At 68.9% G+C, this 56,239-nt stretch carries 50 protein-coding genes (2 of these 50 cut by a window edge); 30 read left to right on the forward strand and 20 right to left on the reverse strand.

The annotated features are described in order from the left end of the window. Both thiC and ABE505_RS01065 read left to right on the forward strand, forming a co-directional pair. Nucleotides 1-306 carry the 3' portion of a phosphomethylpyrimidine synthase ThiC gene (gene thiC, locus ABE505_RS01060; RefSeq protein WP_346442702.1) on the forward strand. The gene continues 1,572 nt to the left of window position 1, outside the view, so the window shows 306 of its 1,878 coding nt (coding positions 1,573-1,878); its start codon lies beyond the left edge, outside the window; it ends in the stop codon at nt 304-306. A 125-nt stretch (nt 307-431) separates the two neighbouring features. After that, nucleotides 432-1,028: a DUF4136 domain-containing protein gene (locus ABE505_RS01065; protein WP_346442704.1), complete on the forward strand. Its 597-nt coding sequence runs from the start codon at nt 432-434 to the stop codon at nt 1,026-1,028. Nucleotides 1,029-1,105: 77 nt separating this feature from the next. On the opposite strand, the gene ABE505_RS01070 is transcribed toward ABE505_RS01065, so the two are convergent. Then, complete coding sequence (locus tag ABE505_RS01070) at nt 1,106-2,116, reverse strand: alpha/beta hydrolase (RefSeq protein WP_346442705.1); 1,011 nt, start codon at nt 2,114-2,116, stop codon at nt 1,106-1,108. Between the two features lie 323 nt (nt 2,117-2,439). On the opposite strand from ABE505_RS01070, the gene ABE505_RS01075 reads away from it, so the two are divergent. From ABE505_RS01075 to ABE505_RS01085, 3 genes are all read left to right on the forward strand, one after another. Next, nucleotides 2,440-4,812, forward strand: a complete 2,373-nt coding sequence (locus tag ABE505_RS01075; RefSeq protein ID WP_346442706.1) for a winged helix-turn-helix domain-containing protein — start codon at nt 2,440-2,442, stop codon at nt 4,810-4,812. Nucleotides 4,813-4,922: 110 nt separating this feature from the next. After that, the gene (locus tag ABE505_RS01080) at nt 4,923-5,795 is read left to right on the forward strand and encodes an AraC family transcriptional regulator (protein WP_346442708.1); all 873 of its coding nucleotides are present in this window, start codon (nt 4,923-4,925) and stop codon (nt 5,793-5,795) included. 168 nt (nt 5,796-5,963) lie between these two features. Beyond that, nucleotides 5,964-8,822, forward strand: a complete 2,859-nt coding sequence (locus ABE505_RS01085; protein WP_346442710.1) for a TonB-dependent receptor — start codon at nt 5,964-5,966, stop codon at nt 8,820-8,822. 165 nt (nt 8,823-8,987) lie between these two features. On the opposite strand, the gene ABE505_RS01090 is transcribed toward ABE505_RS01085, so the two are convergent. Together ABE505_RS01090 and ppa are read right to left on the reverse strand one after the other, a co-directional pair. Further along, on the reverse strand, nt 8,988-10,103 hold the full coding sequence (locus ABE505_RS01090; protein WP_346442712.1) for an HDOD domain-containing protein: 1,116 nt from the start codon (nt 10,101-10,103) through the stop codon (nt 8,988-8,990). 107 nt (nt 10,104-10,210) lie between these two features. Next, nucleotides 10,211-10,744, reverse strand: coding sequence for an inorganic diphosphatase (gene ppa / locus ABE505_RS01095; RefSeq protein WP_241945145.1), 534 nt, complete (start codon nt 10,742-10,744; stop codon nt 10,211-10,213). Nucleotides 10,745-10,932: 188 nt separating this feature from the next. On the opposite strand from ppa, the gene ABE505_RS01100 reads away from it, so the two are divergent. Together ABE505_RS01100 and ABE505_RS01105 are read left to right on the forward strand one after the other, a co-directional pair. After that, a complete protein-coding gene (locus ABE505_RS01100) occupies nt 10,933-12,498 on the forward strand; it encodes a M91 family zinc metallopeptidase (RefSeq protein WP_346442714.1) in 1,566 nt (521 codons plus the stop codon). A 226-nt stretch (nt 12,499-12,724) separates the two neighbouring features. After that, nucleotides 12,725-13,267, forward strand: coding sequence for a hypothetical protein (locus ABE505_RS01105; RefSeq protein WP_346442716.1), 543 nt, complete (start codon nt 12,725-12,727; stop codon nt 13,265-13,267). Between the two features lie 136 nt (nt 13,268-13,403). Here the strand turns inward: ABE505_RS01105 and ABE505_RS01110 are convergent, their stop codons facing one another. Further along, entirely contained in the window at nt 13,404-15,455 is a 2,052-nt protein-coding gene (locus ABE505_RS01110) for a sodium-translocating pyrophosphatase (RefSeq protein WP_346442717.1), read from the reverse strand. Between the two features lie 102 nt (nt 15,456-15,557). Next, the gene (locus ABE505_RS01115; protein WP_346442719.1) at nt 15,558-16,385 is read right to left on the reverse strand and encodes an ATP-binding cassette domain-containing protein; all 828 of its coding nucleotides are present in this window, start codon (nt 16,383-16,385) and stop codon (nt 15,558-15,560) included. A gap of 118 nt (nt 16,386-16,503) precedes the next feature. Here ABE505_RS01115 and ABE505_RS01120 point away from each other — a divergent pair, with 118 nt between their 5' ends. After that, the gene (locus ABE505_RS01120) at nt 16,504-17,712 is read left to right on the forward strand and encodes a fatty acid desaturase (RefSeq protein ID WP_346442721.1); all 1,209 of its coding nucleotides are present in this window, start codon (nt 16,504-16,506) and stop codon (nt 17,710-17,712) included. 13 nt (nt 17,713-17,725) lie between these two features. Further along, the gene (locus ABE505_RS01125) at nt 17,726-18,085 is read left to right on the forward strand and encodes an EF-hand domain-containing protein (RefSeq protein ID WP_346442723.1); all 360 of its coding nucleotides are present in this window, start codon (nt 17,726-17,728) and stop codon (nt 18,083-18,085) included. 329 nt (nt 18,086-18,414) lie between these two features. On the opposite strand, the gene ABE505_RS01130 is transcribed toward ABE505_RS01125, so the two are convergent. Together ABE505_RS01130 and ABE505_RS01135 are read right to left on the reverse strand one after the other, a co-directional pair. Next, nucleotides 18,415-20,076: an MFS transporter gene (locus ABE505_RS01130; RefSeq protein ID WP_346442725.1), complete on the reverse strand. Its 1,662-nt coding sequence runs from the start codon at nt 20,074-20,076 to the stop codon at nt 18,415-18,417. A 129-nt stretch (nt 20,077-20,205) separates the two neighbouring features. Beyond that, nucleotides 20,206-21,579: a DcaP family trimeric outer membrane transporter gene (locus ABE505_RS01135; protein WP_346442726.1), complete on the reverse strand. Its 1,374-nt coding sequence runs from the start codon at nt 21,577-21,579 to the stop codon at nt 20,206-20,208. Nucleotides 21,580-21,830: 251 nt separating this feature from the next. On the opposite strand from ABE505_RS01135, the gene acs reads away from it, so the two are divergent. Together acs and ABE505_RS01145 are read left to right on the forward strand one after the other, a co-directional pair. Then, on the forward strand, nt 21,831-23,789 hold the full coding sequence (gene acs / locus ABE505_RS01140) for an acetate--CoA ligase (RefSeq protein WP_346442728.1): 1,959 nt from the start codon (nt 21,831-21,833) through the stop codon (nt 23,787-23,789). Between the two features lie 9 nt (nt 23,790-23,798). After that, a complete protein-coding gene (locus tag ABE505_RS01145) occupies nt 23,799-24,464 on the forward strand; it encodes a response regulator transcription factor (protein ID WP_346442729.1) in 666 nt (221 codons plus the stop codon). Between the two features lie 294 nt (nt 24,465-24,758). Here the strand turns inward: ABE505_RS01145 and ABE505_RS01150 are convergent, their stop codons facing one another. Both ABE505_RS01150 and ABE505_RS01155 read right to left on the reverse strand, forming a co-directional pair. Continuing rightward, nucleotides 24,759-26,075 carry an amidohydrolase family protein gene (locus ABE505_RS01150; RefSeq protein ID WP_346442731.1) on the reverse strand — a complete coding sequence of 439 codons (1,317 nt, stop codon included), beginning with the start codon at nt 26,073-26,075 and terminating at the stop codon, nt 24,759-24,761. Continuing rightward, nucleotides 26,072-27,445, reverse strand: a complete 1,374-nt coding sequence (locus ABE505_RS01155) for an amidohydrolase (protein WP_346442733.1) — start codon at nt 27,443-27,445, stop codon at nt 26,072-26,074. Before ABE505_RS01155 ends, ABE505_RS01150 begins: the two co-directional genes overlap by 4 nt. A gap of 178 nt (nt 27,446-27,623) precedes the next feature. Between ABE505_RS01155 and ABE505_RS01160 the strand changes: the two genes are divergently transcribed. After that, a complete protein-coding gene (locus tag ABE505_RS01160; protein ID WP_346442734.1) occupies nt 27,624-28,400 on the forward strand; it encodes an AMP nucleosidase in 777 nt (258 codons plus the stop codon). 321 nt (nt 28,401-28,721) lie between these two features. Here the strand turns inward: ABE505_RS01160 and rho are convergent, their stop codons facing one another. Continuing rightward, nucleotides 28,722-30,521, reverse strand: coding sequence for a transcription termination factor Rho (rho, locus tag ABE505_RS01165; protein ID WP_346442736.1), 1,800 nt, complete (start codon nt 30,519-30,521; stop codon nt 28,722-28,724). 226 nt (nt 30,522-30,747) lie between these two features. After that, nucleotides 30,748-31,074 carry a thioredoxin gene (trxA, locus tag ABE505_RS01170; RefSeq protein ID WP_047135552.1) on the reverse strand — a complete coding sequence of 109 codons (327 nt, stop codon included), beginning with the start codon at nt 31,072-31,074 and terminating at the stop codon, nt 30,748-30,750. Nucleotides 31,075-31,275: 201 nt separating this feature from the next. Here trxA and rhlB point away from each other — a divergent pair, with 201 nt between their 5' ends. The 4 genes from rhlB to ung all read left to right on the forward strand — a co-directional run bounded on the left by rhlB (nt 31,276) and on the right by ung (nt 35,714). Beyond that, nucleotides 31,276-33,018, forward strand: a complete 1,743-nt coding sequence (gene rhlB / locus ABE505_RS01175; protein WP_346442737.1) for an ATP-dependent RNA helicase RhlB — start codon at nt 31,276-31,278, stop codon at nt 33,016-33,018. A gap of 336 nt (nt 33,019-33,354) precedes the next feature. Then, nucleotides 33,355-34,044, forward strand: coding sequence for a cell division ATP-binding protein FtsE (ftsE, locus tag ABE505_RS01180; RefSeq protein WP_346442739.1), 690 nt, complete (start codon nt 33,355-33,357; stop codon nt 34,042-34,044). Beyond that, on the forward strand, nt 34,037-34,987 hold the full coding sequence (gene ftsX / locus ABE505_RS01185) for a permease-like cell division protein FtsX (RefSeq protein WP_346442740.1): 951 nt from the start codon (nt 34,037-34,039) through the stop codon (nt 34,985-34,987). The genes ftsE and ftsX overlap by 8 nt, the downstream gene beginning before the upstream one ends. Further along, nucleotides 34,980-35,714, forward strand: coding sequence for a uracil-DNA glycosylase (gene ung, locus ABE505_RS01190; protein WP_346442742.1), 735 nt, complete (start codon nt 34,980-34,982; stop codon nt 35,712-35,714). Before ftsX ends, ung begins: the two co-directional genes overlap by 8 nt. 92 nt (nt 35,715-35,806) lie before the next feature. Here ung and ABE505_RS01195 read toward each other — a convergent pair whose 3' ends face one another. After that, a complete protein-coding gene (locus tag ABE505_RS01195) occupies nt 35,807-36,214 on the reverse strand; it encodes a phasin family protein (protein WP_346442743.1) in 408 nt (135 codons plus the stop codon). Nucleotides 36,215-36,435: 221 nt separating this feature from the next. Next, entirely contained in the window at nt 36,436-36,792 is a 357-nt protein-coding gene (gene queD, locus ABE505_RS01200; RefSeq protein WP_346442745.1) for a 6-carboxytetrahydropterin synthase QueD, read from the reverse strand. Between the two features lie 122 nt (nt 36,793-36,914). Between queD and ABE505_RS01205 the strand changes: the two genes are divergently transcribed. Continuing rightward, the gene (locus tag ABE505_RS01205; protein WP_346442746.1) at nt 36,915-37,310 is read left to right on the forward strand and encodes a YbaN family protein; all 396 of its coding nucleotides are present in this window, start codon (nt 36,915-36,917) and stop codon (nt 37,308-37,310) included. Between the two features lie 28 nt (nt 37,311-37,338). Here the strand turns inward: ABE505_RS01205 and ABE505_RS01210 are convergent, their stop codons facing one another. Further along, nucleotides 37,339-37,773 (reverse strand): hypothetical protein, encoded by a 435-nt coding sequence (locus ABE505_RS01210; RefSeq protein ID WP_346442748.1) that lies wholly within the window; start codon nt 37,771-37,773, stop codon nt 37,339-37,341. A 24-nt stretch (nt 37,774-37,797) separates the two neighbouring features. Beyond that, on the reverse strand, nt 37,798-38,907 hold the full coding sequence (locus ABE505_RS01215; RefSeq protein ID WP_346442749.1) for a DNA/RNA non-specific endonuclease: 1,110 nt from the start codon (nt 38,905-38,907) through the stop codon (nt 37,798-37,800). 160 nt (nt 38,908-39,067) lie between these two features. Between ABE505_RS01215 and ABE505_RS01220 the strand changes: the two genes are divergently transcribed. Genes ABE505_RS01220 through xerC form a run of 4 tightly spaced genes read left to right on the forward strand, consistent with a single transcriptional unit; the run spans nt 39,068 to nt 41,793 of the window. Beyond that, nucleotides 39,068-39,331 (forward strand): hypothetical protein, encoded by a 264-nt coding sequence (locus tag ABE505_RS01220; protein WP_346442751.1) that lies wholly within the window; start codon nt 39,068-39,070, stop codon nt 39,329-39,331. Between the two features lie 37 nt (nt 39,332-39,368). After that, entirely contained in the window at nt 39,369-40,214 is an 846-nt protein-coding gene (gene dapF, locus ABE505_RS01225; RefSeq protein ID WP_346442753.1) for a diaminopimelate epimerase, read from the forward strand. Then, a complete protein-coding gene (locus tag ABE505_RS01230) occupies nt 40,211-40,882 on the forward strand; it encodes a DUF484 family protein (protein ID WP_346442755.1) in 672 nt (223 codons plus the stop codon). Before dapF ends, ABE505_RS01230 begins: the two co-directional genes overlap by 4 nt. An 8-nt stretch (nt 40,883-40,890) precedes the next feature. Further along, the gene (xerC, locus tag ABE505_RS01235; protein ID WP_346442757.1) at nt 40,891-41,793 is read left to right on the forward strand and encodes a tyrosine recombinase XerC; all 903 of its coding nucleotides are present in this window, start codon (nt 40,891-40,893) and stop codon (nt 41,791-41,793) included. A 76-nt stretch (nt 41,794-41,869) separates the two neighbouring features. On the opposite strand, the gene ABE505_RS01240 is transcribed toward xerC, so the two are convergent. After that, nucleotides 41,870-42,070, reverse strand: coding sequence for a DUF3079 domain-containing protein (locus ABE505_RS01240; RefSeq protein ID WP_346442758.1), 201 nt, complete (start codon nt 42,068-42,070; stop codon nt 41,870-41,872). Nucleotides 42,071-42,286: 216 nt separating this feature from the next. Here ABE505_RS01240 and hslV point away from each other — a divergent pair, with 216 nt between their 5' ends. The 4 genes from hslV to ABE505_RS01260 all read left to right on the forward strand — a co-directional run bounded on the left by hslV (nt 42,287) and on the right by ABE505_RS01260 (nt 45,686). Then, nucleotides 42,287-42,838: an ATP-dependent protease subunit HslV gene (gene hslV / locus ABE505_RS01245; protein WP_047135539.1), complete on the forward strand. Its 552-nt coding sequence runs from the start codon at nt 42,287-42,289 to the stop codon at nt 42,836-42,838. A 102-nt stretch (nt 42,839-42,940) separates the two neighbouring features. Further along, a complete protein-coding gene (gene hslU / locus ABE505_RS01250) occupies nt 42,941-44,326 on the forward strand; it encodes an ATP-dependent protease ATPase subunit HslU (RefSeq protein WP_346442760.1) in 1,386 nt (461 codons plus the stop codon). 209 nt (nt 44,327-44,535) lie between these two features. Then, entirely contained in the window at nt 44,536-44,892 is a 357-nt protein-coding gene (locus ABE505_RS01255) for a type II toxin-antitoxin system prevent-host-death family antitoxin (protein WP_346442761.1), read from the forward strand. A gap of 146 nt (nt 44,893-45,038) precedes the next feature. Next, nucleotides 45,039-45,686 (forward strand): AAA family ATPase, encoded by a 648-nt coding sequence (locus tag ABE505_RS01260; protein WP_346442763.1) that lies wholly within the window; start codon nt 45,039-45,041, stop codon nt 45,684-45,686. Between the two features lie 103 nt (nt 45,687-45,789). On the opposite strand, the gene ABE505_RS01265 is transcribed toward ABE505_RS01260, so the two are convergent. Both ABE505_RS01265 and ABE505_RS01270 read right to left on the reverse strand, forming a co-directional pair. Beyond that, nucleotides 45,790-46,911 carry an HlyD family secretion protein gene (locus ABE505_RS01265; RefSeq protein ID WP_346442765.1) on the reverse strand — a complete coding sequence of 374 codons (1,122 nt, stop codon included), beginning with the start codon at nt 46,909-46,911 and terminating at the stop codon, nt 45,790-45,792. Beyond that, nucleotides 46,908-48,599, reverse strand: coding sequence for an MFS transporter (locus tag ABE505_RS01270; RefSeq protein WP_346442767.1), 1,692 nt, complete (start codon nt 48,597-48,599; stop codon nt 46,908-46,910). The genes ABE505_RS01265 and ABE505_RS01270 overlap by 4 nt, the downstream gene beginning before the upstream one ends. 158 nt (nt 48,600-48,757) lie before the next feature. Here ABE505_RS01270 and ABE505_RS01275 point away from each other — a divergent pair, with 158 nt between their 5' ends. Beyond that, entirely contained in the window at nt 48,758-49,936 is a 1,179-nt protein-coding gene (locus ABE505_RS01275; RefSeq protein ID WP_346442769.1) for a DUF1176 domain-containing protein, read from the forward strand. Nucleotides 49,937-49,960: 24 nt separating this feature from the next. Here ABE505_RS01275 and ABE505_RS01280 read toward each other — a convergent pair whose 3' ends face one another. After that, nucleotides 49,961-50,416: a nucleoside deaminase gene (locus ABE505_RS01280; protein ID WP_346442770.1), complete on the reverse strand. Its 456-nt coding sequence runs from the start codon at nt 50,414-50,416 to the stop codon at nt 49,961-49,963. A 139-nt stretch (nt 50,417-50,555) separates the two neighbouring features. Between ABE505_RS01280 and ABE505_RS01285 the strand changes: the two genes are divergently transcribed. Beyond that, complete coding sequence (locus ABE505_RS01285; RefSeq protein WP_346442772.1) at nt 50,556-52,103, forward strand: TerC family protein; 1,548 nt, start codon at nt 50,556-50,558, stop codon at nt 52,101-52,103. Between the two features lie 7 nt (nt 52,104-52,110). After that, nucleotides 52,111-52,872, forward strand: a complete 762-nt coding sequence (gene ubiE, locus ABE505_RS01290) for a bifunctional demethylmenaquinone methyltransferase/2-methoxy-6-polyprenyl-1,4-benzoquinol methylase UbiE (protein ID WP_346442774.1) — start codon at nt 52,111-52,113, stop codon at nt 52,870-52,872. A gap of 115 nt (nt 52,873-52,987) precedes the next feature. On the opposite strand, the gene nfi is transcribed toward ubiE, so the two are convergent. Further along, nucleotides 52,988-53,683 carry a deoxyribonuclease V gene (nfi, locus tag ABE505_RS01295; RefSeq protein WP_346442776.1) on the reverse strand — a complete coding sequence of 232 codons (696 nt, stop codon included), beginning with the start codon at nt 53,681-53,683 and terminating at the stop codon, nt 52,988-52,990. A 113-nt stretch (nt 53,684-53,796) separates the two neighbouring features. Between nfi and ABE505_RS01300 the strand changes: the two genes are divergently transcribed. Both ABE505_RS01300 and ABE505_RS01305 read left to right on the forward strand, forming a co-directional pair. Next, nucleotides 53,797-55,791 (forward strand): M1 family metallopeptidase, encoded by a 1,995-nt coding sequence (locus ABE505_RS01300; protein ID WP_346442777.1) that lies wholly within the window; start codon nt 53,797-53,799, stop codon nt 55,789-55,791. Between the two features lie 137 nt (nt 55,792-55,928). After that, nucleotides 55,929-56,239, forward strand: partial view of a hypothetical protein gene (locus tag ABE505_RS01305; protein ID WP_346442778.1) — the start only. 424 nt of this gene lie beyond the right edge of the window; 311 of the gene's 735 nt are visible here — the first part of the coding sequence; the start codon lies at nt 55,929-55,931; the stop codon falls past the right edge of the window.

The following is a 56,239-nucleotide window of genomic DNA, read 5'->3' on the forward strand; positions in this document are numbered from 1 at the left end:
CAGGTGCGCGACAACGCGCTGAGCAAGGCCCGGTTCGAGTTCCGCTGGCAGGACCAGTTCCACCTGGGGCTCGACCCGGAGAAGGCGGAGGCCTTCCACGACGAGACCCTGCCCAAGGACGCCCACAAGGCCGCGCACTTCTGCTCGATGTGCGGGCCGCACTTCTGCTCGATGAAGATCACCCAGGACGTGCGCGAGTACGCGGCCGAGCATGGCGTGGAGGCCGAGCAGGCACTGGCTGCGGGCATGGCGGAGAAGTCTGCCCAGTTCCGGGCACAGGGCGCCGAGGTCTACCTGCCCGAGTGACCGCGGTGGCGGCCGGATGGACCATTCGTCCGGCCGTCGCGTCCGCTCGACGGCGCGCCGCGTATGTTCAGGGCCGGTATCGTGGCGGCGCGCCAAGATCCATCCGTCAATAGGGAGACCCCAAGATGAAGACTTCCACGTCCCGCGTGGCCGCCTGGCTGGTGGCCCTGTGCGGCCTCGCGCTGCTCGCCGGTTGCGCGACCGGGCCCCGCATCACCACCGAAGCCGATCCCAGGGCGGACTTTTCGGCCTATCGCACCTGGTCGTTCTACACGCCGCTGGCGATCGAGAAGGACGGCTACGAAACCCAGACCAGCGAGGTCACCAAGGCCGCCGTGCGCGCCGAGATGGAGCGCCGCGGCTACCGCTACAGCGAGGCCGACCCGGACCTGTGGGTGAACATCAACGCCTACATGGAACGTCGGACCGATGTCACCAGCTATCCGACGGTCGACTACGCCTACTACTACAGCTATCGCCACCGCGGCTACTTCGCGGTGCCGTACTGGAACGAGCGCACCAGCGTCTACCGCTACACCGAGGGCACGATGAACGTGGATCTGGTGGATGCGCGGCAGAAGCGGTTGGTGTGGGAGGGCATCGCGGTCGGACGCGTCGCCAATCTCAAGCCCGAACAGCGCGAGCAGCGGATCCGGTCGACGATCGCCGAGATCTTCGCCAGCTATCCGCACCAGGCCGGCGTGCGCAGCCAAGCGCTGTAATCGCTCAACGCGGGAAACGAAGAAGCGGGCCGATGGCCCGCTTTTTCGTTTGTGTTCCGGCCGCGGACGGTCCGGGGTCAGCGCTGCGTTTGCCAGCGAGCCTCGATGAAGACGCCGATCTCCTGCGCCAGGTCGTCATCCTCTGGCGTTGCGCCCATGAAGCCGCCATGGGGCATGCCTTCCCCGAGATAGAGCTCGACCGGGACCTTGGCTCGGACCAACCCGCGATGCAGGCGCGCCGCGTTGGAGAGGAAAAGGTCGCGGGTCCCCGTTTGCAGGAAAGTCGGCGGCAGGCCGTCGAGTTGGCCGAACAAGGGGGACAGATAGGGATGGCCGAGGTCTGCGCCTCCGGCATAGAGCCGATTGATCTGCATCAGCGGGAGGGGGAGCATCACTTCCATGTAGCGATTGGTGTGAAAGCTGTCGCCGGACTCGGTCAGGTCGACTTCGGGCGACAGCAGCACCAGGCCGGCGGGCATCGGCAGGCCTTCATCGCGTCCGCGCAAGAGCATCGCCAGGGCGAGGTTGCCGCCCGCCGAACGCCCGATGAGGACGATATCGGTGGGCGCGTGCTGGGTCAGGACATGCCGATAGGCCGCCAGACAATCGTCCAGCGCAGCAGGGTAGGGATGCTCGGGCGGCAAGCGATAATCCACGCCATAGCAGCGGGCACCGTAGCGGTCCGCCTGTTGCTGCGCGCTGACACGGCAGGCCTCGCCACCACCGAACAGCAGGGCGCCGCCGTGCAGGTCGATACAGGCGCGCTGGGGGTGCGCCGACGCGCCAGGCGTGGCGACGTGGATCTCAGCCTCGCCGAGGATCAAGGTGTCGACCCTCGCGCGAAGGTGCTCGGCCAGGCCTTTCATGGCAGCCGCGTACTGGCTGTCCACCTGGTCCTTGAGGGCTTGCCAGGCCGCTGTATCTTCCGCCGCGGGCAGGGGCATGAGCGCATTCACCGGCGCACCCTGCGCCGTGACCAAGCGCTGCAGTGCGGCCCTGGCCTGCGCGCTGATCGAAGTCGGAAAGGGGACAATGCGTTCAGGCAGCGACACGCCGTTGCACGGGGTGGTGGACTTGGCCTGTGTCATGAGCGGTTCCAGCGCGATGGTTGTAATGGGGGCAATGGCACTGGTCTACGAAGAAGGATCCCCCGCAATAGCGCTTCGTCGAGCGCCGGTCCCGGCGCGGACTACATCGGGGCTAGGCAACATCCGCGTCTATGCGGCCCCGGACGACATCCACCATCCAGGTCAGTTCGATCGTAAAGGAGGGGAGGCGACAGCGTAGTCACGCCAGGCACCCCGACGGCGCTGTCGTGTTTCGCCCGTCCGCTTTGCCGGATCTGGCGACGGATCGTGCTGTGTTCAGCTGCGGTTGACTAGGCTTGGCGCCCCGCAGTTTGGATCGCAGCATGACCGTGTCACGCCACGTGGAGGAGGTCGCTTCCCCGCAACGTCTTCGCGTTGGCGCGGGCGTGGTGGATTTTGCCACCCGCGAGATCGAGATGCCGGGCGCGCGGCGCAGCGTCCGTGTGACACCGAAAGCGCTGGCGGTGCTGCGTGTGCTGGCTCGCAGTTCTGGCGCAGTGTTCTCGCGCAACGATCTGCTGGCCGAAGCCTGGCCGGACACCATGCCGACCGATGACGTGCTGACGCAGGCGATCACGCAGTTGCGCAAGGCCTTCGGTCACGGTGACATCGGTGCGGACGAGGGACGACGCTACATCGAGACCATCGCCAAGAGCGGCTATCGGCTTACGGTGCCGGTTTCGGTTCTGGAGCTGCCCGCTCTGGAGCAAGCATCTGTGGCGCATGCATCGTTGGAGCATGCCTCTCCAGCGTCGCCGGTATCGATCGATGCACCGCCGGCGGTGCATCCGGCAGCCGCCTCTTCTTCGGCTCCGTTTCCTTCGAAGGCAGAGGTTGCGGCAGTGCCCGGTTCGGCCCCAGCGTGGCGGCATGCGGCCTGGTGGGCCGGTGCGGTGTTGGCACTGGTAGCGATTGGCCTGGTGAGCCTGATGTTAGTGGCACGGCAGATCTCCGGATCGAGACCTGCGCCCACCGATGCTGCCGCGGTCGTCCAAGGCAAACCGTATCGGCTCGTGACCTCGGCTGCCGGATTCGAGTTGTCCCCAAGCCTATCCCCCGACGCCAGTCGGGTTGCATACTCAGCCCGCACGCTGCACGACGGGACGCCGTTGCCTGGCCCGTCGATCCTCATCCAGTCGACGACGGACAGCGCGCCCCAGGCACTTTCGGTACCGGCAGCCGGCGAACGCGACGACCTGCCAGTCTGGTCGCCCGATGGTGGGCGTATCGCGTTCGCGCGGTGGGATGGCGCAGGCGGTTGCCGCATCATGCTGGCCGCCGTCGCGGTCGTCGGTCAGTCGCGCGAAATTGCGCGTTGCGATGGCAGCGAGTTGCTGAGCTTCGATTGGCTGCCCGACGGCAGCGGGCTGTTGTTCGGCACCATGACCGGCAGCCCGGATGGTGCAGGTATGCGCGTGTTCGACCTGGCGACGGGCGGTTGGCGTGCGATCCGCTATCCCGCCGCGGCTGGCGATATCGACTATCTGCCGAAGGTCTCGCCTGACGGGCGCTGGATCGCTTTCTTGCGGAACCCGCAACTTGGCGACCTGTGGCGGATTCCCTTCGATGGCGGGGAGGCCGAGCAACTGACCCAACTGGGTGCCGAGCTTCGCGGTCTGAGCTGGACGCCCGATAGCCAGTCGCTGGTGTACGGCCGCAGGATCGACAGTGAGACGCGCCTGCACCGGTTGGACCTGGGCACCCGCACGATCTCGGATTTGGGCATCGAGGACGCGCAGATGCCGGCGATCGCACGCAATGCGGACCTGATCGCGTTCGTGCATCGGCAACCGCAATTCGCGCTCAACCGGATCGATGCCGTCTCCGGGCATCGTGAACGCTTGTTCGCATCGTCCGGACGCGATACCCAGCCGGTCGTGGCGCCGGATGGCCGGCAGTTGGTCTTCACGTCCGATCGCTCCGGCAGTTCCGAGTTGTGGTGGGCCGATCTGGAGCGCCCCGATTCGCTGCGACCGATCCCGGGGGTACGTCCCGACACGCAGCAGCCGCCGGTGTGGTCCGCCGACAGCCGTCGCGTGCTGATCTCGGCGCTGGATGTGCATGCGCGTCCTGGAATCGTCGAGATCGAGCCGGCTTCGGGCGCCGTGACGACGCTTCCAGTACCCGCGGCCCATCCCTTGCAGGCGGTCTACGGTGAGGGTGACGGGCTGTTTGTGATCGAGGAGGAGCGCGAAGGGCGGACGGCCCTAGTGGCCTACGATCGCAGATGGCGCGTGCGCGGGCGGATCGATGGCGTCTCGCACGTCCAATTCGATGCGCAACGCAGTCGCGTGCTCTACACCCGCCTTGACGGCAAAGGAATCTGGAGCGCCAGGGTCGATCTGGCGCAGCCTCAGCGGCTCAGCGCGGACATCCCCTCGCGCTGGCGCTACCGCAGTTGGGCGCTGACGTCCGATGGGCATCTGTCCTATCTCGACAGCGACAGCGGTTGCCGTAGCAAAATGACCCGGTTCGTGATCGCCGATGGCGGCTTGGACCAGCAGGACGAGCATTGCCTTGACGCATCCAATCGCAGCACGGTCAACGGATTCAGTGGCCATCGTCAGGACTGGCTGGTCTCGATTGCAGTCGACGATGGCACCGATATCGGGGTCATGGCGATGCCGGACGCGTCGAATGACGATCGCAGTTTGATTGCCAAGTTATTGATTGCATTGAGAAGAAAGGCGTCGTAGTGCTCTCGGAAAAAATACGGGGCGAATTCGGCAAAGTTTAGTCGCGCCGTCAGGCAAGCCGAGAGGGGCCGTGGCAAAAAGACCGCCCTTTTCATGTCAGGCGTGTCCGCATGTCCTCTGTCCTGTGGTCGCAGCGCGGTCATCTGTTGCAGTTCGATCATCTTTCAGCGCCTGCCCAGTGCGTTGGTGCGTCCCGTCTCGGGGTGGTGCAGGTGACTGCACCCGCATTCAGTATCTGGGTGCAGGTCCGCGGAGATGGTTGGATCGAGTCGCGTGAAGGTCGCTTTCGCATGCGCCGCGGCGACTGGATGGCGTTCGAGAAGGAGTCCGCGCCGCTGATCCAGACCGGGCCGCAAGGCATCTGCATCGGATTGGCGCTCGATGCGCGCGCGCTGGCGGAATTGCAGGCGCTCGATGACGGTGGTTTGTACGCCGGACGCGGGCGCGTGGGGCGGCGTGACGTGCGCGTGCTGTTACGCCTGTGGCGTGAAGCCCAGCGCGGCGTGGGCGACCGGCTCAGCGTGCGGCCGCTGCTGCTGCAACTGGCCATCGTGCAGCGCGACCTGGCCGCTCGTGCGCGGCGTTGTCCAGGACGTTCGCGCAATCGCAAACGGCAGGTCTTCGGCCGCATGCAGCGCGCCCGGCTCTATCTGGAAGGACACAGCGACCGCGTGGTGCGCATCAGCGAACTGGCGGACCTGACCAGCTTCTCGAGCTGGTATTTCTCCAAAGCGTTCCATGCGCTGTACGACGAAAGTCCACAAGCGCTGTCGGTGCGCCTGCGACTTGAGCGCGCGGGCCATCTGCTGCGCACCACGTCGATGATGGTGGGAGAAGTCGCTGCCGCCACCGGCTTCGACAACTGCTGCAGCTTCGCTCGTGCGTTCAAGGCGCATCACGGTATGTCAGCGAGTCAGTATCGGGCCGCGGGCCAGCCTACAACTCGTGATGGGGTGACCGGCGAGATGTACGCGAGCGCATGACATGTCGCTGTGACGAGAGTCGCATCATCGTCTCCCATTCATCTAAAAGGACAGATTCGGCAAAGTCAGAAGGCGGAGAATGCAAGGCGTGAATCCAGTGTGCAGACGTAACGTGCCATGGGCGTCTTAACGCGTCAGTAACACAACCACTCTGGAGAGAGAATTTTGATGAACCTTCGCACCTCCGCGATACGCAAGGGCCTGCTGCCCGCCGCGATCGTGTTCGCGCTCGCGCCCGTCGCTGCCAGCGCGCAGACCCAGACGCAGGGCACCACCGAACTCGACCGCATCCAGGTCACCGGTTCGCGTATTCGCAAGGTTGATGTCGAGAATGCGCAGCCGATCCAGACGATCTCGCGCACGGACATCGAGAATCAGGGCTTCCAGTCGGTTGGCGACATCCTGCAGAACATTGCATCCACCGGTAGCCCGTCGCTGAGTCGGTCCGATCCGCTGAGCTCGGGCGAGAGCCCCGGTGGTACGTTTGTCGACCTGCGCAACCTGGGACCTCAGCGGACCCTGGTCCTGGTCAATGGCCGCCGCCTCGGTGTGAACAACGACGGGCTGCAGGATCTGGCCACGATTCCGTCTTCGATGGTCGAGCGGATCGAGGTGCTCAAGGACGGCGCATCGTCTCTGTACGGCTCCGACGCAGTCGCAGGCGTGATCAACGTCATCACCCGTCGCAATTTCGACGGTGCCGAAGCCAACGCCTACTACGGCCAGTACGGTCAGGGTGACGGTGCGATCCAGTCGTTCGACTTCACCATCGGCTCGCAGGGCGAGCGCAGCTCGATCGTGTTCGGCGCGCAGTACGACAAGGAAGAGCCGGTCTTTGCGAAGGACCGTGAGTTCTCGCGCTTCTCGTATCCGGGGCAGAGCGAAGACAACAACTACACGCCGGTCGGTGCGATCGGCAACATCCGCAACCCGAACCAGCCAAACGCTAGGGCGGCTGATGCGTGGCTTGTCCTGCGCGACGGCGGCGATCCGACCAACCTTGCCGATTATCGCCCGCAGGTCAATCCGAGCCCGGGCGTCATCGGTGACTCGAGCAATGCCGCCGAGCAGATGATGGTCAAGACCGGCATGGAGCGCACGTCGATCTTCACCAGTGCCGATTTCGATTTCACGGACAATCTGCGTCTGAAGACGGATGCGAGCTTCAATCGACGCGAGACCAGCGTCCAGGTCGCCGGTTACCCGCTGCAGAGCGGCGCCGTTGACGTGCAGACGCCGATGAGCCCGGATAGCTACTTCAATCCCACCGGCGAAACGTTGAACTTCCGCCGCCGTGGCTGGGAGGTGCCGCGCACCACCGATCGCCGTCTCGATACCTACCGTTTCAGCGCCGCGCTCGAGGGTTCGTTCGAGGTGGGCGAGAAGTTCTTCGACTGGGATGCCGGCTATCTGTTCACCCGCGGCGACGCGACCATCCGGGGGCGGGGCGACTTCAACAAGCTCGCCGTTCGCCAGGCTGTCGGCCCGTCGTTCCTGAACGGTAATGGCGTCGTCCAGTGCGGCACGCCCGACGCACCGATCGCGCTTGCCGACTGCACCCCCTGGAGCCCGGTGCTCAGTGAGGGGCCGAACTCGCTGGCCAACCCGGACATCCAGCGTCGCTTTTTCCTGATGGAAAATGCGACGTCGGAGACGACGACTCATAACTACTTCGCCAATGTCAGCGGTTCCATCGTGACGCTGCCGGCGGGTGAACTTGGCTTCGCCGCTGGGCTGGAGAACCGTCGCGTCAAGGGACGCTACTCGCCGGATGCCTTCGCGCAGACGGGCAACTCAACCAACCTTGCTGCTCAGGAAACCTCCGGCGGCTACAGCGTCAACGAGGCGTACCTTGAGCTCGACATCCCGCTGCTGGCAGACATGCCGGGTGCGCAGGAGCTCGCGCTGAACTTGGCCAGTCGTTACTCCGATTACGACGTGTTCGGTAACACGACCAACAGCAAGGCCAGCTTCCGTTGGCGTCCCATCGAGGATCTGCTGGTTCGCGGTACGTGGGCACAGGGTTTCCGTGCTCCGTCGGTCTCGGATCTCTACGGCGGCGTCGGCCAGACCTTCGACTACTATGTCGATCCTTGCGACACCGTTCGTGGCGTCGCGGCCAACAACCCGGATGTCTATGCGCGTTGCGCGGCCGACATCGCCAACTACGCGGGCTACCGTCAGCTCGGCCAAGGCGGTTCCATCGCTTATGGCGGCCAGACCGGAACGCCGTTCCTGAGTGGCTCCAACCCGAATCTGACACCGGAAGAGTCAGTGAGCCGCTCGCTTGGCTTGGTGTACAGCCCGCAGTACGTCAGTGGCCTTGGCATGTCGCTGGACTGGTGGAAGACCCGCATCGACAACGTCGTGACCTCGTTCACTGCGTCAGGCATCCTGTCGGACTGCTATGTCTACGATATCCAGTCGCAGTGTCAGTACTTCACGCGTGGCGAGAACGGCGTTGTCGACAATCTGACCCGTATCGGCCGCAACGCCGGCTACTGGGAAATCGAGGGTTACGACTTCGACGTCAATTATCGGATGCCGGAGACCAGCGTCGGTACCTTCGGCGTCAACTGGTCGACGACGTACTACAGCAACTTCGAGATCAAGGCAGACAGCACCGATAACACCACGCCCCAGCCGCGGGTCGGGTTCGGAGGCAACTTCCGCATCCGATCTGTTGCTTCGCTGAACTGGGATATGGGTGATTTCGGTGCCAGTTGGACGGCGCGCTACTTCTCGAGCATTAAGGAGCAGTGCTACTTCGAGGACACGTGTAACCTGCCCGACTACATCGATCAGGACGACAACGCGATTCCGCAGAACAAGTCCGGCTCGGTGACGTTCAACGACGTCCAGGTTCGCTGGAATGCGCCGTGGAACGCCACCGTCTCGATTGGCGTGAACAACGTGTTCGACAAGGTCGGTCCGCTGGTCTACACGCAGCCGACCACTGGCTTCTCCTACCAGGCCGCTTTCGACATCGGTCGTTTCACCTACATGAAGTACCAGCAGCGCTTCTGATCGATCGAAGCAACGCACGTGACAAGACTACGGCCCCGAAAGGGGCCGTAGTTCTTTGCAGCGGAGGCGTTGGTCGTGTGGCTCGCCATCCACGAGGTAGGCGGGGCAGGGGTGGCATGAAAGCGAGGCGCCCTGACGCACCGCGGGTCGCCCCAAGGCGATGCATCAGTGCGCGGCGGATGCCTGGGCGGCGCTGAGCGCCCATGCGCGCCAATCCTCGAGCCGCTCCAGCACGCCGACGCGTGCCAGATAGTCCTCCCGCAGCGGCAGGTCGCCCGCGAGTGATGTGGCGACGTGCACAGCCCCGGCGATCCAGAAGCCGCGTGTGCCGGCGCGGGCGGGATCGCGCTGGAACGCGACGGCCTCGATGATCGGCATCGGCAGGCCCCACAGGCCCAGCAGGTAGGCGCCGGCCTCGATGTGGCCGGGGGCATCGGATCGGGCGTCGTCGCCTGTCGCCACCACCTCCAAGTGGGGATCGCGGACGCCGGGCAGCAGCAGGCCGATGTCGGCCAGCAGGGCGGCGGTCGCGCCGAGTTCGGCGCTGGAATCGGGCAGTAGCCGGCGCGCGAGCTGCGAGGCGTGCAGGGCGCGCTGCTGCAGCGCGTGGCGGTCGACGTCGATCCGGCCGGGCTGGGCGAAGACCTCGCTGGCGAGCACCAGGTCGCGCATTGTCGACAGCCCCAGGCGGGTCACCGCGGTCCGCAGGTCGGCGATCGTCCGGCCGGCCGCGTAGTAGGCCGAGTTGCACAACTGCAACACCTTGGCGGCAATCGCCGGATCGCGGCCGATCAGCCGGGCGATGTCGGCCGCGCCGGTGGCGTCTTCCGCCTCCAGCGCATGGGTCAGTGCCAGATAGGTCTGCGGCGGCGGCGGCAGCCGTTCGATGCGGCCGATGCACGTGCGCAAGGCCGGGTCGTCGAGCAGGTCGCGCAGTTCCTGGAGGCTGCCGACGGCCTCGAGCAACTGCGCGTCATCGACCGGAAGCGGCAGGAAGCGGTGGGCGAGCGAGAGCACGCGTGCCGGCGGCTGGGCGCCGATCAGCGCGATGCGCGAGGTCTCGGGTCGCAGCGTCCGGATCTGGCCGAGCAGCATGGCCGCGGACATGTCCGCCAGCGTGGGCGCCACGACGACGACATCCTGCGGCGATTCGGCGGCCAAGGCCATTGCAGCGCCGCCGTCTTCGACATGCGTGATGTCCCAGCGCGCGTCCATGCCGCCGACCAGTTCGAGCAAACCGGCGGGCAGGCCGTCGCTGCCTCCCACGAACAGAATGCGCACCTGTGCCTCTCCCCCTGCGGGACGCCACGCGGGCGCAGCGTCGATGCGCCCAGCGCCTTGCGAGCGCGCCGGGCGGGCTCCGGCGCGCTCACCACGCCGGATTCGGATCAACCAGCCTGCTTGTAGGCCTCGATCGCGTCGACCAGGATCTGCTTGGCCTCGGCGGCGTCGCCCCAGCCTTCGACCTTGACCCACTTGCCCTTCTCGAGATCCTTGTAGTGCTCGAAGAAGTGGCCGATACGCTCGAGCCAGTGCGTGGACACCTTGTCGAGATCGTCAACGTGGGCATAGCCGGCGAAGATCTTCTCGACCGGCACGGCGAGGATCTTCTCGTCGCTGCCGGCTTCGTCGCTCATCTTCAGCACGCCGACCGGACGGCAACGGATCACCGAACCGGGCACCAGTGGTAGCGGGAGCACGACGAGCACATCGGCCGGGTCGCCATCGCCGCAGACCGTCGAGGGCACGTAGCCGTAGTTGCACGGATAGCGCATCGGCGTGGACAGGATGCGGTCGACGAAGATCGCGCCGCTCTCCTTGTCGACCTCGTACTTGACCGGCTCGGCGTCTTTGGGGATCTCGATGATGACGTTGATTTCGTGCGGCGGGTTCTTGCCGGTGGAGACGGAATCCAGGCCCATGCTGCTGCGGTTCCAGTGCGGAAAGTGGGCCGTCATTCTACGCGCAAGGCATGTTGCGGCGCAGCGAGGGCTATTGGTCCGTTTCGCCTGAAACCGTTTCAAGCGGGTTTGGCCTGGGGTACGCCCCAGTACGGGCGCCCCATACGCTGGCGTACATATGGACGCCACCTTTCTCGCGCAGGCCTGCCATGACCACGCTCGATTCGCTGTCGCCCACGTCTGTTTCGTCCGCAAGCACCCAGGGGTACTGGGACAACCCGCTCGATCCCAACCCGCATCGCCACGATGGCCCGGCCGACGGCATCGATCTCAACCAGCCGATCAAGGGCCTGGAGGACGACGGCCCGCAGGTGACCGTGCGCCAGGGGCTGCAGCGTGCGGCCGAGGGCACGGTCGAGATCGACGGCACGGCCAGCAATCCGAGCCAGCGCACCACCGGCAGTACCCCGGACGGCAAGCCGATCCAGATCGATCCGCTGCACAAGGACGGGCAGGTGGAGATCGCGCGCGAACGCACCGTGGCCCAGGGCTATGTGAGCCGCGACCAAGTCGTGTTCACCACCGGCAGCGGCGACGACGATGTCGGCGTCAGCCAGCGCGACGACGGCACGCTCGATGTCACCGTCAATGACGAAAGCTACGAGGTACGGTTGGGCGAGGGCCAAGAGCTGACGCTGCGCACCGGCGAGGGCAACGACACGATCAAGGTCGCCCCGAATGTCGACGTCAACATCGTTGTCGATGCCGGTCAGGGCGACAACGACGTGCTCGTGGAGGGCAACGGCGACAATCGCATCAGCAGCGGCGACGGCGACGACCTGATCCGCGTGACTGGCAGCGGCCGCAACGACATCCACACCACCGGCGGCAGCAACGAGATCCACGGCGGTAGCGGCGTGAACGTGATCTACGGCGGCGACGGCAGCGACACCATCCACGCCGGTACGGGCACCAACTACATCGAAGGTGGCCGCGGCGACGATGTCATCCATGGCGGCGGCGAGTTCGACATCATCTCGGCCGGACGCGGCGACGACACCATCCACGTCGGTGAGGGCCGCACCACGGTGTATGCCGGCGACGGCCAGGACACCATCGAGGGCGCCCACGCGCAGACGACGGTGTACGCGGAGGTCTCGGACCTGGTCAACGCGGCGACCGGCGCCAAGCCGACCGTGGTCAATGTCGAGATCGACAACAGCGCCGGCGACCGCGGCATCGCAGTGAAGGGCTCGGATGCCTTCGTGCAGCGCATGCAGTCGGAACTGGATTTCCTGCGCGCCTCGCCCAACGGTCAGCAGATGCTCGCCGAGTTCGACAAGGCGGCCGAGACCAAGGGCAACAGCGTGACCATCCAGGAACTGTCCAATGAGGACAACGGCTACGCCCAGACCTTCAGCAACGATGCCGACATCGTCAATGGGCGCCCGGGCGCGGGCGGCGATGTGACGATCAGCTACAACCCGTCCTTCCACATGGATGCCTTCCCGGCGCCGTCGGTGGTCCTCTACCACGAAATGTCGCATGCCTATAACGGCGTCAACGGCACCTTCCTGCCGGGCACCTACCGCGGCGAAGGCCCCGACAGCGGTCAGGTGCCCAATGCCGAACGGCAGGCCGTGGGCCTGGAGACCAGCGCCCAGCCTTACGACTTCGATGGCACCGGCCCGATCACCCACAACCCGATCCACTTGACCGAGAACGGTATCCGCCGCGAACTGGGCCTGCCGGATCGGCCGAGCTACGCGCTTTGATCGACTGCGCTGCGGCGCGGTGAGTGCGACACGGAAGGCGGCGCTTGCGCCGCCTTCCGCGTGATGTCGACTGCGCCGCGGATGCGGGGCGTGCGCGCGGCGCTCACGGCGCTCGCCGCATTCTGGCCGTCGCCGGCGCGTCGTCCGCAGCGCCGTCACCGCGATTCTGCTGGTGCAACTGTTCGCGCTGTGTCCCGCCGTTGCTTCCCGAGAAACGAGGTTCTCCATGACGCCGACCGATACTGCCCGCGCCCATGTCGACGCCGACGGCGTCGCGCTCGAAGCGGTGTTCGCCGTGACGACGCGCGGTGCGCTCGAGGTCCGCTATCGGCTGCGCAATCTCGGCAGCGTCGCGCTCGCCGTGTTCGACCGGGGCGACCGCCATGCGGTGCTGACCGGGCGCCAGACGCAGGGCGCAACCGGCATGCCTTATCTGCGCGAAGAAGGCGAGGGTCGGGTTACGCTCTCGCACGTCGCGCAGGCGCTGCCCACGCCGGCACCGACGGTGCCGCCCACGCCGCTGGCACGTCGTGTCGAGCCGGGCGGTGAACGGGTCGGCGAGTTCGCGTTCTCGCAGTGGCTGGGCGATGCGCCGGCCGCGGTGCGCTGGTGTCTCGGCGTCGCCCCGGCCGACGCCGCGCGGTTGCTCGCGCCCGAGCCGGGCGAGGACGGTGAGGTCTGGCGGGCCGATTTCGCGTTCGCCGATGTCCAGCGCCTACTGTGCACCCCATGGTTCGATCTCGCGCAGGGCGTGTTCTTGCGCGACTGACTGCGACCGAGGTCGGTTGCACGCGCGAAACGCCGCGATAGGCGCTGCGCCCGATTCCCTGCAGCGACAGCGCCGTCCCGTCGGCGCCGTGCCCGAGATCCGGCGCCCGTGACGACGCGTCGATGCCCCCGCCGGCCTAAAGCAGCGGAACGAGCAGCAGCGCGACGATGTTGATGATCTTGATGAGCGGATTGATCGCCGGGCCGGCCGTGTCCTTGTACGGATCGCCGACGGTGTCGCCGGTGACCGCTGCCTTGTGCGCCTCGCTGCCCTTGCCGCCGAAGTGGCCATCTTCGATGTACTTCTTGGCGTTGTCCCAAGCGCCGCCTCCGGTGGTCATCGAGATCGCGACGAACAACCCCGTGACGATCGTGCCGATCAGCAGGCCACCGAGCGCGCGGATCCCCGCACCGGGGCCCATCAGCACATTCATCCCCAGTGCCACGACGACGGGCACCAGCACCGGCAGCAGGGACGGGACGATCATCTCCTTGATCGCCGAACGGGTGAGCATGTCGACCGCGCGGTCGTACTGCGGCTTGCCGGTGCCGGCCATGATGCCGGGGATCTCGCGGAACTGGCGGCGCACTTCCTCGACGACCGCGCCCGCCGCGCGGCCGACCGCCTCCATCGCCATCGCGCCGAACAGATAGGGGATCAGACCACCGATGAACAGGCCGATGATCACCGCCGGATCGGCGAGGTCGAAGCGGAACTCGACCCCCGGATACCTCGCTTCCAGGTTGTGGGTGAAATCGGCGAACAGCACCAGCGCCGCCAGCGCCGCCGAACCGATCGCGTAGCCCTTGGTCACGGCCTTGGTGGTGTTGCCGACCGCATCGAGCGGATCGGTGACTTCGCGCACCTCCGGCGGCAGTTCGGCCATCTCGGCGATGCCGCCGGCGTTGTCGGTGATCGGGCCGTAGGCGTCGAGCGCGACGATCATGCCGGCCATCGACAGCATCGCGGTCGCCGCGATCGCGATGCCGTAGAGCCCGGCGAACGAGAAGCAGGCCCAGATCGCGAAGCACACCGCGACCACCGGCAGCGCGGTCGACTTCATCGATACCCCGAGCCCGGCGATGATGTTGGTGCCGTGCCCGGTCGTCGACGCCTGCGCGATGTGCTGGACCGGTCCATACTGGGTGCCGGTGTAGTACTCGGTGATCCAGACGATCGCGCCGGTGAGCAGCAGCCCGATCAACGCGCACCAGTAGAGATTGCCTGCGCCGTGGGCGTTGCCGGCCATCAACTGCGTGGTGATCGGCCAGAACAGCACCGCGGCGATCACACCCGAAACGATCACGCCCTTGTACAGCGCGCCCATGATCGAGCCGCCCGGCTGCACGCGCACGAAGAACGTGCCGACGATCGAGGCCAGGATCGAGGCGCCGCCCAGCACCAGCGGATAGAGCACGCCGTTGGCGCCGACCTGGCCGGCCATCAGATGGCCCAGCAGCATTGTCGCGATCACCGTGACCGCGTAGGTTTCGAACAGGTCGGCGGCCATGCCGGCGCAGTCGCCGACGTTGTCGCCGACGTTGTCGGCGATCACCGCCGGGTTGCGCGGGTCGTCCTCCGGGATGCCGGCCTCGACCTTGCCGACCAGGTCGGCACCGACGTCGGCGCCCTTGGTGAAGATGCCGCCGCCCAGGCGCGCGAAGATCGAGATCAACGAACTGCCGAAGGCCAGGCCGACCAGTGCGTGCAGTGCGGGCTCGCCGGCAATGCCGAAGTGCGGCAGCAGCATCCAGTAGCCGGCCACGCCCAACAGGCCCAGGCCGACCACCAGCATGCCGGTGATCGCGCCACCGCGGAACGCGACGTCCATGGCCGGGCCGATGCCGCGCCGGGCGGCTTCGGCGGTGCGCACGTTGGCACGGACGGAGACGTTCATGCCGATATAGCCCGCCGCCCCCGAAAGCACCGCGCCCAGGAGGAAGCCCAGGCCGGTCGACCAGCCCAGGAACAGGCCGATCAGCACGAACAGCACCGCGCCGGCGATCGAGATGGTCAGGTACTGGCGGTTGAGGTAGGCGCGCGCGCCTTCCTGGATCGCGCCGGCGATCTGTTGCATGCGTTCGTTGCCGGCCGGTTGCCGGTTGATCCAGCCGGCCGAGACCACGCCGTAGAGAATCGCGATGGCCGCGCAGACCAGCGCCAGCCACAGACCGTATTGCTCGAGCATGGACCCCCTCCCGAAAGTGGTGATGCCAAACAGAACAGCGGTGATGCGGGCCGACTATCGCACAGCGCGAGCGCCACGGCATGCGGCGGCGCCGCGAGGGGCTCAACGGTTCGGGGCGACCTGCAACGTCGGCGCGCCGGTGGCATCGCAGCCCAGCCGAAGCGATGCGCCGAATGTCTGCGACAGCCAGGCCTCGGTCAGCATCGCCTCACGCGGTCCCTCGGCCAGGATCCGCCCGTCGCGCAGCAGCACCACATGCCCGATCTCGGGCAGCAGTTCCTCGGCGTGGTGGGTCACCAGGACCAGCGTGGTGCCGCTGCGCGCCAGCGTGCGCAGGCGGTCGAGCAACTGCACGCGGGCGACGACATCGAGTCCGGTCGAGGGCTCGTCGAGCAGCAACGCCTCGGGCCGATGGACCAGCGCACGGGCGATGAGGACCCGGCGCGCCTCGCCGGCCGACAGGGTGGCGTAGCGGCGTCCGGCCAGGTGCGTGGCGGCCATCGCGGCCAGCGCGTCGCGCGCTGCGCTCCGCAAGGCGGCATCGACGCGCGCGGGCGCAACAGACGCGATGCTGCCGTGCGCCGCCGCGACGACGGCGTCCTCCACCCGCAGCGCCGGGAGGGACAGCAGGTCCTGGTGGATGCGCCCGGTCACGATGCCCAGGCGCGCGCGCAGTTGTGTCACATCGCCCAGCCGGGCGCCGAACACGCGCACCGGCGGCGTGCCGTCGGCATGGGCCAGCGGGTGCAGTTCACGCGTGAGCAATTGCACCAACGTGGACTTGCCACAGCCGTTGGCACCGAGGATCGCGGTGTGCCGCCCGGCCGGGATCTGCAGCCGCAATCCGTGCAGCACCGTGCGGCCGTCGCGGACCACGGTCGCGTCGTGCAGCTCGAGCAGCGGCGGAGTCGGGTCGTCTGGCGTGTTCATGTCGCGCGCAGTGTGACAGGCCTGAACGCCAAGGCTCACCATACGGCCGGGCAGGGATGGCAATCGTCGCAGGCCCGTCCCATCATGGGACGTACACCCGAACCCGTTGCCCGTCGCCATGTCCGTCTCGTTGTTCGACTTGTTGTCCGGTGGCCTGCTGCAGTGGGGGTGGGGCGCGATGCTGCTGTACCTGCTGGCCGCCACCCAGCTCACGATCTTCGCCGTGACGCTGTACCTGCACCGCAGCCAGGCGCATCGCGGCGTGGATTTCCATCCTGCGATCGCGCACGTGTTCCGGTTCTGGACCTGGTTGACGACGTCGATGATCACGCGCGAATGGGTCGCGATCCATCGCAAGCACCACGCCAAGTGCGAGACCGAGGACGATCCCCACAGCCCGATGCACAAAGGCATCGGCAACGTGTTCTGGCGCGGCGTGGAACTGTATCGCGAGGCCCGCGCGCAACGCGCCGACATCGAGCAGTACGGCAAGGGCACGCCCGCCGACTGGATCGAGCGCCGCCTCTACACCCCGCACGCGAATCTCGGCCCGACGGTCCTGTTGCTGGCGAGCTTCGTGCTGTTCGGCTTCAAGGGCGTCGCGGTCTGGGCGATCCAGATGGCGTGGATTCCGTTCTGGGCCGCCGGTGTCGTCAACGGCCTGGGCCACTGGTGGGGCTACCGCAACTTCGAAACCACCGACACCGCGACCAACCTGACGCCCTGGGGCGTATGGATCGGCGGCGAAGAACTGCACAACAACCACCATGCATTCCCGAGCTCGGCGAAGTTCGCGCTGCGCCGCTGGGAGTTCGACATCGGCTGGGCGGTGATCAAGACACTGGAGACGCTGCGGTTGGCGCGTGTGCTGCGCGTCGCGCCATCGCTCGACGTGCGCCCGAACATCCACGCGCCTGACACCGACACGCTCAAGGCGCTGCTCGCTCACCGCTTCCAGGCGATGACCGACTACCAGCGCAACGTGCTGGGTCCGGCGCTGCGCGAAGAGGCGCAGGCGGCCGGCGCCAAGTTGCGCGCGTTGCTGCCGCGCAAGCTGCGCCGGGGCCTGGTCGACGATGGCCGCTGGCTCGCGCCCGATGCGCGCGCGCAGTTGCAGGCCTGGGTCGCGCAACGGCCGCGCATCCGGACCCTGGTCGAGCACCGTGCGCGCCTGGCGGCATTGCTGGAGGCGCGTACGCACAACGCCGGCGAGGCGCTGCAGCACCTGCAGGCCTGGTGTCGCGAAGCGGAGGCCAGCGGCATCCGCGCGCTGCAGGACTACGCAGCCCGGCTCAAGGGCTACTCGCTGCAGAGCGCGCGCGCCTGAGCCGGCCGCTCGCATGATGCGTCCAGCTGGATCGCGTACCGCGCAGCGGGCGATCGCGCTGGTCTGCGCCGTCTTCGCGACGGGCGCAGGCGCCCAGGTGGCGCGCACCACCGACTACCTGGAGCGGATGGACACCGACGGCGATGGCCGCGTGTCGCTCGCTGAGTATCAGGCGTGGATGGGCTACGCCTTCGATCGCCTGGATCGCAACGGCGATGGCGTGCTGTCGGTCGACGAGTTGCCAGGCGGGCAAGGCCGTCCGATCACCCGGGCCGAGCACCTGGCGCGCCTGGCCGCGACGTTCAACCGCCAGGATCGCAATCGCGACGGTTATCTCGACGCCCGGGAGCTGGCGGCGCCGCCGCAGCGCTGACGGCGAGCGTCATCCGGGCACGCGCCTGGCGGAACCCGGCGGCGCAGTCGCAGGGCCGCGCCGGGCGTTCACCGCGCGCCGCCGCTGCGACTTCGAGAAGCCGGCAGCGGATTCTCGCCTGTGGTGTCGGTCTGCGCGCGCGCCCCAAACGCGCTCCGTACAGCGACGGATGTCGAGCACGGGCGGTGGGCCTGCCGACCGGGAGGAATGCGTGGCAGGCGACGCATTCGCCCTCCGGACCTCGGGCGGCTGACATCCTGAACGACGAACGCCGGCCCTAGGGCCGGCGTCCGGGTCTTGCGTGCGGGTCTTGGTGCCCGCCGAGGGCGCTACTTGGTGATGTCGACGTTGCGCGTCTCGCGCAGGAAGAACGTCCCGATCACCAGGGTCATGATCGCGATGCCGATCGGGTACCACAGGCCGTAGTAGATGTTGCCCGTGCCGGCCACCAGTGCGAACGAGATCGCCGGCAGGAAGCCCCCGAACCAGCCGTTGCCGATGTGGTAGGGCAGCGACATCGAGGTGTAACGGATCCGGGTGGGGAACAGCTCGACCAGGTAGGCGGCGATCGGGCCGTAGACCATCGTCACGTACAGCACTAGGATCCACAGCAGCAGGATCGTCATCGGTACGTTGATGCGGTCGGTGGCCGCCTTGTCCGGATAGCCGGCCTGGGTGAGCGCGGCCTTCAACGCGCCGCCGAATTCGCCCTGCTGCGCCTTGAGCGCGTCGCCTGCCAGGCCCTCGGCCTCGTAGGAGGGGACGACGGTCTGGCCGACATGCACCTGCGCCAGCGTGCCCACTGGGGCCGGATCGACGCTGTAGGGCACGCCGGCGCGGGTGAGCGCGGCGGTCGCGACATCGCACGAACTGGTGAACTTGCGGATGCCCACCGGATCGAACTGGAAGCTGCAGGTCTTGGGGTTGGCGACCACGACGGCCGGCGAGGTGGTGCTGGCTTCCTCGATCGCCGGGTTGGCGTAGTGGGTGATGCCCTTGAAGATCGGGATGTAGGTGACCGCGGCGATCAGGCAGCCGGCCATGATGATCTTCTTGCGGCCGATCCGGTCCGACAGCCAGCCGAAGAACAGGAAGAATGGCGTGCCCAGCAGCAATGCCGCCGCGATCAGCAGGTAGGACACCGTGAGGTCCACCTTGAGCATGCTCTGCAGGTAGAACAGCGCATAGAACTGGCCGGCATACCAGACCACGGCCTGGCCGGCGGTCGCACCGAAGAGCACCAGCAGCATCAGCTTCAGGTTGCCGCCCTTGAGCGAATCGCGGAACGGCATCTTCGAGCCCTTGCCCTGCGCCTTCATCTCCTGGAACAGCGGCGATTCCGACAGCTGCAGCCGGATCCACACCGAGATGCCCAGCAGTACGATCGAGCCCAGGAACGGGATGCGCCAGCCCCAGTCCTCGAATGCTTCGACGCCGAGAATCCAGCGACAACCCAGGATCACCGCCAGTGACAGGAACAGGCCCAGCGTCGCGGTGGTCTGGATGAAGCTGGTGTACAGCCCCCGCTTGCCGGCGGGCGCGTGCTCGGCGACGTAGGTCGCCGCGCCGCCGTACTCACCGCCCATCGCCAGACCCTGAGCCAGGCGCAGCACGATCAGGATCACCGGCGCGGCGACGCCGATCGAGGCGTAACTGGGCAGCACGCCGACCAGGAACGTGGAGATGCCCATGATCAGAATCGTGACCAGGAACGTGTACTTGCGCCCGATGCGATCGCCGAGGCTGCCGAAGAACGCCGCGCCGAACGGCCGGACGAAGAAGCCCGCGGCAAACGCCAGCAGCGTGAAGATCATGCCGGTGGTTTCGTTGACGCCGCTGAAGAACTGCCGCGAGATGATGATCGCGAGCGAACCATACAGATAGAAGTCGTACCACTCGAAGACGGTGCCGAGACTGGATGCGAAGATGACCTTCTTGTGGCCCTTCGTCAGCGGGCCCGTAGGCGCTGCGTTGGCGGTCGTGCTGGACATGGGAAGCTTCCCCTTTCGAAGCGTGCGTGGGATGGACGGCCCGGCGGGATGCCGATGGTCCGGTCGTGCGTGCGGCAGGCGCGCGAGCGCGTTTCGGCGCGGTCGATGCGGCGACCGCGCCGGGATGGATCAGAACGAGTAGCGGGCCATCGTGTGCAGGCGCATCAGTTCGCCATCCGCGCCCGATTCGAGTGTGCGTTCGCCCCAGATCGCCTCGACGCCGAAGTCGAGCTTGGGCACCGGCGACCAGATCACGTTGGCATGCACCGAATGCACCTTGCGGGTCACGCCCAGGCCGGTCCTGGCGGTGTTGTTGTCCCACTGCGAGCGTGCGTAGAACAGGTTGCCGCGCACCGCCGGGCTGAACACCTGGCGCACGCCGAAGTAACCGGCCCAGCCGCCGAGCGCATCGAGGTTGCCGGCCGCATCGACCATCGCGTCCTGCTGGATCGTCGCCAGGCCGATGTAGCGGCCGATGCCTTCACCGCCGCTGACCTGATAGCGGATGTCGGTGTTCTCGCCCAGCTTGACCAGGCCGCTGACGGTCGCACCGAACCCGGTGTCGGTGCTGTCCAGGCCGGGTGCGGGCTCGTACTTGAGCTGACGCGCCATGCCGGCAAAGCTCACATGGCCCCAATCGGCCTTGTGGGTGTAGCGGGCGATCACATCGGGGATCGCGCTGTTGTCGCCTGCGATGATCCGTGCCGCGCCGCCATAAGGCTGCACCGTCGTCTCCGGGCTCTCGACCGACACCGTCCACGGGCCGCTGGTGTAGCGGACCTGCGGCTGGCGCACGAACACCACCGCATCGGTCGGGCCGACGAAGTCCACCGCGTCGATCAACGCGTTGGTGTCCATGAAGTTCGACCATGTCTGGCCGACCAGCCAGTTGTTGTAGGTCAGGTAAGCGTGGCGCAGCGTGGCGCCGTAGGTGTTGGTCGCCGCCGAGTTACCGAGCGTGCCGCCGAAGAAGTCCATTTCCACGCGTGCGCCGAGCTTGTCGCCCGAGTCGAGCACGGTGCTGGCGTCGAACCACAGCCGCGAGAACTTCGCGTGCGCGTCCATGTAGGTGTCCGGACCTTCGCCGCCGACCGGGATCGCGCCGGGCACGTAGAAGTCGCGCCCGGCGGTGCCCTTGGCGATATCGCCGTCGGTGGTCTTGGTGGCCATGCCATCGATGCGGATCATGCCGCCGACGGTGAACTTGGTGCCCGGATTGGCCTGCGGGGTGATCGTGGTGGCCTGGATCGGCTGGCTGCCGGCCGGGGCCGCGGCGATGGCCGGCGCGGCCGCCTGCGCGGTGCGCACCTCCTGCACCTGCGCGGCGGTCTGTTGCTGTTGCCCGAGCAGTGCCTGCACCTGCGATTCGAGCTGCGCGATCCGCGCCTCGAGCTCGCGCTCCTTGGCGGTCTGCGCGAAGGCGGCGCCCGGCAGTGCGAGCGCGACGAGCACGGCGGCCGTGAGCAGGCGCGGCCTGGCCTGCGCGGCGATGGTCTGTGTCATGTCCCCTCCCGAGGGATGCGTGAGCCTGAACCTGGTCGAACCGGCGCCCGGTCCTTCGCGCAGACTGCACGGCGACGCGCCCCGCGCCCATTGGCCATTGGTCGAAGTGGAGCCGCCCGCCGATGCCCGGCACGCACCCCGGGCAGGTGAGCGGACGCACTGGGCCGGCGGGGCTAGACCAAGGTCCTAGCGTCGCGGGCCGGCAGATGCGGCACACTGGGAAGACGCGCAACAAGGGGAAGAGGTCCCGCATGTCCAGTTCCGCAGAACGTCATCCGGTCCCGGCCGGTTTCGCCGGTCCCGATACCATCACCCAGGACGACTACGCGCGCGACTACGCGCGCTCGGTCCAGGAGCCCGAGGCCTTCTGGGGCGAGATCGCCCAGCGACTGGACTGGTACCGGCCGCCGACCCGGATCCGCGACGTCAGCTATGACCTGGCCGACTTCCGCATCCGCTGGTTCGACGACGGCGAGCTCAACGTCAGCGTCAATTGCCTGGACCGTCATCTGGCGCGCAGCGGCGACAAGACCGCCTTGATCTGGGAGCCCGATGGTCCCGACACCGAGGCGCGCCACATCAGCTATCGCGAACTGCACGCCCGCGTGTGCCGGCTGGCCAACGCGCTGCGCAACCTGGGTGTCGCCAAGGGCGACCGGGTCACGATCTATCTGCCGATGATCGTCGAGGCGGCAGTGGCGATGCTCGCCTGCGCACGCATCGGCGCGGTGCACTCGGTGGTCTTTGGCGGCTTCTCGCCCAATTCGATCGCCGACCGCGTCGGCGACTGCGGCAGCAAACTGATCATCACCGCCGACGAGGGCATGCGCGGTGGCAAGCGCGTGCCGCTGAAGGCGAATGTCGACGCCGCGCTCAAGCTGCCCGGCGCGCAGAGCGTGGAAACGGTGCTCGTGGTGCGCCACACCGGCGGCGCGGTCGACATGCAGATGCCGCGCGACCGCTGGTACGACGCCGTCGTCGATGGGCAGCCCGACACCTGCGAGCCCGAGCGCATGAACGCGGAGGATCCGTTGTTCATCCTCTACACCTCCGGCTCGACCGGCAAGCCCAAGGGCGTGCTGCACACCACCGCCGGCTACCTGCTGTTCGCCAGCTACACGCACGCCTCGGTGTTCGACCTGCGCGACGACGACATCTACTGGTGCACCGCCGACGTGGGCTGGGTGACCGGCCACAGCTACATCGTCTATGGCCCGCTGGCGAACGCGGCGACCTCGCTGGTGTTCGAGGGCGTGCCGAACTACCCGAGCGTGTCGCGCTTCTGGGAAGTGATCGACAAGCACCAGGTCACGATCTTCTACACCGCGCCGACCGCGATCCGCGCGCTGATGCGCGAAGGCGAGGCGCCGGTCAAGAAGACTTCGCGCGCAAGCCTGCGCCTGCTCGGCAGTGTCGGCGAGCCGATCAATCCCGAGGCCTGGCGCTGGTACTCCGATGTGGTCGGCGACGGCCGTTGCCCGATCGTCGACACCTGGTGGCAGACCGAGACCGGCGGCATCCTGATCTCGCCGCTGCCCGGCGCGATCGAGGCCAAGCCCGGCTCTGCGACCAAGCCGTTCTTCGGCGTGCAGCCGGCGCTGGTCGATGCCAATGGCACGATCCTCGAAGGCGCAGCCGAGGGCAACCTCGTGATCACCGACTCGTGGCCGGGGCAGATGCGCAGCGTCTACGGCGACCACCAGCGCTTCATCGACACCTATTTCAAGGCCTACCCGGGCATGTACTTCACCGGCGACGGCTGCCGGCGCGACGAGGACGGCTACTACTGGATCACCGGCCGCGTCGACGACGTCATCAACGTTTCCGGGCATCGCATCGGCACCGCGGAGCTGGAAAGCGCGCTGGTGCTCCACCCCAAGGTCGCCGAGGCCGCGGTCGTCGGTTTCCCGCACGACATCAAGGGGCAGGGCATCTACGCCTACGTCACCCTCAAGGCCGGCGAAGAGTACACCGAGGCGCTGCGCAAGGAACTGGTTGCCCACGTGCGCCGAGAGATCGGGCCGACCGCGACCCCGGACCACATCCAGTGGGCGCCGGGATTGCCCAAGACCCGCTCGGGCAAGATCATGCGGCGCATCCTGCGCAAGATCGCCGAGAACGCCCCCGACCAGCTCGGCGACACCAGCACACTGGCCGACCCGTCGGTCGTCGATGCGCTGGTCAAGGAGCGGCACGTCCCCAACGCCTGACGCCGCCCGATGACGACCCTGCTGATCGCCGACGACCACCCGCTGTTCCGCGAGGCGCTGCGTGGGGCGATCGCGCGCGCCGTGCCCGATGCCCGCCTGCGCGAGGCGCACAACGTCGAGGCGCTGTATGCGATGGTCGAGGCCGAGCCCGACGCCGACCTGTTGATGCTCGACCTCAACATGCCCGGCGCCCAGGGGTTCAGCGCGCTGGTGCACCTGCGCGCGCAGTTCCCGCAACTGCCGGTGCTGATGGTGTCGGCGCGCGAGGAGCCGGCGGTGATGCGCCGGGCACTCGACCACGGCGCGGCCGGCTTCGTTCCGAAGTCGGCCGATGCCGAAACGCTGGCGCGCGCGGTCGCACAGGTGCTCGATGGCGACCGTTTCGTCCCCGAGGCTGCAGTCTCGGCGCCGGCGGTCTCGTCCGGCGAACACGACGTCGCCGCGCGGCTGCGCGACCTCACGCCGCAGCAGTTCCGCGTGCTGCAGATGCTCGGCGACGGCATGCTCAACAAGCAGATCGCCTACGAGCTGGGCGTCTCGGAGGCCACGGTCAAGGCGCATATGACGGCGGTGCTGCGCAAGCTCGGCGCCTCCAATCGCACCCAGGCGGTGCTGATCGCCGGCAAGCTCGCCGTCGACCCCGACATCGACGGCATCCCGCCCGACGCCCGATAAGCCACGCGCCTGCTACCCCGTTCTCCGCTTGCGGGGAAGGCCCGCATCCGTGCAACAAGCCGAGGGGCTTGCAACCTCCTTCCCCCCGCTTGCGGGGGAAGGCCGGCATCTGCGCAACAAGCCGCGGCGCTTGCAACCTCCTTCCCCCGCTTGCGGGGGAAGGCCGGGATGGGGGCAAACGATCCGATCGCGCGTTGATCGGTTTCCCAACAGACCGTGGTCCTTGGGCCGCAATCCGCTAAGGCGGAAGGTCTACCCCCACGCACCGCCCCGCCTGCTGGAGGCGCAAGTGCCTCAGCGGTGCCGGTACGCCCGCGGCAGGCCGCCTTCGCTGGCCGGCGTCGCCTGCGGCAGGTAGCGGTCGCGCAGTTCGGTCTGACGCGAGCGCATCTCGATCGCGCGGCCGCCCAGCCACACCTGGTCGGCGGTGTAGGCGACATCCAGCGGATCGCCCGACCACAGCACCAGGTCGGCGGTGCGCCCGACCGCGATCGTACCGATCGCCGCGTCGACGCCGAAGGTCTCGGCCGGCACGCGCGTCAGCCCGGCCAGGCCTGCCTCCCACGGCAACCCGTGGGCGACCGCGTTGCCAGCGAGCTGGCGCAGCTTGCGGGCGTTGTGCGAGGCATCGCTGGCCTGCGCGAAGCCGACACGTACGCCGGCTGCATGCAGCCGCGCGGCGTTCTCGAGCGTGGCCCCGATCTGGTCGAAGTCCGATGGCAGGTTGACCAGCGGATCGACGAACACCGGCACGCCGGCGGCGGCGAGCTCGGGCGCCAGCTTCCAGGCCTCGGCACCGCCGCGGATCGCGATACGCAGGCCGTGGCGCTTGCTCCAGCGCAGCAGTTGGCGGATGTCGGAGGCGCGGTTGACGCCGACGACGATCGTGCCCTGGCCATCGAGGTAACGCGTCAGTGCGCGTTTGCCGGCCGGGGTCAGCGACGCGACGTGCGAATCGGCCGGCAACCGGCCACGGGCCTCGTCGATCAACTGGTCGAGCAGCATCCACTGCGCCGCGCGCGATTGCCCGCTCTGCTCGGCGCCGGCGCTGCCCAGCGCCAGGTACAGCACCTTCGGACCGGCGGGATCGCTGCTGCCGTCCAGGCGCATCGCTGCGCCCTGTCCACCGACGATCGCATTGGCATTGCCGGCCGGCAGCAGCGTGAAGCCGATGCCTTCCACGCGCGCGACTGGGATCACGATCGAGTCGGGATTGAACGCCAGCGTGACGTCGAACTCCGGCCGCACGACCATGTCCTCGGCGCTGCCGAGCGACAGGCGGTCGTCGCGCGTGCCACGCTCGCCCGAGACCTCCTCGATGCCGATCCCGGTCACGCCGCCGAACAGGGTCGGCGTCAGCGGACGACCGCCGGCCTCGACGACCGGCACGCCGGCCGCAGACAGCCCGGGGCCGACCGCGGCGATGCGGCCGCCGCGCACCAGTACGTCGGCTTCGCGCAGCGTGCCTTGGGCACCGGCGGTGTGGACCGTCGCGCCGCGGATCAGCACGTCCTGCGCGGCGACCGGCAGCGTGGCGGCGACCAGCGCGCCCACGCACAGCAGGCGCGCGATTGCGCGCGAGGCGCGCCGGGTCGAGACCGCGCGGCTCATCGGGCACCTCCAGTGGCGGCTGCGCCCTGGCCGAGCATGAAGTCCGTCACCGGCTGGCGCGTCGGGTCGAACCGGTCGTACACGTGTGCGCCGTCGATCCATACCTGCTCGGCGAGCGCGTACACGCTGAAGGGGTTGCCGTTCCACAGCACCACGTCGCCCATCTTGCCCGGCGCCAGCGTGCCGGTACGCTCGAGCACGCCCAGCGAGCGCGCCGCGTTCTCGGTCAGCCAACGGATCGCATGTTCGGGCGCAATGTCGAGCCCGGCGCGCTGGGCGCTGGCCAGCACCTTCGCCGCCTCCTGGTTGAGGCGCTGGATGCCTTCGTCGGAATCCGAATGCACGATCGCGCAGCCTCCCGGCGCGCGGTCGACGATCGCGATGTTCTCCTGGATGCCGTCGAAGGCCTCCATCTTGAAGCCCCACCAATCGGCCCACAGCGCACCGCACACGCCCTCGGCGGCCAGCCGGTCGGCGATCTTGTAGGCCTCCACGCCGTGATGGAAGGCGGTGATATGGAAGTCGAACTCATGCGCCAGATCCAGCATCTGCGCCATCTCGTCAGCGCGGTAGCAGTGGATGTGCACCAGGATGTCGCCATCCATCGCACCGGCCAGTGTCTCGAGCTTGAGGTCGCGCTTGCCTGGCGAATTGCTGGCCTGCTTGTCGCGGTACTCGGCCGCATCGATCAGCGCGGCGCGGTAGCCGGCGACATTGCCCATGCGCGTGGCCGGGCCGCCCTTCTCGCCGTAGACGCGCTTTGGGTTCTCGCCGCAAGCCATCTTCAGTCCATAAGGCGCGCCAGGAAATTTCATGCCCTGCACCGTGGTCGCAGCGACGTTCTTGAGCGTGACGCCGCGCCCGCCGACGAGGTTCGCCGAGCCGGGCAGGATCTGCAGCGTGGTGATGCCGCCGGCCAGCGCGGCGCCGAAGCCCGGGTCCTGGGGCCACACCGAGTGTTCGGCCCAGACCTGCGCGGTGACCGGCGCGGTCATCTCGTTGCCGTCGCTGTGCGCACGCGCGCCGGGGCTGGGGTACACACCCAGATGCGAGTGCACGTCGATCAGGCCCGGCGTAACCCACTTGCCAGTGCCGTCGACGCGCTGCGCATCGACCGGGACTTCGAGCCCGCGGCCGATCGCGGCGATCCTGCCGTCGCGCAGCAGCACGTCGGCGCCGTCCAGGCGCTGGCCGTCGCCGATCAGCACCGTGGCGCCGCTGATCAGCACCGGCGCGGCGGCGATCGGTGCGTAGGTGCTGGGGTAGGGCGTTGACGCAGCGGCGGCGCGGGACGGCGCGCCGGATGAGGCAGTGGTGGCACAGCCGCCCAGCAGGACGGCCGCCAAGGCGGCGGACAACAGACGAGACATCGACAACTCCCCGAAGCGATGATGGAACAGCCGTCGCGCGCGCGCGACCCCGAAAAGCGTCGTCGAGTGTACCCGTGTCGCCGCCGCGTGCACTGGGACCGCGCGCTCAGTTGCGACGCGTGCTGCGACCGATGCCGGCGCGATGCGAGAATGCGCGCGAAAGAAAAAGGAGAAGACGATGAAAGAGAAAGACCAGATCGTCGGCAACTGGCTGCCGCGCTACACCGGCGTGCCGCTGGACCAGTTTGGCGAACACGTGCTGCTGACCAATTTCGGCGGGTACCTGCATCACTTCGCGCGTCTGACCGGTGCCGAAGTGGTGGGCCTGGACCGGCCCATGCCCAGCGCCACCGCCGATGGCATCACGATGATCAACTTCGGCATGGGCAGCCCGAATGCGGCGACGATGATGGACCTGCTCTCTGCGGTCATGCCCAAGTCGGTGCTGTTTCTGGGCAAGTGCGGTGGCCTCAAGCGCAAGAACCAGCTGGGCGACCTGGTGCTGCCGATCGCGGCGATCCGCGGTGAGGGCACCAGCAGCGACTACCTGCTGCCCGAAGTGCCGGCGCTGCCGGCGTTCGCATTGCAGCGCGCGGTCTCGACGATGATCCGCGACCTCGGCCACGACTACTGGACCGGCACTGTCTATACGACCAACCGCCGGGTCTGGGAGCACGACGACGCGTTCAAGGAACGGCTGCGGGCGATGCGCTGCATGGCGATCGACATGGAAACCGCGACCGTCTTCGCCGCCGGCTTCGCCAATCGCATCCCGTCGGGGGCGCTGCTGCTGGTCAGCGACCAGCCGATGATTCCCGAAGGCGTCAAGACCGAAGCCTCCGATGCCCGGGTCAGTGCCGACTTCGTCGAGCGTCATATCCAGATCGGCATCGAGGCGTTGAAGCTGATCCGCCGCCACGGCAAGTCCGTCCGGCACCTGCGCTTCGACGAGTGAGGGCATCGCAGTTGCCGCATTAGAGGATCCCGCACGCGGACGTCGAATAAAAGGCTTCTTCTGCCAAGTGTCGGGATGGCCGTTCCACTTCGGATCGGCAGCAGCCTGCCACCCGGAAGCCGCTCTCCCCTCGGCAAGGCATCCTGCCTTGACTCGGGCGCGCGCCATCCATGGCGCGCTCGACGCGGCCACCGGGCGTCAGTCCGCTGCCGTAGGCTTTCTGCACCTCGACTTCGGGTAGGCGCAGGGTCACATGTTGGCTCCGGCGAAGAACGAAAAGAACGCCCCGCGATGCGGGGCGTTCTTTCGTGGCCGGAGGCCTCAGCGCTTCATCGACGAGAAGAACTCGTCGTTGGACTTCGTGCTCTTCATCTTGTCGAGCAGGAACTCCATCGCGGCGATTTCGTCCATCGGATGCAGCAGCTTGCGCAGGATCCAGATCTTCTGCAGCAGCTCCGGCTCGATCAGCAGGTCCTCGCGGCGGGTGCCCGACTGGTTGACGTTGATCGCCGGGTAGACGCGCTTTTCGGTGATGCGGCGGTCCAGGTGGACTTCCGAGTTACCGGTGCCCTTGAACTCTTCGTAGATCACCTTGTCCATCGCGCTGCCGGTGTCGACCAGCGCGGTGGCGATGATCGTCAGCGAGCCGCCTTCCTCGACGTTGCGGGCCGCACCGAAGAAGCGCTTGGGCCGGTGCATCGCGTTGGCGTCGACACCGCCGGTGAGCACCTTGCCCGAGCTCGGCACGACGTTGTTGTAGGCACGGGCCAGGCGGGTGATCGAGTCGAGCAGGATGACCACGTCCTTCTTGTGCTCGACCAGACGCTTGGCGCGCTCGATCACCATCTCGGCGACCTGCACGTGGCGCGCGGCCGGCTCGTCGAACGTCGAGCTGATGACCTCGCCGCGCACGGTGCGCTGCATCTCGGTCACTTCCTCGGGCCGCTCGTCGATCAGCAGCACGATCAGGTGCACGTCGGGGTGGTTGTAGGTGATGGCGCTGGCGACCTGCTGCATCATCATCGTCTTGCCGGCCTTGGGCGGCGAGACGATCAGGGCGCGCTGGCCCTTGCCCTGCGGGGCCATCAGGTCGAGGACGCGGCCGGCGATGTCCTCGCTGGAGCCGTCGCCGCGCTCGAGCTTGAAGCGCTTGCGCGGGAACAGCGGGGTCAGGTTCTCGAACAGCACCTTGCCCTTGCTGGCTTCCGGCGGCTCGCCGTTGATGGTGTCCACGACCGACAGCGCGAAGTAGCGCTCGCCGTCCTTCGGCCAGCGGATCCGGCCGAGCAGGTGGTCGCCGGTGCGCAGGTTGAAGCGGCGGATCTGGCTGGGCGAGATGTAGACATCGTCCGGACCGGCCAGGTAGCTGGCCTCGGCCGCGCGCAGGAAGCCGTAGCCGTCGGGCAGGATCTCGAGCACGCCATCGGCGACGACGCCCTCGCCGTGGCGGGTCAGCACCTTGAGCAGGGCGAAGATCACATCCTGCTTGCGGGCGCGGGCCACGCCTTCGATCGCGAGCTGGTCGGCGATGTCGAGCAGCTTGTGCGCCGGCATCCGCTTCAGGTCGCTCAGCGAGTACTGCGGAAAGCCCTCGGGCACGTTCGGCGGCGGCAGGCGCTGTGCGTGGTCGTTGCCGCCGTCCTGCGGCAGGCCGTCGTCGCGGCCGCCGCGCTGGCGGTCACGACGGTTCTTGAAGCGGTCACGGCGGTTGCCCTGGTCCTGGCGATCCTGCCGGTTGTTCTGGTCCTGGCGGTTGTTCTGGTAAGGCTGCTGCGGGCGCGGGTCGCCGCCCTGGCGTTCACCGCCGTTGCGGGGTTCGCCCCCTTGGCGCGGCTCGTTGCGCTGTCCGCCGTCCTGCGGCGTGCCATCGCCGCTTGCGGCGGGTGGGGCCTTCGGCGGCTGCGGGCGCGGTGCCTCTGGAGCGGGGGCAGCCGGGGCCTCGGCCGCCGGACGCGACGGCGCGGGGGCGGCAGGGGCATCCTGGGGAGGAAGCTGGAGTTGCGGCTGGGGGGCGTCGGACGCAGCGTCGGCGGGCTTTTTGGCCGCGCGGGGCTTGCGGACGCGCTTGACGGCAGTGTCGGCGGCCGGCGTGCCGGCGTCGTCAGGGGTGTTGTCGGACAAGAGCAGAATCCTCGCTCGGTGCGAGCGCCCGGAGGGCGGAAGGTGGAAACGGGCAGGGCCGGGAGATGCGCCCGGCAGGTGCAGTTCAGATGGGTGCGGCAGGCGAATACCTACCGGAGTCGCGCAAACCTAGCATCGCCACGGGGGCGTCGGCAAGCGGTCGCGGCGACGGCGATTCAGGCCGAGGCCGCCTGCGGCGGCGCTGAGGCCGCCGCGGGCGGCGCGCTCAGAGCGCCTTGTCGATCAACTGGGCCAACTGCGCCTTGCCGACCGCGCCGATCTGGGTGCCGTGGACCTGGCCGTCCTTGAACACCAGCAGCATCGGGATCGAGCGCACGTGGTACTTCAGCGCGGTGGCCTGGTTCTGGTCGACGTCGACCTTGACCACCTTGGCGCGCCCGGCGTAGTCGCCGGCCAGCTCGTCCAGCGCCGGGGCGATCATCCGGCAGGGGCCGCACCACGGCGCCCAGAAGTCCACCAGCACCGGCACGTCGGCCTGCAGGACGGTGGCGTCGAAGTCGGAATCGGTGGCATGGATGACGCGTTCGCTCACGGGCTTCTCCGGATCAAGGAGGCGCCGGCTGCGGCAGCGGCGCCGGGATGGATGGTAAAGTGGGGGATCGTCGGCCCGAATCAAGGCGGCGCATCCGCGGGACGACCCACGCGTCCTGCATCCAGGCAGTCTGCGTTGCGGATGCCGCCCACGCAAGCACGCGGCGCCCTCTGCCGGCGACGCCCGGATACAGACCTACGCATGAGCGACAAACCCCTTACCGACCTCACCTTCGCGTCCTTCGAGCTGCATCCGGCCCTGCAGGCCGGTCTGGAAGGCGCGGGCTTCACCCGCTGTACCCCGATCCAGGCGCTGACGCTGCCGCTGGCGCTCAATGGCCGCGACGTTGCCGGCCAGGCCCAGACCGGCACGGGCAAGACCCTGGCGTTCCTGGTCGCGGTGATCAATCGCCTGCTGACCCGCCCGGCGCTGGCCGACCGCAAGCCCGAGGACCCGCGCGCGCTGATCCTGGCGCCGACCCGCGAACTGGCGATCCAGATCCACAAGGACGCGGTCAAGTTCGGCAGCGAGCTGGGCCTGAAGTTCGCGCTGGTCTACGGCGGCGTCGACTACGACAAGCAGCGCCAGATCCTGCAGGAGGGCGCCGACGTCATCATCGCGACCCCCGGCCGGCTGATCGACTACGTCAAGCAGCACAAGGTCGTCAGCCTGCACGCCTGCGAGATGTGCGTGCTCGACGAGGCCGACCGGATGTTCGACCTGGGCTTCATCAAGGACATCCGCTTCCTGCTGCGCCGCATGCCGGTGCGCACCGAGCGCCAGACCCTGCTGTTCTCGGCGACGCTGAGCCACCGCGTGCTCGAGCTCGCCTACGAGCACATGAATGAGCCCGAGAAGCTCGTCGTGGAAACCGAGTCGATCACCGCCGCGCGCGTGCGCCAGCGCATGTACTACCCGGCCGACGACGAAAAGCTGCCGCTGCTGATCGGCCTGCTGTCGCGCAGCGAAGGCGCGCGCACGATGGTGTTCGTCAACACCAAGGCGTTCGTCGAGCGTGTCGCGCGCGCGCTGGAGAAGGCCGGCTACCGCGTCGGCGTGCTGTCGGGCGACGTGCCGCAGAAGAAGCGCGAGTCGCTGCTCAAGAAGTTCCAGGCCGGCCAGCTCGAGCTGCTGGTGGCGACCGACGTCGCCGCCCGCGGCCTGCACATCGACGGCGTCAGCCACGTCTTCAACTACGACCTGCCGTTCGACGCCGAGGACTACGTGCATCGCATCGGGCGCACCGCGCGCCTGGGCGCCGAGGGCGATGCGATCAGCTTCGCCTGCGAGCGCTATGCGACCTCGCTGCCGGACATCGAGGCGTACATCGAGCAGAAGATCCCGTCCGAGCCGGTCACCCAGGAACTGCTGACCCCGCTGCCGCGCAAGCCGCGCGAAGGCATCGAAGTCGATGCCGCCGAGGGCGAGAGCGTCGGCGAGATCTTCCGCGAGGTGCGTGAGGCGCGCGCCGCCGAGGACGCCAAGCGCGGCGGTGGACGTGGTGGTCCGGGGGGCGGGCGCGGTGCGCCGGGTCCGCGGGGGCCGCGTGCGGGCGGTGGCGAAGGCCGTGGCGAGCGCGGTCCGCGCAAGCCGCGCGCCCCGCGGCCGGACGCGACGACGGTCGATGCGGCCGCCGCGCCGTCCAAGCCGGTCGTCGATGCCGCCGGCGCCGTCGCGCAGGCGATGCCGGACGAGTCGCGGCCGCCGCGCAAGCGCCGTCGCCGTCGTGGCGGCAAGAAAATCGAGGGGGCCGAAGCCACGGCGCCGCAGACCGGCGAGACGAAGTCGACCGAGTCCAAGCCGCGCGGCAACGGCGGCAAGGGACCGCGCGAAGTGCGTCCGACCCTGCGCCCGGCAGCGACCGCGGCCGAGAAGGCGCCGTCGCTGCTCAGCCGCATCGGGCGTGGGCTGCGTCGTCTGGTCTCCGGTGGCGATTCGCGCTGATCCAGTGCGAGGTCGCAGGTATCAAGAAGCCCCGCTCCAGCGGGGCTTTTTCGTTCTGTGGATTCCGGACGAGGCGCAGTGTCTTGTGCTTGAGCCCTCCCCCGCGCGGGAGGGGGGGCAAGGGGACCGTCCGGTCCGAACAGCGCGACAAGCCCTCCCTCGCGCGCGGGGGAGGGTTGGTGGGGGCGAACATTCCGATGGCGACAGCGCGGCCCGAGCGGCTCGACCGTGCAATCGCCCCCATCCCATCCTTCCCCCGGAGACGGGGGAAGGTGCCATGCATCGCGCCAATCCAGTGACAGCGCCCTGCACGCGTTCCCTGCAATAATCCCGCACATGAGCGTTCTGCGATTCGATAACGTGAGCAAGCAGTACGCCGGCGGCCATGTGGCGCTGTCGGACGTCAATTTCGCCGTGTCTGCGGGCGAACTGCTGTTCGTCACCGGCCACTCGGGCGCGGGCAAGAGCACGCTGCTCAAGCTGATCCATCTGGCCGAGCGGCCCAGCCGCGGCGCGGTGGTGTTCGCCGAGCGCAACCTGCTGAAGGTGCGCGGGCGCGGCGTGGCACTGCATCGCCGCGATGTGGGCGTGGTGTTCCAGGACCATCGGCTGCTGTCGGACCGCAGTGTGTTCGACAACATCGCATTGCCGCTGATCCTGCGCGGCCAGCGCCGCGCCGAGATCGGCAAGCGGGTGCGCAGCGCGCTCGAGCGGCTGGGTCTGGGCAATCGCGAGCGCGCGCTGCCCACGCAGCTGTCGGCCGGTGAGCAGCAGCGGGTCGGCATCGCGCGTGCGATCGTCGGCGAGCCGCGGCTTCTGGTCGCCGACGAGCCCACCGGCAACCTCGACCCGACGTTGTCGGCCGAGATCATGGCGCTGTTCGCCGAACTGCCCGAGCGCGGCACCAGCGTACTGATCGCCAGCCACGACCTGGGCCTGGTCAAGCGCATGAAGAAGCGCACGCTCGTGCTCGATCACGGCACCCTGGTCGACGACATCTCGCCCGAGGATCTCGCCGATGCCTGAGGCGCCCCGCAACCAACCGGCCCGCACCGGCGCATCCCCGGTCGGCACCTGGGTCGACCACCATGTCTACAGCGTCGTCGCCAGCCTGGGCCGCATCTTCCGCAAGCCCTGGTCGACCGCGCTGACCATCGGCGTGATGGCGATCGCGCTGGCCCTGCCGCTCGGCCTGTGGCTGGTGCTCGACAACGTCGGCCGGCTCGGCGGCAGCATCGACGCCTCGCGCGAGATCAGTGTGTTCCTGCAGCGCGATGTCGATGCCGAGCGCGCCGCCGCGCTCGCCGGCGAGCTGCGCGCCCGCGGCGACGTCCGCAGCGTGGTGCACCGTACGCCCGATGAGGGCCTGGCCGAATTGCGCGAGCGCGGCGAATTCGGACCGGCGATCGATGTCCTCGATGAGAACCCGTTGCCGCACGTGCTGATCCTGACGCCGTCGGGCGACGAGATGCTGCTGGCCGATGCGCTGCGGAAACTGCCCGAGGCCGAACTGGTGCAGCACGACGCGCAGTGGCGCCAGCGTCTGGACGGCTGGCTGCGCTTCGGCGGGCGCGTGGTCTGGGTCCTGGCCGCGCTGCTCGGGCTGGGCGCGTTGCTGGTCGTGGGCAACACCGTGCGGTTGGACATCCAATCGCGGCGCGAGGAACTGGGCGTGCTGCAGCTGCTGGGCGCGACCGACGGCTTCATCCAGCGGCCATTCCTCTATCTGGGCGCCTGGTACGGGCTGGCCTCGGGCGCGGTTGCACTGGCGCTGCTGGGCGCGGCGGCGGCCGCGTTGCGCGCGCCGCTGGCCGAGGTCGCGGCCAGCTACGGCGCCACGTTCGCGCTGCGCGGCTTCGGGCCGCTCGGCGTGCTGGCGGTGCTGGGCGGCTCGACCGCACTGGGCTGGCTCGGCGGGGGCATCGTCACCGGCCACTTCCTGCGCCAGACGCGTCCGGACCATGCTTGATTCGCAAACGACGACGCCTGCGGCCGAGACCGCCTCCCGGATCAAGCTCGAGCCCTCGTGGAAGGCACGCGTCGGCGACTGGCTGCTCCGCGACGATATGCAGGCGCTGTCGGCCTTCCTGCGCGCCCGCCGCGCCGAGGGCGCGCGGATCCATCCACCGGGCCCGGACATCTTCGCCGCGTTCGACGCGACCCCGTTCGACGCGGTCAAGGTGGTCATCCTCGGGCAGGATCCCTATCACGGACCCGGCCAGGCCCATGGCCTGTCGTTTTCGGTGCGTCCGGACGTGCGCATCCCGCCGTCGCTGGACAACATGTTCAAGGAGATCACCCGCGACCTCGGCCTGCCCAGGCCCGACCACGGCTGGTTGATGCCTTGGGCGCGCCAGGGCGTGCTGCTGCTCAATGCGGTGCTGACGGTCGAGGAAGGCCGGGCCGGCTCGCACCAGGGCAAGGGCTGGGAGGGGTTCACCGACCACGTCGTCGACACCCTCAACCGCGAGCGCGAGGGCCTGGTGTTCCTGCTGTGGGGCAGCTACGCGCAGGCCAAGGGCAAGCTGGTCGACACGCGCCGCCACCGGGTGCTGCGCAGCACCCATCCCTCGCCACTGTCGGCGCATCGAGGGTTCCTCGGCTGCGGTCATTTCTCGGCCACCAACGACTACCTGCAGCGTCGCGGCGAGCGGCCGGTCGACTGGTCGCTGCCACCGCGGGCCTCGCTTGCATAAAAAACCCGGCAGCGCGAGCTGCCGGGTCGGCCCGGGCGAGGGAGGGATCGCCCGAGTGTTCGGTGGCGTGCGGGCCGTGGGCCCGCATGCGGTCAACGCTTGGCGGTGGGCTTGCCCGCGGCGGCCTTGGCGGCGGTCTCGGCCTGCGCGCGGACGTCGGCGGTGGCCGATTCGAGCTGCGCCTTGGCGAGTTCCGCGATCGCTTCGTGGGTCTTCACAGTGCGGCCGATGACGTCCTGGCCTGCGCTGACCAGGCGCTCGACGTTCTCACGAGCGATCTGCGCGCCCTTGGGCCACAGCGCCTTCATGCCGTCGAGATCGCGGACCTCGATCGCTTCGTTGACGAACGCGAACGTAGCGTTGGCGTTCTCGCCAAGGGTGGTGAAGTGGACGCCGAAGGCCTTCTCGACATTCTCGAGGGTCAGGCGGTTGATCTGGGCCGCGGCATCGGCGAACTGGCGCGACGCGGCGGTGAACTGCTCGTTGAACTGGTAGGACATGGCGGTTACCTGCGTGGGCCGGCGGCTGCCGGGTTTGTGCAATGCAGCATAGCGCTGCCTATGCTGCATTGCAACATCGAGCCGACGAACGGTCGCCGTGTGTTCAGTTTTGTAGATGAATCAATGGTTTGCGCGCGCTGCTCAAGCAGGCTGCTCAGGCGGATTGCGGGGTCGGCTCGCGCGCGTCCGCCGTGATCGCCGGGTGCCAGCGGGTGCCCGCCTCAGGGACCGGTGTAGCGACAGCCCGAGGTGCAGGTCTCGCGGATCACGATCGCGCTCAACGCCGGCAGGGTCGGTTTGAGCCGTTCCCAGATCCAGATCGCCAGCCGCTCGCTGGTCGGGTTCTCGAGCCCCGGGATCTCGTTGAGGTAGTGATGGTCGAGCTGGGCGTAGAGCGGTGCGAACGCGGCCTTGAGGTCGCCGAAGTCCATGATCCACCCCGAGTGCTCGCCCGGCTCGCCCGAGACGTGGATCTCGATCTGGAACGAGTGGCCGTGCAGCCGCGCGCATTTGTGCCCAGGCGGCACGTTGGGCAGGCGATGCGCCGCCTCGACGGAGAAGACCTTGAAGATATCCATGGCGGCATTGTCGAGCGTGGCCGGCAGCGCGGCAATCGCGGCGTAGCAGAGTGACGCTGGACGCCGGCCGCACGGCGCCCGAGGACACGCGATGCGGCGCTGGCCGTGCATAGAATGCGCGCATGCATCGTCGCACGCGCTTTCGCTGGGCCTGGTGGCTGCTGGCCTACGCCAGCCTGGGCCTCGGCATCCTGGGCATCTTCGTGCCGGGCCTGCCGACCACGGTGTTCATCCTGATCGCCGCCTGGGCCGCCTCGCGTGGGTCCGAGCGCCTGCATCGCTGGCTGCTTGCGCACCCGCGCTTCGGGCCGTCGATCCGCGACTGGCAGGCGCATGGCGCGGTCAGCCGCCGCGCGAAGTGGTTGGCGACGGTGGCCATGCTGGCTTGCTCGGCGATTCTGGTGGCGCTCGTACTGGCGATCCCGGCCCACCGCTGGTGGATGAGCGCGCTGCCGATCGGCTGCATGGCCGTCGTCGGCACCTGGCTGTGGTTGCGGCCCGAACCGCCGGCGGCATGATGCGCAGGTGCGCGCTGCGACAGTGCACTCAGCGCGCGCCGGTCTCGGCCTTGTAGCGGTCCAGGAACCCGTCGAGCGGCGAGTAGAGCAGGTCGCCGGCCAGTCGCCGCGGCGGCTCGTAGGAAAAATCGAACGAGAACCGGCCGGTCGGCTCGATCGTCAGCAGCACGCTCGACCACGCGCCGCGCTCCTCGCGCATGGTCTCGCGCAACGCCACCAGCGCCTCCTTGGCTGCGCGCGAGAGACGGAAGTCCACGTCTTCGAGTGGCTGCGCGGGGATGGCCGCGATCGCGGAGGTCTGCGAGCTGATCCTGCGGCCGCCTTCGGTGTCGATTTCGGCATGCAGGCCGATGCGCTTCCACTCGCGTGCGCCCCATTCCCCTTCCATCACATCGGTGACGCAGGCGGCGACTTCGCGCACGACCCGTTCCTGGGCTTGCTGGATGGCGATGGCGTCGAGCATGGGAGTCCGGGCGGCATTCGGGGATCAGTGGATGTTATCGAAATCGAACTCCACCCACTTCCCGCCTTCCTGCCGGTAGGCGGCAACGAAGCCATCGGGCCGCGATGTCGTGTTGCCGGCGTCGTAGTAGGGCTCGACCCGGATTTGCACGTCAAGCTCTGGATTCTCCTGCTTGAGTGCGCGGATCTGGCCCTCGAACTGGTGGCCGTAGGCGCCGGTGTTGAGGTTCTTGGTGCCGTCGGGCAACGGCTTGCCGTTGCCGGGCACGACGTTGAGCCGGTTGGTCGGGCCGGCGAATGAGTCGGCGATCAGGTGGAAGCCGACGTCGGTGGGATAGCCCTCGTGTCCGATCTGCCGCTGCAGGCCGGGATCGTTGCGGCCGGCGGGTTCGAGCGACACGCTGCCTTCGGCCTTGACCACGCGGCCGGCCTCGTCGGTGCTCCAGCGGTAGTCGCCGAACGCGTAGACCGTATCGGGACGTGCGGCGTTCGCGGCGACATTGAAGTCGTCCATCGTGTCGAACTGCAGCAGCGGCCGCCCGCCGACGGTGCGGCCGGTGTCGGCGCGGGCCAGGATCTCGGCCAGATCGGCGGCGTCGTCGCCGCGCGCGGCGACGCGTCCGCCATCCCCCAGGTCCTGCGCGTGCTCGGCCGCGCGCGCGGCATCGGCGATATCGCCGGCGGCGTCGGCCGCCTTGGCGCCCTTGGCGGCCTTGTCGACGCCCTTGGTGCCGGCGACCGTGAGCACCAGCTCGGCGGCGCCGCGGCCGATCGCCTCGCCGTAGCGCCCGGCCTGCCAGTCGTCGACGATCGGGTCGACGACCGCATCGACCAACAGGCCCGGATTGCGCGCGATCGTGGAGACCAGGTCGGCCGCGGCCTCCATGCGCTCGCCGCCGCGTTCGGCCGAGGGCAGGCAGTCGGGGACATCGAGCGTGTCGCCGGTCGCCTGCGTGTAGAGCGCCGACGCGCCGTCGGCCAGCCAGCCCGCCGGGCCGAGGTCATAGCCGGTCTTCAACGCGTTCGCGCCCAGTGTCGCCACGCCCTCGCCGGTCTCCCAGAGCACCTCGCCGGCCCCCTTGAACGCACCGCCCACCTGCGAGGCGGCGCTGCCCAGCCCTTCGAGAATGCCCATCGTGCGGTCCTGTGGCGCGTGACCCTCGCAGTGTGGGCGGCGGGTGCTGGGCCGGACAATCTGGGGCCGACCCTACTGCGTCCATGAACACGCGCATCCGTGGCGTCCGCCGCCGCGTATTCGGGCGGACCGGCGGCCGCGGCGCCTGTACACTTCGCCGATGAGCAACCGTCTTCCGATCGTGCTGACCGCCCTGTTGCTGGCCGCCTGCGGCAACAAGGCCGACCTGCTGATGCCCTCCCAGGTGCCGCCGGAGGACGCCGGCCGCTTCCTGATCAAGTCCTCGGTGCCGACGCGCGCGCAGCGCGACGCCGACACCGACGCAGTGCAGGAGGACGCGGACGACGCTAACCCGGCGCAGGACCGCCCCGCGCCCGCGGTGCCGGTGATCCTGGACGTGCCGCCCGCGACCGGGACGCCGTGACCGGGCGCAGGCCCGTCGCTTCGAGGGCCCGGTGTTGATGGCCGCGTCTTCCACGCCGCTGCGCTTTTCGAAGATGCACGGCGCCGGCAACGATTTTGTCGTGCTCGACCTGCGCGACGGCACGCCGCCGCCCGATGCCGAGCAGTGCCGCGCGCTCGCCGACCGGCACCTCGGCGTCGGTTGCGACCAGATTCTGACCATCGAGGCGCCGCATGCGGCCGGGGCGGTGGCGCGCTATCGCATCTGGAATGCCGATGGTTCGTCGTCGCAGCAGTGCGGCAACGGCGCGCGCTGCGTCGCTGCCTGGCTGGTGCGCGACGGTGTGGCGGGCACGAACGGTTTCGTGCTCGAAAGCCCCGCTGGCCTGCATGCGGTCGATCGCGAGGGCACGCACTTCCGTATTGCGATGGGCGTACCGGCCTTCGCGCCCGACGACGTACCGTTGGCCGGCTTCAACGCCGCGCCGTTGTACACGGGCGTGCTCGACGACGGCACGTCGGTGGCCTTCGGGGCGGTGTCGATGGGCAATCCGCATGCGGTGATCGAGGTCGACGACCTCCAGGCCGCGCCGGTGGCGCGCATCGGTGCGGCCTTGCAGGCCTCGCCCTGGTTTCCCGAATCGGTCAACGTCGGGTTTGCGCAGGTGTTGGCCGCGGACAAGATCGCGTTGCGCGTGTTCGAGCGTGGCGTTGGGGAAACCCGCGCCTGCGGCAGCGGCGCCTGCGCGGCGGTCGCGGTGCTGGCGCGGCGCGGTCGCATCGCGCGCTGCGCCGACGTATCGTTGCCCGGCGGCACGCTGCGCATTGCCTGGCCCGAGGATGCAGCCACGCTGACGATGGCCGGCCCGGCCGCATTTGTATTTGAAGGGGAGTGGAGCGCATGAGCGAGACCACCGAGACACTTGGCGCGCACGAAGTGGCCGCCTGGCTGCGTCGGCAGCCCAAGTTCCTGCAGCAGTTTCCGGATCTGGCGCTGACGCTGGTCGTGCCGCGCGACGACGGCCCGGCGGCGTCGCTGGCCAGCTACCAGCTCGAAGTGTTGCGCGACAAGAACCGCGAGCTGTCCAAGCGCCTGCGCGAGCTGTATGCGATCTCGCAGGAGAACGAACGCCTGGCGGTGCGCACCCACCAGCTGACGCTGGCGCTGATGCGCCAGCCCGACGCGGCCTCGACGGTGCGCGCGCTGGCCGCCACGCTGGCCGAGGATTTCAACGGCGACCTGGTCCGCCTGGTGCTGTTCGCGCCGGTCGCCGGGCTCGACGAGGACTGGCTGCAGATCGTCGCGCGCGACGACCGCCGCCTGCAGCCCTTCGTCGACTGCCTCAAGGACGAGGCGCCGCTGTGCGGCCGCCTGCATCCCGACAAGCAGTCGCTGCTGTACGGGCCGCGGGTGGACGAAGTGCATTCGAGCGCCCTGCTGCCGATCGAAGGCGTCGGCCTGGTCGCCGTGGGCAGCCGCGACCCCAACCGGTTCTATCCGGGCATGGGCACGCTGTTCCTGCACATGATGGGCGAGGCGTTCGCGGCGGCGATGAAGCGCTACGCCGGCTGAGCGTGGCGATGTCGGCCGACGTCGAGGCGTTCCTGGCGCATCTGCAGGTCGAGCGGCGCATGTCGGCGCACACGCTCGACGCCTACCGCCGCGACCTCACCGCGCTGGCCGCGTGGGCCGAGGACAGCGGAAACGCTGACCTTCGCGCCTTGCAGGCCGACGACATCCGCGCCTTCGTCGCTGCCGGCCATCGTGGCGGCCTGTCGGCCAAGAGCCTGCAGCGACGGCTATCGGCGTGCCGCAGTTTCTATCGTTGGCTGCTGCGGCACGGCCACGTCGTCGCCAATCCCGCGGCCGGCGTGCGCGGCCCCAAGGCGCCGCGCAAGCTGCCGCAGGTGCTCGATGTCGACGAGGCGACGCAACTGGTCGAAGTGCCGACCGACGCGCCCCTGGGCCTGCGCGACCGCGCGCTGCTCGAGCTGTTCTATTCGTCGGGCCTGCGCCTGGCCGAATTGGTCGCGCTGCGCTGGCATGACCTCGATCTCGACGGCGGGCTGGTCACGGTGTTGGGCAAGGGTAGCCGTCAGCGCAGCGTGCCGGTCGGCTCGCATGCGATCGTGGCGCTGCGCGCGTGGCGCGCCGAGAGCGGCGCCGGCGCCGACGCGCCGGTCTTTCCCGGCCGCGGTGGCGGCCCGATCACCGCGCGCGCGGTGCAGATGCGGCTGCGACTGCTCGCCCAGCGCCAGGGCCTGTTCAAGCGCGTGCACCCCCACCTGTTGCGGCACTCGTTCGCCAGCCACGTGCTCGAATCCTCGGGCGACCTGCGCGGCGTGCAGGAACTGCTCGGCCACGCCGACATCGCCACCACCCAGATCTACACCCACCTCGACTTCCAGCACCTGGCCAAGGTCTACGACGCCGCGCATCCGCGCGCGCGGCGCAAGCGCGGCGCCGCTGGCGAGGACGGCTGACGCGCAGGCGTTGCGCGCGGAAGACCGGCCCTGGGACCCGAGGCCGCGGAGGTCCATCGACGAGACGGTCGTCGCGTCAGCACTTCGCGTGCTTCGGGCGGTCGGTTTCGGGCTCGATGCCCCAGGCGAGGTACCAGTCCTCGCCGTCGTTCTCGATCGGGTGCTGGGTGCGCCCGGCGCCGTTGCCGCAGGCCAGGGCATCGGCCGCGCAGTACGTGTCGCAGCCCCAGCAGATGCGTTCGGGGTGTTTGGGGTGCAGCGGAAACGGTTTGGCCATGCCTGTGTCTTGTCGGGACCGGTTGCCAGCATTGCGTGTCGATCGGCCGCGCGCCTTGATCCAGGACAAAGGGCGCGGCATCGCGCGTCGCGCGCCAACGGGGCTGCGCGGCCCCGAAATGTGCTCGGGGATGTCTCGCGATGACCAGCCGCGGGTGCGTGGGTTGAATGGGGCGCGTGGACGCCCCACTGATGGGGTTCGATCCACGGAGGCCGCATGGACCCCAGCCAGAATCCCAATGTCTTCCACGCCACGACGATCGTCTCGATCCGCAAGGGCGGCAAGGTCGTCGTCGCCGGCGATGGTCAGGTCACGCTCGGCCACACCGTGATGAAGGGCAATGCCCGCAAGGTGCGCCGGCTCGGCGACGGCAGCGTGCTCGCCGGCTTCGCCGGTGCGGCGGCCGATGCGTTCACGTTGTTCGAACTGTTCGAGGCCAAGCTGCAGCAGCATGGCGGGCAATTGGTGCGTGCCGCAGTCGAGCTGGTCAAGGACTGGCGCACCGACCGGCGTTACGGAAAGCTTGAGGCGCTGCTGGCGGTGGCCGACAAGGACACCTCGCTGATCATCAGCGGCAACGGCGACATCATCGAGCCCGAGGACGGCATCGTCGCGATCGGCTCGGGCGGCTCCTATGCGCTGTCGGCCGCGCGTGCGCTGCTGGCCCATACCGACCTCGACGCCCGCACCATCGCCACCGAGGCGTTGCACATCGCCGGCGACATCTGCATCTACACGAATCGGAACGTCGTCGTCGAAGAACTCTGAAGGCGGGACTGGGGATCCGGGGCTCGGGATTCGGCCAGCCGATCCTGCCCGTCGATCCGCCAGTCGCGCGCCCCTCCGCTCTTACGAAGCCCGAATTTCCCCATGCCCAATTCCAGCTCGTCCACCATGACCCCGCGCGAGATCGTGCAGGAACTCGACCGCCACATCGTCGGCCAGAATGCGGCCAAGCGCGCGGTCGCGATCGCGCTGCGCAACCGCTGGCGCCGGGCGCAGTTGCCCGATGAACTGCGCAACGAGGTCATGCCCAAGAACATCCTGATGATCGGTCCGACCGGCGTCGGCAAGACCGAGATCGCGCGCCGGCTGGCGACGCTGGCCAATGCGCCGTTCGTCAAGGTTGAGGCCACGCGTTTCACCGAGGTCGGCTACGTCGGCAAGGACGTCGAGCAGATCATCCGCGACCTCGCCGACACCGCAGTCAAGCTCTACCGCGAGCAGGCCAAGGTGCGCGTGCGCACGCAGGCCGAGGACCGCGCCGAGGACCGGATCCTCGACGCGCTGCTGCCGCGTCGCGAGACGCCGTCGCAGCCGTTCGGCTTCGGCGCGCAGCAGACCACGGTCGACATCGGCGCCGAGCCGTCGTCGAAGGAATCCGAGACCCGGCAGAAGCTGCGTCGCCAGTTGCGCGCCGGCGAACTCGACGAGCGCGAGATCGAACTCGAACTCAGCGCCGGGCAGGGCATGGACATCATGACCCCACCGGGCATGGAAGAAATGGGCCAGCAACTGCGGCAGATGTTCGCCAACCTGGGCGGCGGCAAGACCCAGAAGCGCAAGCTGACGATCCGCGCCGCGCGCCCGCAGCTGATCGAGGAGGAAGCCGGCAAGCTCGTCAACGAGGATGACGTGCGCGAGGCCGCGATCGAGGCTTGCGAGCAGCACGGCATCGTGTTCATCGACGAGATCGACAAGGTCGCCAAGCGCAGCGAGGCCGGCACCACCGGCGGCGACGTCAGTCGCGAAGGCGTGCAGCGCGATCTGCTGCCGCTGGTCGAGGGCAGCACGGTCAGCACCAAGTACGGCTCGGTGAAGACCGACCACATCCTGTTCATCGCCTCGGGCGCGTTCCATCTCGCCAAGCCCAGCGACCTGATTCCCGAGATGCAGGGCCGCTTCCCGATCCGGGTGGAGCTCACCGCGCTGACCAAGGACGACTTCGTTCGCATCCTCACCGAGCCCAAGGCGGCGCTGACGCGCCAGTACGTGGCGCTGCTGCGGACCGAAGGCGTGGACCTGGCGTTTGCCGACGACGCGGTCGAGCGGCTGGCCGAGATCGCCGCGCACGTGAACGAGCGGCAGGAGAACATCGGCGCGCGGCGCCTGCACACCGTGCTCGAACGCCTGCTCGACACGCTGAGCTTCGAGGCCCCCGACAAGGGCGGCACGGTGACGATCGACCGCGCCTACGTCGATGCGCACCTGGGTGAGCTGGTGCAGGATCAGGACCTGAGCCGTTACATCCTCTGAGAACCTGTCCAAGGTCCTGCTGCGCTTGCCAAATGGCGCGCGTGCGGTGCTCGGAATGCGCACGTACGCTCCGCTTCCTGCGCTCCGCCACGCGCCATTTGGCGGCGCTCGCGACGGACCTTGAACAGGTTCTGCCGCCGCGCCGGGTTCACAGCCGCAAAAGGGAAAAATGGGTATATTGGCCTCACGTCCATCGTGAGGCCGTTCCCATGTCCGTTGCCCCCAAGTTCGATGCACTCGACGCGCTGCCGCGCACGCCGGCGTCCGATGTCAAGAAGCTGGGCTGGCGCGGGGTCATGAAGTCGGTCGCTCGCGACGGCCAAGTGGTGGTGACCCACCACAACACGCCCGAAGCGGTGATCCTGTCGGCCGAGACCTACGACGCGATCCTGCGCGCGCTGGAGGCGGCCGCGGCGCCGCAACGTTCGGCACTCGAGGACCTGCAGGCGAAGTTCGACGCCAGGCTGGCGTCGCTGGAGAGCGCCGATGCCGGTGACCGGCTGCGCGCGATCATGGCGCGGCCGGCTACGCTGCGCGGCAAGGTCAAGGCCGGCGCCTCGCATTGAGCCTGCGCGGGCGGCCGGGCGGGCGGCGCACGCGCCGGATGCGCGGTGATACGCCCAGGCGTGGGGCCGCCGCCGCGGGCGGGCCCGGCGCGCCTGAACGCACGCGCGGCGCGAAGCGCAGTGCAGCGGTCGACGAGGGCGCCGTCATGCGGCGGCCGGTGCTGTTCGTGCTCGCGGGCGTCAACGGCGCCGGCAAGAGTTCGATCGGCGGCCACCTGCTCATCGACGCCGGCCTGAGCTGGTTCAATCCCGATGAGTTCGCGCGCGCCCTCGCTGCCGCCACCCGCTGCAGCCAGCGCGAAGTCAATGCCGAGGCGTGGCAGGAAGGCATGCGCCGGCTCGACGCGGCCGTTGCCGCTGGCCGGGACCACGCCTTCGAAACCACGCTGGGCGGCAACACCGTGCCGGCGAAGATCGCCCAGGCCGCGCGCACGCACGACGTGCTGATGTGGTTCTGCGGCCTGTCGTCGGTCGACCAGCACATCGCCCGCGTACGTGCTCGCGTCGCTGCCGGCGGTCACGATATTCCCGAAGCCGACATCCGTGCGCGCTGGCACCGCTCGCGCGAGAACCTGATCGTGCTGATGCCACACCTGGCGCACCTGCAGGTCTACGACAACAGCGTCGAGGTCGCCCGCGGCCGTGCCGTGCCCGATCCGCGGCGCGTGCTGGAGATGGTGGCCGGGCGCTTGGTGCATCCGGCGCCCGACGATTTCGGCGTCTTGCGCGCGACGCCAGGCTGGGCGCAGCCGCTGGTCGAGGCCGCGCTGGCCGCACAAGATCGACGTGCCTAGCGGATCGTCGTCGAGCGCGGCAGCGAGGCTTGATCTGAAGCCCTCCCCCGCACGCGGGGGAGGGTTGGGTGGGGGCAAACAATCAGTTCGATAAAGAACACGCTCAGTGCGTCGGTGTGCGCGGCGCATCGTCAGATGCATCTCGCGCGCCCGCGGTGTCCACCGAGACCACCACCGACATGCCCGGGCGCAGGCGTTCGGCCAGCGGCTGACCGTGGTCGATCGCGATGCGCACGGGAATGCGCTGGGCGATCTTGACGAAGTTGCCGGTCGCGTTGTCCGCCGGCAGCACGCTGAATTCCGAGCCGGTCGCCGGCGAAATGCGCTCGACGCGCCCGCTGAGCCGCGCGCCGCCGAGGGCGTCGACGGTGAAGGTTGCCGGTTGTCCGACGCGCATGTCGGTCATCTGCGTCTCCTTCATGTTCGCCAGGATCCAGATGTCGGCCGGCACCAGCGCCATCAGTTGGGTGCCGGCATTGACCAGCGCCCCCTGACGCACGGTGACCTGTCCGAGAAGCCCGTCCTCGGGCGCGACGATGCGGGTGTTGTCGAGGTCGATCTTCGCCAGTCGCACCGCCGCCTCGGCGCTGGCGACGGCCGCCTCGAGGCTGTCGCGGTTGACCTCGACGCTGCGCGCGTCCTGCTCGGAGATCTGCAGCGCCGCCCGCGCCTGCGCGGCGGAGGCGCGGGCCTGCGCGCTGTTGGCGCGCGCAAGGTCGCGATCGTGCGCAGAGATCAGCTTCTGGTCGGCCAGTTGTTCGAGCCGGCGCAGGTCGATCGTGGCGACCTCGGCCTGCGCGCGCGTGGCCGCGATGTCGGCGGCGCTGCGCGCGATCCCGGCCTCGGCGCTGCGCCTGGACTGCGTGGCGTTGGCCAGTGCGGCCTGCTGCACCCGCAGATTGGCCTGCGCCTGTTCGTAGCGCTGGCGGTAGATGCGGTCGTCGATCGTGACCAGCAATTGACCACGGGTGACCGCCTCGAAGTCCTGGACGGCGACGTGGGTCACATAGCCTGTGACCTGCGGCGCGATCAGCGTCACCCGGCCGCGCACCATCGCGTTCTCGGTGCTCTGCACGCTGCTGCCGAACGGCGGCAGGCGCCAGGCGTAGAGCACGATCAGGATGCCGGCGAGCGCGACGGTGGCGAACGCCGCGATCTGCAACGTCCGTCGCCGGCGCGCGGGCGCGGCGGGCTGTTCGGGAGTCGATGGGGCAGGGGTGCTCATGCGGGGTCCGGTGTTGCGGGTACGGGCGGCGCGGGCGTGCGCAGGCGCGCCCACGCCTGGGAGGCGATGATCCACACCAATGTGCAGAACGCGATGAAGGCGATCATCAGGAACACGTCGTTGTATGCCAACACAGTGGCCTCGCGGCTGGCCGTCGCGCCGAGTGCGCGCAGCGCGAGTGCCTCGCGCAACGCAGGATCGGCAACGGTGGACGCGTAGCCCTGGGCAGTCGCATGCACGCGCGCGGCGACCTGGGGATCGAGCAGGGTCAGGTGCTCATTGAGCACGCTGGAATGGAACTTCTCGCGCAAGGTCTGGAATGTACCCAGCAACGCCGAGCCGAGCAGGCCGCCCAGGTTCTGGGTCATGCCGAACAGCACGACGAAGCTGATGAGGTTGCGCGGCTGGCTGATCACCGGGCCGATGCCGGCGATCATCATCGGCCCGAGGAAGAATGTGCTGCCGAAGGCCAGCAGGAACTGGCTGAGGTACATCTGCTCGGGCCGGGTGACGTTGCTGGCCTGCGCGTCCATCAACGCACCGGCCATCATCAGCAGCAGCGAAAACAGCACCGGCTGCCAGGTCTTGGCTGGATTGATCGTCGCCGCGCTGGCCGCCAGGCCGGCGACGCTGCCAGCCAGCACGATCATGAACAGCGTGTGCATCTGCGCATTGCCCAGGCCCAGTGCCTGGAGGAAACCGACGGCGCCGGTGGCCTGTTCCGACAGCACGATGCGGATCAGCACGATCGCCAGGGCCAGCCGCAACATCGAGGCGGTCGCCAGCCAGCGCGTATTGAGCAGCGGACGCGCGCGGAAATGCTCGATGGCGATGGCGGCGGTCACCAGTGCGACGGACGCCGCGAACGCCCAGCCGAGCCAGGCGGTTTCGGTCCACCAGCCGATGCGGCCCTGCGCCAGGAGCGCGGTCAGCAGGGCGACCCCGGGTGCGAACAGGCCGAAGGTCAGAAAATCCAGCGGCTCGAATGCCTTGTGGCGATCCCCCGGCGGCAGCTTCAGCAGCAGCACGCAACCCAGCGCCAGCAACGCCAGGCCCAGTTCGAACAGATACAGGCCGCGCCACTCGCCGAACTCGAGCAGGTCGGTCGAGAACACCCGCGCCAGCGGCAGCGCCAACTGCGCGATGCCCAAACCCAGCACCAGCCCCCGCAGGCGGTGCTTCTGCGGGCACGCCTGCAGCATGTAGTACAGGCCGAGAGTGTTGAGCGCCGCGCCGGCGATGCCGTGTCCGGCGCGGACCGCGATCGCCGACCCCAGGTCATTGACGAACAGATGCGCCAGCGTGATCAACGCGTACACCACCAGGAAGGCTTCGGTGAACAGCCGCAGGCCGAACTGCTGCCTGAACTTCACCAGCAGGATGTTCATCGACACGTTGGTCATCACGTACGCGGCGGGCAGCCAGGCGACCTCTGCCGCGTAAGCGCCGAGCGCGCCCTGCAGGTCGAGCAGGTTGGCGGTCACCAGGGCGTTGCCCAGGCCGCCGGTGATCGCGATCACGAACCCCACGACGCCGTAAGCCACGCGCATTGGCGTGGAATGCAGCGGGGTCGATGGCGATCCCGGCATCATTGGCCGCTCATGCGGCGCCCACGCACGCGGTGCGTAGCGGTCCGCGCGGGGCGATCGCGGCGCGGGGGGCGGAGCAGGCGGCGGAACGCGCGACATGGCGCGCAGTCTGGACGCGCAACCGGCATGCCGGCAAGGCGCCGCGCGCACCGGAGCGTTGCGCCCGACCTCGCCCGGATCCCATGTGATGGCCGCGTCGACGTCGCGTCGGTCGCGGCGACAGACAATGGCGTCTCCGTCCGCAAGAGCAGTTCGCGATGTCCATCGTCCGCCCCTTCGTGCTTGCCTGCGCCGCGCTGCTGGCCGCGTGCACGGAACCGGTGCCGCCAGCAATGCCGGATGCCGCCACCACGGCGTCGGCCCCTTCCCCCGCGCCGGCAACCGCCGCGCACGATGCGGACACGACGGCGGGCGCCACGTCCAGCGCGGTCGCGCCGCTGTATCGGCAACTGCGCGACTTCACCGTGGCCTGCGACAACGGCCGGGCCTGCGAGGCGATCGGCGTGAACGACGGGGCGTTCGGTCTGGTGCTGCGGCTGTCGCGCGCGCCGGGCGGCGACGGTGCGCAGCGGCTGCAACTGGGCACGTCGGACGGCGCGCCCAAGCCGGCCACGCTGCGGCTCGACGGCGTGGCCGTGCCCGAACTGGCCGCGCTGCCGTGGCGACGCGACGACGACCGCGATGCGCTGACGCTCGATGCGGCCGCCGACATCGCGACGTTCATCGCGCTGGTCGGCGATGGCACTCGGCTATCGGCTGGCAGCGGCGAGGACGCGCCGGTGGTGTCGCTGTCGGGCTTGCGCGCGGCGTTGCTGCTGATCGACGAGCACCAGCAGCGGCTGGACACGCCCAGCGCCTGGGCGCGGCGTGGCGAGCGCGATTCGACAGCCCTGCCCGGCGGGCCTGCGCTGCCGAGGCTGCATGCAGCGGTGCTGCCGCCGGCATTGTCGCCACAGGACGCCACACGGCTGACCGCCGCAGTCCGCGCACAGGCGGCCGACGCGCTGCGCGAGGCCGACTGCAACCCGCCGCGCGAGGGCTTCGACATCCGCGACCAGGACGCGGCGTATCCGCTCGATGCCGAGCGCGCCCTGGTGTTCGTCGCATGCCTGAGCGGGGCCTATCAGACCTCGAGCCTGGCGTTCCGCACGGCACGCGACGGCAGCGGCGCGACCCGCATCGTGCCGCCGGGTCCGCCCGGACTCGATGATGCCGGCTCGGACTTCGCGCTGCTCACCAATGCCGATTACGCGCCCGACACCGCCACGCTGTCGCATTTCGCCAAAGGGCGCGGGCTCGCCGATTGTGGCGCAGCGGCGCAGTGGCACTACGACGGACAGGCGTTCGTATTGGCGCAGTACGCCGAACTGCGCCGCTGCGGAGGCGCGGCGCCCGGCGATTTCCCGACGCTGTGGCGTACCGAGACGGCGCGCTGAGCGCGCCTTTGTCGCGGGACCGCGTCAGTCCTCGCCGATGTCCTCGTTCCAGACCTGGGGGTGCGCGGCGATGAAGCCGCCGAGCAGGTCGATGCAGTCCTGGCTGTGCAGGTCGATCACCTCGACGCCGTGCTCGCGCAGCCAGTCGATGCCGCCGCGGAAGGTCTGCGACTCGCCGACGACGACTGTGCCGATGCCGAACTGACGGACCAGGCCGCTGCAGTACCAGCACGGCGCCAGCGTCGTCACCATGATCGTGTCGCGGTAACTGCGCTGGCGACCGGCCTTGCGGAAGGCATCGGTCTCGCCGTGCACGGACGGATCGTCTTCCTGCACGCGGCGGTTGTGGCCGCAGCCCAGCAGCCGGCCATCGCGGTGATAGAGCGCTGCGCCGATCGGGATGCCGCCCTCGGCCAGGCCCTGGCGGGCTTCGGCGATGGCGGTGTCGAGCAGGGCGCGGTAGTCGGGCGTGGCGATCATGGGGCGGTCGTGGCAGCGCGGGGCCTGCAGTCTGACGTGCCTGTGCGATGCGGTCGAGCGGGCGCGCCGGCCGCGGCAAATTCTTAACATTCGCGTGGCAGAATCCGCGCTCCTCTCCGCACGCGATGCAAGAACACCTATGGAATGGCTGGCCGACCCGACGATCTGGATGGGTCTGGCGACCTTGGTGATCCTGGAGATCATCCTGGGCATCGACAACCTGGTGTTCATCGCCATCCTTGCCGACAAGCTGCCTCCCGAGCAGCGCGACAAGGCACGCATCATCGGACTGACCCTGGCGCTGCTGATGCGCCTGGTGCTGCTGGCGTTGTTGGCGTGGATCATGAAGCTGACCGCGCCGCTGTTCTCGGTCTGGGAACACGCGTTCTCCGGGCGCGACCTGATCCTGCTCGTGGGCGGCCTGTTCCTGCTGTTCAAGGCGACGATGGAACTGCACGAGCGGCTCGAGGGCCGGGAGCACGACAGCGGCGGCAAGAGGGCCTATGCCGCGTTCGGCGTCGTGGTCGCGCAGATCGTCGTGCTCGATGCGGTGTTCTCGCTCGACTCGGTGATCACCGCGGTCGGCATGGTCGAGCACCTGGGTGTGATGTACGCCGCGGTGATCATCGCGATGGCGGTCATGATGCTGGCCAGCAAACCGTTGACGCGCTTCGTCAGCCGCCATCCGACAGTCGTCGTGCTGTGCCTGGGCTTCTTGCTGATGATCGGCTTCAGCCTCGTCGCCGAGGGGCTGGGCTTCAAGATTCCGAAGGGCTACCTGTACGCGGCGATCGTGTTCTCGATCCTGATCGAGGCGTTCAATCAGTGGTCGCGCTACAACCGCGAGCGCCACGTGCGCCAGCTGCCGTTCCGCCAGCGCACGGCCGACGCGGTGCTGCGTCTGCTCGGCGCGCGTCCGGACACGGCGAGCGAGGGCGGCGCCATCGAGCCGGCCGAGCAGGCGCCCGATGGCGAGCGCCTGGAGGCGGCCGAGCACGACATGATCCGCAGTGTGCTGACCCTGGCCGAGCGACCGGTGTCGAGCGTGATGACGGTGCGCGGCGACATCGAATGGATCGACGCCACGCGCGGGCTGGGGCATGCGACCGAGCGGCTGGTGCAGTCGCCGCACACGCGCCTGCTGGTCTGCGACGGCGAGCTCGACCGCCTGCTGGGCGTCGTGCAGAGCAGCGACCTGTTGTCGAGCGTGCTGCAGGGCCGGGCATTGAACGTGACCGAGTTCGTCCGCGAGCCGCTGGTCGTGCCGGAGGGCACGTCGACTTTGCGCGTGCTCGAGCAGATCCGCGCCCATCCACTCCCGATCGCGGTCGTCGTCGACGAGTACGGCAGCATCGAAGGCATGGTCACCGCGAACGACCTGCTGGCCACGATCGCCGGCGACCTGGCCGATACCCAGGACGCCGACTATGGCGCGGTGCGGGGCGAGGACGGTGCATGGCTGGTCGACGGCTCGATGTCGATGCAGGACGTGGCGCTGGCGACCGGCCTGAGCCTGCCGACCAGCCCGACCTACGTGACCCTGTCCGGGCTGGTGGTCCACGCCCTGGACCGGATGCCGGCAGAAGGCGACGAGGTGACCATCGACGGCCACGTGCTGCGGGTCGAATCGCTGGAACGGCGCCGGGTCGGGCGCCTGCGGATCGCACCGGCCCCGAATGAGGGATAATCGGCCCATGAGCGACGAATCCTCCAGACCCGGCACCACCCATTTCGGCTTCCGCGACGTCCCCACCGGCGAAAAGCAGAAGCTGGTCGGCCAGGTGTTCTCCTCGGTCGCAGGCAACTACGACCTGATGAACGACCTGATGAGCCTGGGCATCCACCGGGTGTGGAAGCGCTATTTCGTCGCGACCGCGCAGGTGCGCCGCGGCGACCGCGTGCTCGACCTGGCCGGCGGCACCGGCGATATCGCGGCCCTGCTCAAGAGCCGGGTCGGCGAATCGGGCGAACTGGTGCTCGGCGACATCAATGCGGCGATGCTGCGCACCGGGCGCGACCGCATGACCGATCGCGGGCAGGTGCGCGGCTTCGAGTACGTGCAGTGCAACGCCGAGACGCTGCCGTTTCCCGACAACAGCTTCGATCTGGTGACCATTGCCTTCGGCCTGCGCAACGTCACCGACAAGGACGCGGCGCTGCGCGAGATGCAGCGTGTGCTGCGCGTCGGCGGCCAGGCGCGCGTGCTGGAGTTCTCCCAGGTCAAGCCCGAGTGGTTCCGCCCGCTTTACGACTTCCACTCGTTCCAGGTGCTGCCGCGGCTGGGGCGGCTGTTCGCCGGCGACGCCGACAGCTACCGCTACTTGGCCGAGTCGATCCGCAAGCATCCGCCGCAGGACGAGCTCAAGTCGATGATGGACGCGGCCGGCTTCGTGCGCTGCCGTTACCGCAACCTGTCGGCCGGCATCGTCGCGATCCACGACGGCTTCAAGGCCTGACGCCCGACGGCCGGCGTGGCGCCGGCCCGAAACAGCGCAGGACGAGCGCGAGCCGCGCCTGCTCGCAGCGTGCGACGAAGCAACGTGCCTGCGCGGTGCGCCTTGAAGCCGCGCCTCACAACAGCGTGGCCGCGACCTCGATGGCGCCGCGGCGCGAGGCGAGCCGGTCGGCCAGCCGGGTCGGTTCGGGCAGACGGTAACCACGCAGGCAGCGCAACGTCCAGCCCAGCGCGCCGTCGACCGAGATCCGGTGCCCGGGCGAGACGATCAGTGGGTTGCAGCGTGCGCGGCTGCGCAGCGCCCAGCCGATGTGCGCGCCGCGGTCGCGCAGCGGCGACCGGTCGCCTGGCGCATCGCCCGGTGGTTCGAACTGGCCGGCCAGGCGCTTCTTGGCCACGCCGATACTGGCCAGGCCGGTGGCCACACCGAAGTGCGCCGCGATGCCCAGGCGCCGCGGATGTGCGATGCCCTGACCGTCCACGAACACCAGGTCGGGCGTCTGCGACAGCTGCGCGAGCGCAGCCAGCAAGGCCGGCAGCTCGCGGAAGCTCAGCAGTCCGGGCACGTAGGGCATGCGGGTCGGCAGGCGGGCGACATGGGTTTCGACCGGCTGCAGCGATTGCGCATCCAGCAGCACCGCCGCGGCGCGGGTGACGGCGCCGGCGTCCTCGAACCCCACGTCGAAGCCGCCGATCCAGCGAACGCGCGCCGGCAGCCTGTCCTGGAGCACGACCTGCGCAGCCAGGCGCGATTGCAGGGCGCGCGCCTGGGCGGGGCTGCCGTCCCAATCGCCGAATGTGGCCTCGTTCATGCGCGTAGGCTGCAACGTACCCGGTCGCCGGGACGTGCACGGCCGGGGTGTCAGCAGGCGGCGCGGGGCGACGGAGTAGACTGCGCGTCGGTTCTTCCGCCGCGAGACGTTCCGTGATCCGAATTCCCCCGTTCCGTTTCCCGCAGCTGGCCTCGGTGCTGCTGTTGTCCCTGTCGGCCCTGGTGATCGGCGGCTGCAAGCCCGAGGCCGGCACCGCGCCGGCACCGCCGGCCAGCGAAAAGCCGCCGGCCGAGGCCGCCGACCGTGACGAGCATTCCTATGCCGAGCCCGACAAGGTCGTCACCGAGGACTTGGCGCTGGACCTGGCGCTCGACTTCGACGCCCGCACCATTGCCGGGACCGCGACCTACACGCTGCAGTGGAAGGATCCGGCGGCGACCGAGCTGGTGCTCGATACGCGCGCGCTGACGATCGACAAGGTCGAAGGCGAGGCCGGCGGGCAGTGGCAGCCGCTGCACTACGCGCTGGCCGATGCCGACGCCACCCTGGGCAGCAAGCTGACGATCCAGGCCCCGGACCGCAATGCCCGGATCCGCGTGACCTACACCACCTCGCCCGACGCCTCGGGCCTGCAGTGGCTGACGCCGGAGATGACCGAAGGCAAGAAGCTGCCCTTCATGTTCAGCCAGTCGCAGCAGATCCATGCCCGCTCGTGGGTGCCGCTGCAGGACACGCCGGCGATCCGCTACACCTACAGCGCGCACGTGACCTCGCGTCCGGACGTGATGGTGCTCATGAGTGCGGACAACGATCCGGCCGCCCAGCGCGACGGCGACTACACGTTCAAGATGCCGCAGAAGATCCCGTCCTATCTGATGGCGATCGCGGCCGGCGACCTGGTGTTCAAGCCGATCTCCGAGCGCAGCGGCATCTGGGCCGAGCCGGCCACGATCGACCGCGCGGTGGCCGAGTTCGCCGACACCGAGAAGATGATCGCCACCACCGAGCAGCTCTATGGCCCCTACCGCTGGGAGCGCTACGACCTGCTGATCCTGCCGCCGTCGTTCCCCTACGGCGGCATGGAGAACCCGCGCCTGTCGTTCATCACCCCGACCGTCATCGTCGGCGACAAGTCGCTGGTTTCGCTGGTCGCCCACGAGCTCGCGCACAGCTGGTCGGGCAACCTGGTGACGTTCTCCAGCGCCAAGCACGGCTGGCTCAACGAGGGCTTCACCAGCTACGTGGAGAACCGCATCGTCGAATCGGTCTACGGCAAGGAGACCAGCGACATGGAGTTCGTGATCGCCCGCAATGCGCTCAAGGAGAGCATCGTCTCGATGCCCGAGGCGGTGCAGGCGCTGGCGGTGAAACCGGGCACGGTGCTCGACGCCGACGACGCGCTGAGCGCGGTGGCCTACGACAAGGGCGCCTGGTTCCTGCAGTTCCTCGAGCAGCGCTTCGGCCGCGAGCCGTTCGATGCGTTCCTGCGCGGCTACTTCGACCATTTCGCGTTCCAGAGCATCACCACCGAGCAGTTCCTGGCGTACGCGAAGGAACATCTGTTCGACAAGTATCCCGGCACCGTCAGTGATGCCGAGATCCAGGAATGGGTCTACGGCCCGGGCATCCCGGCCTCGGCGCCGCAGGTGATGTCGCGCAACTTCGGCATCGTCGACTCCGCGCGGCTGGCGTGGCTGGGCAGCGCGCAACTGCCGCCGCGCCAGATCACCGATGCCTGGTCGACGCAGGAGTGGCTGCATTTCCTCGACAGCCTGCCGGCGACGCTGACCCACGAGCAGATGGCCCAGCTCGACGGCGCCTACCACTTCACCGGCACGGGCAACGGCGAGATCGCGATGCGCTGGTATCCGCTGGCCGTGCGCAGCGGCTACACCGAGGCGAACGCGGCACTGGCCGAGTTCACCGCGCGTGTCGGCCGTCGCAAGTTGATCATGCCGATCTACGACGCGCTGGTGCAGACCGAGTCCGGCCTGGCGCTGGCCAAGGAGATCTTCGCCAAGGCGCGTCCGGGCTACCACCCGATCACGACCGGCTCGGTGGAGAAGGTGATCGACGAGGCCAAGCCGGCCCCGGCGGTCGATCCCTCCGCGCCTGCGGTCGACGAGGCCGCCCCAGCGGCCAACTGACGGCCGGTGCCGTCCTGCGCGGCCGCCTTCGGGCGGCCGCGTGCGTTTTGGATGGGCGCCGCGGTGCGGACGCCTGCTACGCTGATGCCGCGCGCGCTGTCGTGGCGGCGCCCCGCCGAAGAATCGAGGACATGCCCATGCCCGCCGTTGCCCGCCCGCTCGCTGCCGCCCTGTTCGTCGCATCGCTGGCGCTTGCCGGTTGCCAGGACCGCGAGGCGCAGGCTGCCGCTCAGGCCCAGGCCCAAGCGCAAGCCAACGAGCAACAGGCGGTCGCCGGCGAACGCGACTTCGAAGCCGCCGTCGCCGCCGAGAACTGGGCGCTGGCCAAGGCCCAGGCCGACGTGCTGCTGTCGCGCTACCCCCAGACCGAGGCGGCCGGCCGCGTGCGGGCGAAGTTCGATGAAGTCCGCAGCCGCGGCGACGCGGTGCGCGAGCAGGCGCGGACGGC

It is taken from the genome of Luteimonas sp. TWI382 (assembly GCF_039674545.1).
GTDB lineage: Bacteria > Pseudomonadota > Gammaproteobacteria > Xanthomonadales > Xanthomonadaceae > Luteimonas.

Bases quoted from the DNA above. Each gene is read 5' to 3' on its own strand.
- ABE505_RS01065 (WP_346442704.1), top strand. From the start codon at position 432: ATGAAGACTTCCACGTCCCGCGTGGCCGCCTGGCTGGTGGCCCTGTGC.
- ABE505_RS01070 (WP_346442705.1), bottom strand. From the start codon at position 2,116: ATGACACAGGCCAAGTCCACCACCCCGTGCAACGGCGTGTCGCTGCCT.
- ABE505_RS01075 (WP_346442706.1), top strand. From the start codon at position 2,440: ATGACCGTGTCACGCCACGTGGAGGAGGTCGCTTCCCCGCAACGTCTT.
- ABE505_RS01080 (WP_346442708.1), top strand. From the start codon at position 4,923: ATGTCCTCTGTCCTGTGGTCGCAGCGCGGTCATCTGTTGCAGTTCGAT.
- ABE505_RS01085 (WP_346442710.1), top strand. From the start codon at position 5,964: ATGAACCTTCGCACCTCCGCGATACGCAAGGGCCTGCTGCCCGCCGCG.
- ppa (WP_241945145.1), bottom strand. From the start codon at position 10,744: ATGGGCCTGGATTCCGTCTCCACCGGCAAGAACCCGCCGCACGAAATC.
- ABE505_RS01100 (WP_346442714.1), top strand. From the start codon at position 10,933: ATGACCACGCTCGATTCGCTGTCGCCCACGTCTGTTTCGTCCGCAAGC.
- ABE505_RS01105 (WP_346442716.1), top strand. From the start codon at position 12,725: ATGACGCCGACCGATACTGCCCGCGCCCATGTCGACGCCGACGGCGTC.
- ABE505_RS01110 (WP_346442717.1), bottom strand. From the start codon at position 15,455: ATGCTCGAGCAATACGGTCTGTGGCTGGCGCTGGTCTGCGCGGCCATC.
- ABE505_RS01115 (WP_346442719.1), bottom strand. From the start codon at position 16,385: ATGAACACGCCAGACGACCCGACTCCGCCGCTGCTCGAGCTGCACGAC.
- ABE505_RS01120 (WP_346442721.1), top strand. From the start codon at position 16,504: ATGTCCGTCTCGTTGTTCGACTTGTTGTCCGGTGGCCTGCTGCAGTGG.
- ABE505_RS01125 (WP_346442723.1), top strand. From the start codon at position 17,726: ATGATGCGTCCAGCTGGATCGCGTACCGCGCAGCGGGCGATCGCGCTG.
- ABE505_RS01130 (WP_346442725.1), bottom strand. From the start codon at position 20,076: ATGTCCAGCACGACCGCCAACGCAGCGCCTACGGGCCCGCTGACGAAG.
- ABE505_RS01135 (WP_346442726.1), bottom strand. From the start codon at position 21,579: ATGACACAGACCATCGCCGCGCAGGCCAGGCCGCGCCTGCTCACGGCC.
- acs (WP_346442728.1), top strand. From the start codon at position 21,831: ATGTCCAGTTCCGCAGAACGTCATCCGGTCCCGGCCGGTTTCGCCGGT.
- ABE505_RS01145 (WP_346442729.1), top strand. From the start codon at position 23,799: ATGACGACCCTGCTGATCGCCGACGACCACCCGCTGTTCCGCGAGGCG.
- ABE505_RS01150 (WP_346442731.1), bottom strand. From the start codon at position 26,075: ATGAGCCGCGCGGTCTCGACCCGGCGCGCCTCGCGCGCAATCGCGCGC.
- ABE505_RS01155 (WP_346442733.1), bottom strand. From the start codon at position 27,445: ATGTCTCGTCTGTTGTCCGCCGCCTTGGCGGCCGTCCTGCTGGGCGGC.
- ABE505_RS01160 (WP_346442734.1), top strand. From the start codon at position 27,624: ATGAAAGAGAAAGACCAGATCGTCGGCAACTGGCTGCCGCGCTACACC.
- rhlB (WP_346442737.1), top strand. From the start codon at position 31,276: ATGAGCGACAAACCCCTTACCGACCTCACCTTCGCGTCCTTCGAGCTG.
- ftsE (WP_346442739.1), top strand. From the start codon at position 33,355: ATGAGCGTTCTGCGATTCGATAACGTGAGCAAGCAGTACGCCGGCGGC.
- ftsX (WP_346442740.1), top strand. From the start codon at position 34,037: ATGCCTGAGGCGCCCCGCAACCAACCGGCCCGCACCGGCGCATCCCCG.
- ung (WP_346442742.1), top strand. From the start codon at position 34,980: ATGCTTGATTCGCAAACGACGACGCCTGCGGCCGAGACCGCCTCCCGG.
- ABE505_RS01195 (WP_346442743.1), bottom strand. From the start codon at position 36,214: ATGTCCTACCAGTTCAACGAGCAGTTCACCGCCGCGTCGCGCCAGTTC.
- queD (WP_346442745.1), bottom strand. From the start codon at position 36,792: ATGGATATCTTCAAGGTCTTCTCCGTCGAGGCGGCGCATCGCCTGCCC.
- ABE505_RS01205 (WP_346442746.1), top strand. From the start codon at position 36,915: ATGCATCGTCGCACGCGCTTTCGCTGGGCCTGGTGGCTGCTGGCCTAC.
- ABE505_RS01210 (WP_346442748.1), bottom strand. From the start codon at position 37,773: ATGCTCGACGCCATCGCCATCCAGCAAGCCCAGGAACGGGTCGTGCGC.
- ABE505_RS01215 (WP_346442749.1), bottom strand. From the start codon at position 38,907: ATGGGCATTCTCGAAGGGCTGGGCAGCGCCGCCTCGCAGGTGGGCGGT.
- ABE505_RS01220 (WP_346442751.1), top strand. From the start codon at position 39,068: ATGAGCAACCGTCTTCCGATCGTGCTGACCGCCCTGTTGCTGGCCGCC.
- dapF (WP_346442753.1), top strand. From the start codon at position 39,369: ATGGCCGCGTCTTCCACGCCGCTGCGCTTTTCGAAGATGCACGGCGCC.
- ABE505_RS01230 (WP_346442755.1), top strand. From the start codon at position 40,211: ATGAGCGAGACCACCGAGACACTTGGCGCGCACGAAGTGGCCGCCTGG.
- xerC (WP_346442757.1), top strand. From the start codon at position 40,891: ATGTCGGCCGACGTCGAGGCGTTCCTGGCGCATCTGCAGGTCGAGCGG.
- ABE505_RS01240 (WP_346442758.1), bottom strand. From the start codon at position 42,070: ATGGCCAAACCGTTTCCGCTGCACCCCAAACACCCCGAACGCATCTGC.
- hslV (WP_047135539.1), top strand. From the start codon at position 42,287: ATGGACCCCAGCCAGAATCCCAATGTCTTCCACGCCACGACGATCGTC.
- hslU (WP_346442760.1), top strand. From the start codon at position 42,941: ATGCCCAATTCCAGCTCGTCCACCATGACCCCGCGCGAGATCGTGCAG.
- ABE505_RS01255 (WP_346442761.1), top strand. From the start codon at position 44,536: ATGTCCGTTGCCCCCAAGTTCGATGCACTCGACGCGCTGCCGCGCACG.
- ABE505_RS01260 (WP_346442763.1), top strand. From the start codon at position 45,039: ATGCGGCGGCCGGTGCTGTTCGTGCTCGCGGGCGTCAACGGCGCCGGC.
- ABE505_RS01265 (WP_346442765.1), bottom strand. From the start codon at position 46,911: ATGAGCACCCCTGCCCCATCGACTCCCGAACAGCCCGCCGCGCCCGCG.
- ABE505_RS01270 (WP_346442767.1), bottom strand. From the start codon at position 48,599: ATGTCGCGCGTTCCGCCGCCTGCTCCGCCCCCCGCGCCGCGATCGCCC.
- ABE505_RS01275 (WP_346442769.1), top strand. From the start codon at position 48,758: ATGTCCATCGTCCGCCCCTTCGTGCTTGCCTGCGCCGCGCTGCTGGCC.
- ABE505_RS01280 (WP_346442770.1), bottom strand. From the start codon at position 50,416: ATGATCGCCACGCCCGACTACCGCGCCCTGCTCGACACCGCCATCGCC.
- ABE505_RS01285 (WP_346442772.1), top strand. From the start codon at position 50,556: ATGGAATGGCTGGCCGACCCGACGATCTGGATGGGTCTGGCGACCTTG.
- ubiE (WP_346442774.1), top strand. From the start codon at position 52,111: ATGAGCGACGAATCCTCCAGACCCGGCACCACCCATTTCGGCTTCCGC.
- nfi (WP_346442776.1), bottom strand. From the start codon at position 53,683: ATGAACGAGGCCACATTCGGCGATTGGGACGGCAGCCCCGCCCAGGCG.